Origin of the sequence: Nocardia cyriacigeorgica (assembly GCF_005863245.1) — a bacterium.
In the GTDB taxonomy this organism is placed as follows: Bacteria; Actinomycetota; Actinomycetes; order Mycobacteriales; family Mycobacteriaceae; genus Nocardia; species Nocardia cyriacigeorgica_C.
On sequence record NZ_VBUT01000007.1, the window covers coordinates 346030 to 403700 of the forward strand.

Below are 57671 nucleotides of genomic sequence, written 5' to 3' on the forward strand. Positions count from 1 at the left end.
ACGCATTGATCGTGACGATATCAGCCACACCACCGGCGACCCGGTACATGAGCATCCCGACCACCTCCCCGTCCCGCTCGGCGAGCAGCCCTGGCAGCGTGCCGGCGTCGACCAGCCCGCCCAGCGACAGCGACACCACGCGGGTATCACCCCACTCACGCCGCAGCAGTGTCGCTACGGCGTCGCGGTCGGCCGGCGCGATCTTGCGCAGCGATACCCGATCCGGGAGGGTCACCGCGTCAGACTACCGCCGCGGCCGCGACGACAGTGGTGAACTGTGGCCGCGGCCGCGGGTCGCGCACGATCAGTCCCGCACCGGTGGTGTCCATTGCTCGGCGGGCGGACGCCCGGGCAACGGCTTGACGATGACGGCCAGCGCGACGAAGAAATTCACCTGACCGGCGCTGGGCTAAACAACACCATGGACGGCAAGCCCTTCTCGATCATGAGCTTCACCGTCGTCGGGGACCGCATCACCGCGATCGACATCCTGTCCGACCGGGAGCGGCGCGAGGCCTTGGATTTGAGTGCGGTGCTGGGATGAATTCGCCATTGGGCGGCTGCCGAACCAAGCGCGGCGGTACTACCACCGGAGCTGGAGCGTCGGCCTGCCTTGTCGTGTCGTCGGCTGGGCAGATCGGCCGGCGGTGGGCAGGCCGCTTGGTCGGCGGCGGATCAGTCGAACGGCGACTTGTCGATCGAGCACTCGGTGTTCTTCGGCGGCAGCTGACCGGTGAACAGGTACTCGCGTTTGACGCGTTCGGCGCAGCTGCTCGGCACATACATGCTGCTGTGCCCGGCACCTTCGATCACCACCACTTGGGCGTCGGCGAGTTGGGCGGCGCCGGCGAAGGCACCGGCCAGGGGTGTCGCCGGGTCGAATCTGGTGTTGAGCACCAGGATCGGCGCGGCGGTGCGGCGGTTCCACGGGCCGGTGTATCGATCGTCGTCGTGGCCCTGCCAGAACGCGCAGGCGACGCTGCTGAAGACGGCGACCCGACCGAAGTGCGGGACGCGGTGATCTTCGGCGACGGCGGCGCGACTGTAGGCGGCGGGATCGGTCGGGACAGTGCTGTCGCTGCATTGGATCGCGTGAAAGGCCTCGGTCCGGTTGCCCGAGTATGAGGTGTCGCGCGCGACGGGCAGCAATCCCGGGACGGTGGTGCCCGCGTCGAACAGCCGCTGCAAGAGCACCGCGAGGTCCGGGTAATTCGACGACTGCGACAGACTCGCCGCCGCACCGATCACCGCCTGGTACGTCCAGGCCGCGCCATCGAGCCTGATCGGCGCGAGTCGCGCTCGTTCGGCCAGCGCGATCCATTTCAGTTTCGGATCACCTGCCGAGAACGCGCACCGCGGACCGGCTTCCGAACATTGCCGTAGGAACGCGTCGAAGGTGGCGGCGATGGCGGGAGCGACATTCTGCCGGGCATCCAAGGGCACCGTTTTCCCTTGCCCGCCATGCCCGTTGACGTTGCCCTCGAAATCCATCGACCCGTCGAACGCCATCGCCCGCACCCGGCCAGGGAACATGTTCGCGTACACCGCACCGACCTGCGTGCCATACGAAATCCCGTGGTAAGTGAGCTTTTCGTCGCCGACGGCACGGCGCAACAGCTCGAGATCGCGGGCGGTGTCGGCGGTGGAGACGTGATCGAGGATCGGACCGGCGTGTTGTCCGCAGCGATCGGCGAACTCCTTGGACCATGCGAAGAACGCGGCCTCTTCCGCCGCGTCAGTCGGCAGCTCGGGCATGGACCCGAGGAACGCCAGCTGCTCGTCCTCGTTCGCGAAGCAGTTCACCGGCGCGCTCTGCCCGACCCCGCGCGGATCCCAGGACACCAGATCGAAGCGCGCCCGCAGTTCCTCCGAGAACAACCAGGGCCACCGCGCCCGTTCCCGCAAGCGCTCCACACCGGACGGTCCCGGCCCGCCGAAGTTGACGAACAGCGTCCCGATCCGCCGTCCCGGATCCGACGCGGGCAGCTTGATCACCGCCAGGTCGATCTGCTCAGCCTGCGGCTTGTCGTAATCCAACGGCACACGCGCGGAGGCGCATTCGAACCCATCCGCACAGCCGGACCAGTGCAGCGCGGGCGTTTGCGCCGCTTCTGCCAGTTGATCGATGTAGGGGTCGTGCCCCTCCTCTGCCGACGCGTGCGCCGGATACCCGAGCACACCCACCCCGACGATCAGCGTGGACATCGCGACCCGGACCCAGCGAGAACTCCTGGTTCCCAACCGCAGAACCACCGACGAAGCCCTCCTGTGCACCGATCACCGAACGCAATGATCCTGTCACACTCGGACATCACCGACAGTGCGGTCTTTCTCACCATGGGCGGGCGAGCGACGCGACTCGAACGACACCTGTTGTCGCACTTCGCCCGTCGGTCACCGATACTTTCCGCCGATGCCGAGGTCGGCTTTGCCGCCGACGACCCTGCCAAGTCCGACGAGGAAAACGATCGCGGTCGTCACACCACCGGTCGTCCTCATCTCACACAGAACGAACCCGTGCACGGCGGCGGCTCCGCGCCGGGCATCGACTCCCAGCTCAGGTGGACCACCCCATTCGACTTTCCGGTGCCCGAAGTCCCCTGGTAATAGCGCACATCCGTCGCATCCGGGTGGGCATAGGAGCGCCCGCCGCCGCCTCCGCCTCCGCCGCCGGAGTCACTGGCGACGCTCGCTCCGTGCCCGCGGCCACCGCCGTTGTATCCGCCGCCACCGCCGCCGCCCGCACCGCCCTGGGAGCTGCCCGCGGGAGCGTCGGTGCCGTGTCCGCCGTGTTTGGAGTTGTTGCATCCACCGCCGGGCGGACGTCCACCGCAACCGCCGGAGCCGCCGTCGCCGATATCGCTGTTGCCGTCGCCGCTGTTGCCGTCGTGGGCCGGGTTCCCGCCCGCGCCGCCGTCGCCGCCCGCCCCTTCGCCCGCGCCGCTGTTGCCGCCCGCGCCGCCACCGCCACCCGCGACCACCAGGTAGCTCTTGCCGACCGGTGCGTGCACGCCGCAGGGGCTCAGGGTCGACTCGACAGCGGTCGATCCGCCGCCGCCTCCGCCGGAGGCACCGCCGGAACCCGGTGCGGTCCCATGCCTGCCGCCGTGTCCGTCACCGAATCCGCCGTTGTCGTGACCCCATTGGCCGACGGTCACGGCCAGCTCGGTGCCCGGCGTGACATCGACCGTCGCGGTCACGCCACCACCCGCGCCGCCGATGCCGGTGTCGCCGAAATGCCCGCCCCCGCCGCCGACGGCATCGACGGTCACCGAGGTGACTCCGGCCGGTACACAGAAGAATTCGGTGTGCCCGCGATATTCGAAGGTCTGGTACCCGATCTGGCCGGTGGTGAGGACCACCGATCCGTTGCCCGACGCCGTGCTGCTGCTGAAGACGTGGTCGCGCACGCGCGCGCTGTCGACGTAGGACAGCCCGCCCCCACCGCCGTCGCCGCCGCCGTTCAGGTTCCCTCCGCTGCCGAGCTTGCCGCCCTTGCCCGCGCGATAACCACCGCCACCGCCACCACCGGCGCCACCTGGTGCGTACGGCGGCGTGCTTCCGCCCGAAGCCCCCGCTTCACCGTGCGTGGTGTCCAGGCAGCCGCCGCAGTTTTCGGGCCCGGAACTGTTGCCGCCGACCGCACCGGGCTGGGCCGGGTTGCCGCCATTGCCGCCCTCGCCGCCGCGTCCACCGTTGCCCTCATGCGAGGAACCGCCGCCCCCGCCGCCTCCACCCGCGACGACGAGCGGAGTCTGCCCCGACATGACCGCGGTGGCACCACCGCCACCGCCGCCGTCACCTGCGTTCGGCGCGGGTTGTTCACCCCGCGCACCGCCGCGACCGTAACCGGAGCGACCGCCGTCGGCGCCACCCTCGCAGCCCACATAGATCGTGAGCACTTCGTGCGGCTCCACCGAGATCGTCCCGGTGGTCACGCCACCGAACCCGCCACGGGTGCCCTCACCGACGTTCTGCTGGCCCGAGCCGCCCTTCGCCAGCACCGATATCTGCCGCAACCCCTCGGGCACGTGATAGGTCTGCCCGGCGTCGCCTGCGCAGTCGAACCGCTGACTGATCGGCGCGGCGTGCGCCTGCGGCGGCGCGAGCGCGACGCTCCACGCCGCTGCGAGCACAGCACAGCCGACGACCGAGGAGATTCGCAAACCCGACAACAAGCTGGACATACTTCCACCTCATCGAGCGGCCTATGGTGTCCCGACCGTACGCTTGACCGGCGGTTTTCCACGCGAACCTCGCCGCACTATGGGCGTGTCGATGCCTGGGCCGCCATCCAGAGTGCGGTCTTGCGCCCGAAGCCCGGGGCCGCGTCTACACGGTCGGCGTGATGCCTGTCGAAGATGCCGGGCTCGAAGGTGACGCTGGACGCTTTGCCGGACATTGTCGGCGCAGTTCCTGCCGTACCCAGCAATGAGCTGCCGGCGACGGTCCACTGACACGCAAACAGCGTTGCCGAGCTCGGTCGACGTGACACCAGCCGTACCGGAGCAGCGCGCCGGCCACGAATAATGGATCCGAGGCGTCGCCGAACTCATGCGGCGACCAGGCGAACCCGAGATGAGCTGCCCCGACGATCCCGTGCGTTGCCGAGCTCGAGCTGCGCGACAACTGCCGCACCGGAAATGACCTGCCAGCAGCGATCCGATCAGGCCAGAGCGATCCGGCGACGCCAGAGCGCGCTGCCGAACTCATGCGGGGCAATTCCTGCTATAGATGTGGCCTGCTCCTCGACGATCGGCGCTCCGGGGAGTCTGCCTCGTTCTATCTCGCGGTGAGCGCGGGCTCGTCGGGTTCGAGCTGGGCAGTCCGCGCGAAAGCGTCGCCGGCGTTGTGCGTGGTCGGCTCGGGCGCGATCGGCGGTTCCTGGCTCGGACGAGCCGGCGGTTGCTTGTCGGCCTCGCTGCGTGCGCCGTCCGCACTCTGCGCGGCGACCGGACCCGACTGCTCGCGCGCCATGTCCGCGGGTTGCTCATCGGAGCCCCGTTCAACGGACTGTTCGGCGCCCGCGGAATCCTGGGGGCTCTGCCCATCCGGAACGGTCGGAGCCGGTCCCGCCACCGGCGCCGGGTCGCTTTGCTCGCTAGTCCGGAGCCGTTGCAGCGTCTTTCGCACCGCGTCCGCGAGGCGAGCATCCAGCTCGGCCTCACCCGGATTCGTAGCGTCGGCCGGCGCGTCGCCCGGGTTCGCGGTGGCGGGCTGCTCGGCGGGCAACGGTGTTGTCGCCAGCCACAGTTCGGTGCATGGTGCGGTGGGTACGGGCGGGGTGGGGTCGGCTGCCGGGGCCTCGGCTGAAGCGGTGGGCTGCTCGGCAGACGCGTCCGGTCCGGAGGCCGTGCCCGATTTTGCCTCGGGTGCCGGGCTTTCCTCCGATGCCGAAGTTGCGGCAGGCTGCTCGGTCCCATCGTTGACGGCCGGCTCCGGGTCGGCGGTCTGCTCCTGCCCGGCCGGACGCTCACCGCGGGTCGCGGGCGCCACCTCGAGAATGCTCGGCAGGATCTGGTTCCCGGCTCCACCGACCTTGGTGAGCGCGACCAGCCGCTCCTGGAGATCTTCCTTGTCGGGCACCGCGGCCGTCGCCTGCTCGATCGCGCGCCCGTATCTCTCGGCCACCAACCGGTGCGTCACGAGTGCGACACCGATCATGATCGGCGCGATCGCGTGGATGCCGATGCCCGTGAGGTCGCCGGCTTTGAAATAGGGGAAGGTGTTCAGCGCGATGCTCGCAGTCAGCAGTACACCCTCGACGGTGTAGACCTGCCACAACCGCTCGATCACACCCCACTCGGCGGTATCGGCGGTGGACAGCATCAACGCGACGAGGACCGCGCTGATCAGCGCTTCCAACCCGTAGGACAGCCAGAACATCGGATTCGTGACACCACCGGTGGGCGCGATGTTCTGCTGCACCGTGACTGCCGAGAACAGCATCGAGAACGCGACCACCCCGGCAAGCAGCCCGAGCACCCGCGGTTTGCGCTGATGCAGCCGCGCGACCTTCGCATGCGGGCTGCTGCTGTGCCGCTGCTCCCCGATCGCCTGCGCCGCCCGCAGCAGGTCAGCGGCCTCCCGCTCGGCCAGCTCGGCCGCCGTGCGCCGCACCCGCTCCGCCGCGTCGGCCGCCGCCTGGATCCGCGCCCGCTGCTCATGGCGTTCGTAGTCGCGCACGAGCTCGGCCAACTCACGCGCCGCCGCGAGCTCACGCTCCGACAGCGCTTCCAGTAGAGCCGGATCGTCCTGGTGCGCCAGCCGCTCATGCGCGATCTGCACACGGTCCGGCAAAGCACCGGCCATCAAGTCATCCACCGGCGGCGCCGCATCGGGCGCGTTGGTCGTGAAACGACGGAGCATCAGCATCGAACCTTTCCGGCCAACGAGTGTTCCAGACGCCGCCCGCCGCACACGACCCGGCCATCGCCATCCCGCCGTCACCCGCGACGGGCACCGCACCCGACTCGGAAAGATAGGCCGTTCGCCCGAAATGTGAGGGACTCCCCCCGGGTAATCGCCACGTCCTGGTCGGGAACCGGGCTCGATTCGCGTAATTGAGCATGAGCGTGTGGTCGACGGCCGTTCGAGCCCAGCCGGCCACCGGCGCTCAGATGGCCCACAGCCTGTGCATTCTGCGTGTCGGACCCCGACGAATGACCAGAGCGGCGATCGGCTGCCCGTGCCAAGCATCGCGCCGGCCGCACCTGGCATCGCGCCGGCAGCGGCGACCGAGGCACGCGGGAAGCAAACGGTTACGGGACGACGAGCTACTACCCGACGAGCGCGAGCTCAGCAGTCGCGAACCTGCGCGCGCCGCCCGCCCGCCTGATCAACCGGCCGACGGCTTCGGCGACCTCGCCCGGCTGTTCCAGGATCACCGAGTGCCCGGCGCCGTCGATCGTCACGAAATCCGCGTAATCGATCGCGGCAACCATGGCGACCGAATGCGACGGCGGGGTCATCAGGTCGGCGGAGCCGCACAGGATCATCGTGGGGATCTTGGACAGTGCAGGCAGCACGTCGGTGCGGTCGTAGCTCATGAAGGAGCTCAGGAAGCTCGCCATCGTGACGATCGGCGTCTCGTTGTGCATCGCGTAGGCCAGGGCCAGCACACGGGCGCTGACCTTGCGGTTGCCGAACTCGGCGATGCGGATCACGGGCGCGAAAACCTTGCAGGCCACCCGCTTGGCCCGCTGCATCAGGCGCGGTGCGCGGCGGACGGCGGCTTGGAAAGCGGCGATGATCGGGTGGCGGAGCAGCCGGCCGAAGCCCGCGTCGGCGAGCCCGCTGGCGGCGGTCGCGATGAGGCCGACGCCGACGATGCGGGTGCCGATCTCATGCGGGTTCTGGCCGACATAGGTCAGCACCGTCATGCCGCCCATCGAGTGGCCCACCAGCACGACCGGCCCGCTGGGCGCAACCGCGTCGAGCACCGAACGCAGGTCGTGGCCGAGCTGTTCGAGGTTGTAGGTGCGGCTCGAGGCGGCCGCCGAGTCGCCGTGCCCGCGATGGTCGTAGCAGACGACCCGAGCCTCGGGGTTGTCCCGCAGCAGAGCATCGCGAACATCGGTCCACGACTCGGTCCGCAGGCAATGCCCGTGCACGAGGACGACGGTCAGCTCCGCATCCCGGCGCCCGTACTCGCGCACAGCCAGCGCGACGCCATCATCGGTCGAAACAACGGCACGACGTTCTACCGAGCGGGCAAACATGCTGGTGATCGACATCGGAGCCTCCGGTTCACGTGCGGTGACGTGATCTACTCTGCGCCGATCCGGCCGCCGTTTTCAGAGCCCCGAGTGCTTGGTCCGCTCCCCCGAGGGTGCGCAGAACCCCACCAAGGTGGGTAACCCCCCGTACTCACCACAGATGCAGATGACTCCGCACGTCGTCGTACCCGTCGATTGCCCGAGCGTCGACGTCAGTCGGATCGGCCTCGGCACGAGCCGCCAGCGACTTCACCAGCGCGAAGGCATCATCGCCGAGACGCCCGCATCGCCGCGCGATATGCCCCAGGCACAGCCCCGCCAGTCCGAGCAGCGGACTACCAGACACCGCCCGCGTCCCGACCTGCACGCACCAATACTCGACGAACTCCCTGTCATCGTCGTTCAATGCGCTCCCGACCAGAACGTCCGCGGCCTCCCCCTCGCTCGTGCGGTCACGCAACGCACGCTCCAACGTCTCGACGACGACCTCATGGGGCAGTGCGGGCGGGTTCTCGAACGTCCGGTGGGTGTGCACTGTGGGAGATTACTGGCGCAGCGGGGCCACAACCAGGCCTTTTCGTCGGCCGGTCAGACGTTGAAGCGGAACTCGACCACGTCGCCGTCCGCCATGACGTAGTCCTTACCTTCCATCCGAACCTTGCCCGCCGCCTTGGCCGCCGCCATCGATCCGGCTTCGACCAGGTCGTCGTAGGCAACGACCTCGGCCTTGATGAACCCACGCTCGAAGTCGGTGTGGATCACACCGGCAGCCTTCGGTGCGGTGTCGCCCTGGTGGATGGTCCACGCGCGGGCTTCCTTCGGGCCGGCGGTCAGGTACGTCTGGAGGCCGAGGGTGTGGAAACCGGCGCGGGCGAGGGAATGCAGGCCGGGTTCGTGCTGGCCGATGGATTCCAGGAGTTCGGCGGCGGATTCGGCGTCGAGTTCGAGGAGTTCGGCTTCCACCTTGGCGTCGAGGAAGACGGCGTCGGCGGGGGCTACGGAGGCCTTCAGTTCGGCGATCTTGGCGTCGTCGGTGAGGACGGATTCGTCGGCGTTGAAGACGTAGAGGAACGGCTTGGTGGTCAGCAGGGAGAGCTCTTTGAGGAGCTCGGTGTCGACCTTGTCGGCGGCGGCGAAGAGGGTGGTGCCGCTGTTGAGGATTTCCTGGGCGGCCTTGGCGGCGTCGGCGACGGGCTTGCGGTCCTTCTTGACCTTGGCTTCCTTGTCCAGGCGGACGACGGCCTTCTCCAGCGTTTGCAGGTCGGCGAGGATGAGCTCGGTTTCGATGACCTCGATATCGGCCGACGGGTCGACGCGGCCGTCGACGTGCACCACATCGTCATCGGCGAACACGCGCACGACCTGGCAGATGGCGTCGGCCTCGCGGATATTGGCGAGGAACTTGTTGCCGAGGCCCGCACCCTCGGAGGCGCCCTTCACGATGCCTGCGATGTCGACGAAGGAGACGGTGGCGGGCACGATGCGCTCGGAACCGAAGATCTCGGCGAGCTTGTCCAGGCGCGGGTCGGGCAGTGGGACCACCCCGACGTTCGGCTCGATGGTCGCGAACGGGTAGTTCGCGGCCAGCACGTCGTTGCGGGTCAGCGCGTTGAACAGCGTCGACTTTCCGACGTTGGGCAGGCCGACGATTCCGAGGGTGAGACTCACGGATAGGAGAGTCTACGCGGGTCTCACCCTCCGACCGCTCAGGGGATCAGCACGACCTTGCCGAGGTTGGCGCGCTTCTCGATGACGGTGTGCGCGGCGGCCGCGTCTTCCAACGCGAACTCCGCGTGCACCGCCGGACGCAGCAGCCCGGACGCGAAGTACTGCCACAGCTCCTGCCGCCAGTGCTCGTAGACGTCGGGCTGCTCGCGCGCGATGCGGGCGATCTGGAAACCGGTCACCGATTTGGCGCCGGAAAGCAGGTCGAAGGCTTCCAGGGTGCCGCCGCCGGAGCTGTAGGCGACCAGGCGTCCACCGGTGCGCACCGCGGCGAGGGCGGGTGCGAGCAGCTCACCGCCGACGGCGTCGAGGGCGTAATCGACGGGCGCGCCCCATGAAGAGTCTTCGTAGGCGGCGACCTCGTCGGCACCGAGCTCGCGCACGAAATCGGCCTTGGCGGGATCGGAGACCGCGCCGACGACCCGCGCCGCACCCCGGATCCGGGCCAGCTGCACCGCCAGATGCCCGACACCGGACGCGGCGGCGGTGACCAGCGCCGATTCACCCTCGGCGGGGTTCGCCGCACCGAGCGCACCCAGCGCTACCAGGCCGCTGCGCACCAGCGCCACCGCGTCGACCGCCGACGCACCGTCCGGGATCGGCGAGGCCATCGCCACCGACAGCAGCGCGTAGTCGGCGTACCCGTGCCCGAAGACGAGGCCGGTCACCCGGTAGCCGGGCGCGTAATTGTCCACTCCTTCGCCGACGGCGACCACTTCACCGGCGATCTCGCCGCCCAGCGGAATCGGCTCACGCTGCTCGCGCACCTTCCGCACCACCGGCAACGTCACCCCGACGGCTTCGACGCGGACGAGCAGCTCGCCCGGACCGGGCGTCGGCACATCGACCGAGACGATCTCGAGCACCTCGGGACCCCCGCTGTGCTGGTATTGCACCCGCCGCATCACACCTCCAGGCTTGGTTCAGGAGCGGTAACGGTAACCACATTTCGGCGCTACCTCACAGGTCCAACTACCCCCGAGTGCGCCATCTCACGCCAGATGCGCGCTGGTAGAGAGGCACGTCACGCGCCCGTCGGCGTGTCCGGAAGCCTTGCGCGGCGTGTCGGGCGGCGTAGCGTCGATGCCATGGCTCCGATCTCGGAGGTGGTGATGGCGCGGCCGGCGCCGGGGCTGGCGGCGTTCATCGACCGCTATGTCGGCTACCGGATGACGGGGTATCCGCCCGGCCTGCATCGGGGACTGCCGTCGCGGCATATGACGTTCATCGTGGCGATCGGGCCGACCATCGACGTCGTCACGCAGACCGATGCGAAGCAGGCGCCCGCCGACTACCGCTGTGTGCTGAGCGGGTTGCAGCCGGGGCCGGCGGCGATCGCGCACAACGGGACTCAGGAAGGTGTGGCGATCGAGCTGACGCCGCTGGGCAGCCGGGTGCTGTTCGGTATGCCGGCGGGCGAACTGTGGAACATCTCGGTGGAGTTGTCGGATGTGACGGGACCGGTGGCTCAGCAGCTGGCCGAGGAACTGCATCTGCACGCGCAGTGGCCGCGCCGGTTCGAGGCCTGCGATCGGGTGCTCACGAAGCTCGCCCACCCGGATCGGGTGGTGGCGCCGGAGTTGAGCTGGGCGTGGCGGGCGGTGGTCGGCTCCGGCGGGACCGTGCCGGTGGGGCCGCTGGCCGAGCGGATCGGGTGGAGCAGACAGCATCTGACGCGACGGTTCGGGGCCGAGTTCGGACTGAGCCCGAAGCTGGCCGCGCGCATCGCCCGTTGCGATCGGGCCAAGGCGATGCTGGCGCGCACGCCGTCGTTCATCAGCATTGCTCAGATCGCGGCGACCTGCGGATATTACGATCAGGCGCATCTGAATCGGGATTTCGCGGAGCTGGCCGGATGCAGTCCGACGACCTGGCTGGCCGAGGAGATTCCATCTGTCCAAGACCCGGAGGAGCCCGGCGGACGAGGCTGAAAACATGACTACACCAACCTCGACCACCACCCATGTCTGGCCCTGCCTGGCCTTCCGCGACGCCCGCGCGATGGCGAAGTTCCTCACCGACGCCTTCGGTTTCGAACTGACGGCGCTGTATGCCCGCGAGGACGATCCCTCGGTCGTCGAGCACGCCGAAATGCGCTGGCCCGCCGGCGGCGGCATCATGTTCGGCTCCACCGGCCGCGACGACAGCGAGTTCGGGCAGCGGCCCGCGGGCGCGGCCTCGCTGTATCTGGTGTGCGACGACCCGGACGCGCTCTACGACCGCGCCCAGAAGGCGGGCGCGCGCGTTGTGCGTGAAATGCGCGACGAAGACTACGGTTCGCGCGGTTTCAGCGCCGCCGACCCGGAGGGCAACCTCTGGAGTTTCGGCACCTACGCAGGCGAATGATCCTGATGCGACCCGCCGCCGTGCGGGTCGCTTTCTATTCCCGGTGTGCGAGTTCCCACACCCGTCCGGATTAAGTGGACCACAGTCCGCTTGTTTGGTTAACCTCGGTCATCGAAGCGAGCGATCCTTTCCGCTTCCGCAAGGATCTTTTCGAACGCACAGGAGACTCGATGACCACCACCCAGCCGACCGACCTGCTCGAGCTCGACGCCGCCGCCCAGGACCTGCTGTTCCGCGAGGCGCGCACCGCCAACACCTTCACCGACGAGCCGGTCGCCGACGAACAGATCCAGGCCATCTACGACCTGATCAAGTGGGGTCCCACCTCGATGAACCAGCAGCCGCTGCGCGCGGTGGTGCTGCGCTCGCCCGAGGCGCGCGCACGGCTGGTCCAGCACATGGCCGACGGCAACAAGGACAAGACCACCAAGGCCCCGCTGACCGTGGTGCTGTTCGCCGACAACAACTTCCACGAACACCTGCCGACGCTGTTCCCGCACATGGAAGGCGCCAAGGACTACTACGCCGACGACGCCCACCGCGAGCACTCGGCCAAACTCAACGCCGCCTTGCAGATCGCCTACTTCATCGTCGGCGTCCGCGCCGCCGGTCTGGCCGCCGGCCCGATGAACGGCTTCGACCACGCCGCGGTGGAGAAGGAGTTCTTCCCCGAGGGCGGCCACCACGCCCTGGTAGCCATCAACATCGGCAAGCCCGGCCCCGACGCCTGGTTCCCCCGCAGCCCCCGCCTCGAAGCGAAAGACGTAATCACCACCCTCTGATCCGATGGGCGAGCTTCGCATAGGTTGTGGCGTTTTTCGGGGCTTGCAACCTATGCGAAGTGCTCGGAATCTGTGCGAAAGTCGAGGTCGATCAACGGCCGCCGAGACCGGAGAGGGCGATTCCTCGGATGAAGGCTCGCTGGGCTACGGCGTACAGGAGCAGCAAGGGCAGCAGGATCAGCATCGATGTGGCCATGAGGATGGGCCACTGGGTGTGGTACTGCCCTTGCAGACGCACCAGACCCAGTGTGGCGGTGGCGATCTCGTCGCGCTGAATCATCACCAGCGGCCAGAGGAAATCGTTCCAGACGGTGATCCAGGTCAGTACCGCGAGCACCATGAGCGCGGGCCTGACCTGGGGCAGCAGGACGCGCCAGTAGACCTGCCAGGTGGTGCAGCCGTCGAGGATGGCGGCTTCTTCGAGTTCGACGGGCAGCGTCAGGAAGAACTGCCGCATCAGATAGGTGCCGAAGGCGCTGCCGAAGACACCGGGCACGATCATCGCCCACGGGGTGTCCACCCAGCCGAAGGCGCGCATGAGCAGGAACTGCGGGATCAGCGTGACGGTGAGCGGCACCATCAAGGTCGCCAGGTAGGCGAGGAACAGGACCTCGCGGCCGCGAAAGGGCAAGCGCGCGAACGCATATCCGGCCAGTGAGCAGAAGAAGACCTGCCCGGCCGTCACGCAGGCGGCGTAGACGGTGGTGTTGAGCAGCATCCGGCCGAGTGGAAGCAGATCGAACACTTCGGTGTAGTTCGACCACTGCGGATGAGCCGGTATCGGCGCCGGATCGGTTACCGCGCCCTCGCTCTTCAGCGACCCCGACAACGCCCACAGGATCGGCGTCAGCGCAGCCCACGCGACGACCACGAGCGCCGCGTACACCCCGGCCCCCGACACCACCCTGCGCACAATGGCACGGTCGACCCGCACCCCACCGCGATCGCGCCGAGACCGCACACCGTCGACCTCGCCCTCGGAACCCACCGCAGCCTCAACCCGCACAGCCGTGCCTCCCGCGTTCCCGCGGCCCACGTCCTCACCTCTCACGCCGCGACCTGCCCGCATCTCTGCCTCCGATACCTCGCCCGCCTCCCCGCAGGCCACGCCCCGTCCGCCCGTGTCGCGCCCGCCCAGCTCCCGCCCCGTGCCGTCACCTCCCCGCCGCCCACGTCCGCGCCCTGTGAATTCGAGCGCGGCATAACCTCTCGTGGCGTCGCCGGCGATGACACTCGGACTCGCGGCGCCTGCCGCATCCGATCGCCCGGCCGTGAGTCCGCGCTCACCCCTGCGCCTCCCCGCGTCGCGAGTACCTGAGTTGCAGCACCGTCAGCACGAACAGCCCCGCGAACATCACCCACGCCAGCGCCGACGCGTATCCCACTTCGTAGAACGCGAAAGCGTGCTGGAACAGCATGATTCCGAGCAGGTAGGTGCCGGTCTCCGGGCCACCGTTACCGCCGGTCAGGGCGTAGGCCTGGTCGAAGGCCTGGACCGAGTTGATGATCGTGATGACGAAGACGAACGACAGCGGCCCGCGGATCAGCGGGATCGTGATCGACCAGAACCGACGTACCGCACCGGCCCCGTCGATGCGCGCGGCCTCGTACAGTTGTTCCGGCACTCCTTGCATCGCGGCCAGCAGGATGACGGTGGCGAACGGCACGCTCTTCCACACCGTGACGACGCTCAGCGACACCAGCGCCAGATCGGGGTCGATCAACCACGGCACCGGCTCGATACCGAACCAGCCGAGCAGCAGGTTGAGCAGGCCATCGTCGGTGGTGAAGATGAACCGCCACACCACGGCCATCGCCACCGTCGAGGCGACCAGCGGCAGGAACGCGGCGGTGCGGAAGAACCCGATGCCGGCCGTCGTGCGATTCAGCAGCGCGGCGACGACCAGCCCGATCGCGACCGTCGGCAGCAGAGTCAGCAGGGTAAGAACCACCGTATTGCGCACGGCGATCAGGAACAGTGGATCCGCCGTGAACAGCCTCCGGTAGTTCGAAACCCCGACGAACTTTGGCGCACTGAACAAATCCCACGAGAAGAAACTCACATAGAGCGACACGACGAGCGGCCCGACCAAGAACACACCGACGCCCGCCACATTCGCCGCGACGAACCACCGCCCCGCCCGAGCGCGCCGCCGCACCAGCTGCCCGGCGGCGCGATGCCCGTTCCGCTCGCCGCGACGACGGAACAGCCAAGGCCGCGCATCCTTCAGCCCGCCGAGGACACGCGGGCGCTGTCGCGGCCCGGAAGCCTCCGTGCCGCCCGGGTCACCCGCCCGCGCCCGCCGCCCCACCCGTCGACCGGCAGCGTGCTGTCCGTTCCGCCCGCCACGACGGAACAGCCAAGGCTGCGCATCCTTCGGCCCGCCGAGCACGCGTGGGCGCTGTCGCGGCCCGGAAACCTCCGTGCCGCTCGCCCGCGCTTCGGCGCGCCGAACCTGCGGTGATCGCGGCTGCCGCCGGCGACCACCCGCACCGCCGCTCCCCGTCACCGCGTGTCCTTCAGCAGCGCATCCACGGTCCGGGTGAGGTCCGGATGCAGCGAGGCCGCCGGTGCGGCACCACGCAGGACCCGGTTGGCTCCGCGTTCGAGCAGAGCCTGGACCTTGCCCCATGCGGGCGTCACCGGCAGCGCCCGGGAGTGCCGCGGGCCGCCGGTGAGCACATCCAGGTTGGTGACGTCGCGGTGGGCGGCGGCAAAGGCATCCGACCCGAGCACCGATTTCAATACCGGAACGAACAGCCCGGATTCGGCGATGATCGCCTGACCCACCGGACCCGTCGCGAATTTGACGAATTCCCAAGCTTGTTCGATGCGCGGGCTGTTGGCCGCGATCGCCAGCCCGGTGCAGCCCACATCCGTGATCGCGCCCGGTCCGCCATGCGGCCCCACCGGCAATACGGTCAGGTCGATATCGAGATCGTCGTGCCCGGCGAATTCCGAATACAGCCAATGCCCGCCGAGCACCATGCCCGCCCGCCCGCGCCGGAACAGATCGGGCGCCGAGACCGATTGCTGGTCGGCCACGCGTGGGGCCACCTTGTGCCGCACCGCGAGATCGGCATAGAACTGGAAGCCCTCGGCGAAGCGCGGATCACCGAGGTTGGTGCGCATCGGCGCGACCGACGGTGTGAACCAGTCGACGCCGTTGTTCATCCCGAAGCACGCCGCCGAGAAGTACGGCACCCACGCGTCGGCGAAACCCCAGCGCCCCTTGCCTTTCCGTGACGTCACAGCCGTGGCCGCGTCGAGGAACTCCTCGAAACTCCAGGCCTCGTCCCAGTTCCTCGGCGCTCGAACCCCGGCCTCGGCGAACAGTTCCCGGTTGTAATAGAGGAACACCCCCGACCACTGCTCGGGCAGCGCGTACTGGCCGCCGCCGTAGCGGAAGGTGTCGTACAGCGCGGGAAAACTGTCGCGCCGCAAGGCATCCGCGTACCCAGGGTCGCGGTCGAGCAGGGTGTTCAGGTCGAGCAGTACCCCGCGCTCGGCCAGCCCGGCATACAGCAACTCCCAGGCCATCATGATGTCGGGGCATTTGCCGCCCGCGCAGTAGGTGAGCATCTGCTGGAGCGCGTCGGGCCCGGAGACCACCGTGCGGATGCGGATCTCGGGGTGCCGCTTGCCGAACTCGTCGATGATCCGCCGCCGCACCCGCGCCTCCTCCGGGCGGGCGCCGAAGAAGAAGGTCAGCGCGTCGTCGTCGGCGCCGCATCCACCGGCCAGCAACGGGGCGGCCAGCGCGGAGCCGAGCAGCGTACGCCGCCGCACGGGGGTGCTCGACAGGGCGGATTCCAGCTCCGGCCTCCTCAGGGCGGATGTGGAGCAGATCGGGCCGCATGGCAGCATACTGGCGGCAACTGAAGAGGGTGACCGCCGACACACGACAACGATCCGATCGACCACGATCACGACGCGACCGAACCGCCGCGCCGGGCCATTCCGATCGGCTACCTTGACACGTGTTTCAGCATCATCCTGCGCGTTTCACAGGAGAGTAGGCAGATGGCGACCATCGAATATCTGCGGACCGACCCCGATCTGCCGCCCGTCGGCGTGATCGACCGGTCCCCGATGACTCCGGCCAAGAAGGCGATATTCGCCGGCATCGCGATACTCGGCGCCGCTGCCTGGACGATCCTGGCCATCGCCCGCGGCGAATCGGTGAACGCGGTGTGGATCGTGATCGCGGCGGTCAGCACCTACATCATCGCCTACCGCTTCTATGCGCGGCTGATCGAATACAAGGTCGTCAAACCGCGCGACGACGTCGCCACTCCCGCCGAGATCCTGGAAAACGGCAAGGACTACCTGCCGATGGACCGGCGGGTGCTGTTCGGCCATCACTTCGCCGCCATCGCCGGCGCCGGCCCGCTGGTCGGCCCGGTGCTCGCGGCGCAGATGGGCTATCTGCCGGGCACCATCTGGATCATCGTCGGCGTGGTGTTCGCCGGCGCGGTGCAGGACTACCTGGTGCTGTGGGTGTCGACCAAACGGCGCGGGCGCAGCCTGGGACAGATGGCCCGCGACGAGCTCGGCTGGTTCGGTGGCTGGGCGGCCATCATCGGAATTCTCGTCATCATGATGATCCTGCTGGCGGTGCTGGCGCTGGTCGTTGTCAACGCTCTCGCGCACAGCCCGTGGGGTGTGTTCTCCATCAGCATGACCATCCCGATCGCCCTGTTCATGGGCGTGTACCTGCGATTCCTGCGGCCGGGCGCGGTCGGTGAGGTGTCGCTGATCGGGTTCGCGCTGCTGATCCTGGCGATCATCGCCGGTGGCTGGGTCTCGGAGAACGACACCTGGGCCAGCTGGTTCACCTTCCATCCGGTGACCATCTCCTGGATGCTGATCGGCTACGGCTTCTTCGCCTCGGTGCTGCCGGTGTGGTTGTTGCTGGCGCCGCGCGACTACCTGTCGACGTTCATGAAGATCGGCACCATCGGCCTGCTCGCGCTCGGCATCCTGATCACCCTGCCGACCCTGAAGGCGCCCGCGGTCTCGGAGTTCGCGCACACCGGCGCCGGACCGGCCTTCGCGGGCAGCCTGTTCCCGTTCCTGTTCATCACCATCGCCTGCGGTGCGCTGTCCGGGTTCCACGCGCTGGTGTCCTCGGGCACCACACCGAAACTGCTGGAGAAGGAATCGCACAGCCGGATGATCGGCTACGGCGGCATGCTGATGGAGTCGTTCGTCGCGGTGATGGCGATCATCACCGCCTCGATCATCGACCAGCACATCTACTTCGGTATGAACGCCCCGCTCGGCGCGACCGGCGGCACCCCGGAATCGGCGGCGGCCTACACCAACTCGCTCGGCCTGTCCGGCCCGCCGGCCACACCCGAGACGTTCAGCAATGCCGCGAGCGAGGTGGGTGAGGATTCGATCATCTCCCGCACCGGTGGCGCGCCGACGCTGGCCGTCGGCATTTCCGAGGTGTTCCACCAGTTCCTCGGCGGGTCGAGCATGAAATCGTTCTGGTACCACTTCGCGATCATGTTCGAGGCGTTGTTCATCCTCACCACCATTGACGCCGGCACCCGCGTGGCGCGCTTCATGCTCTCCGACGCGCTCGGCAATTTCGCCGGTCCCGCACGCAAATTCAAGGATCCGTCCTGGCGGGTGGGTGCGTGGCTGTGCTCGGCGATCGTGGTCGCGGCCTGGGGTTCGATCCTGCTGATGGGCGTCACCGATCCGCTCGGCGGCATCAACGCGCTGTTCCCGCTGTTCGGTATCGCCAACCAGCTGCTGGCCGCGATCGCGCTGACGGTGGTGCTCACCATCCTGGTGAAGAAGGGCCTGACGAAATGGGCCTGGATTCCCGGCATTCCGCTGGTGTGGGACCTCATCGTCACCATGACCGCGTCCTGGCAGAAGATCTTCTCGGCGGACCCGAAGGTCGGCTACTGGAAGCAGCACGAGATCTGCCAGAACGCGCAGCAGGCGGGCAAGCTGTGCCTGACCGCGAAGACACCCGAGGACGTGGACGCGGTGGTGCGCAACACCTTCATCCAGGGCACGCTGTCCATCGTGTTCGCGGTGCTGGTGCTGATCGTCGCGGTGGTCGGCGCCATCGTCTGCTACCGCGCCTGGAAGGCCGGCTCGGCCGAGACCACCGAATCGCCGGAGGAGCCCTCGCGCATCTTCGCCCCGAGCGGATTCTTCCCGACCGCGGCCGAGAAGGAGGTGCAGCGCGAATGGGACGAACTGATCGAGAAGGGCGAGGTGAAGGAACCGGGCGCGGCACACGTGAAGGCGCACTGAGTACCGAGGCGGTGGCCGGGACGGCGGTAGTGCCGCCCGGCCGCACGGCAGCCCGTCCGGTCGACGCACCGGCCGGTGGCCCCGGGAGGGTTCCTGCCGAGACGGCGTCGGCGCTGCTCGGCGACATGGGCGACGATCGTGCGGACTCGCCCGCCGAGGGCACCGGACCAGCCGGCGCCGGGCAGCGCCGGATCGAGCCCATCGGCGGCCCGGGACGTGCCCTGCTGGGTGCCGCGCGCGGTGTGCTGTGGTGGTTCGACTCGGTGCTCGGCGGCAAGGACTACGAGCGCTATGTCGCCCACCTCCGGCGCAAGCATCCCGGCTGCCCGATTCCATCGGAACGCGAGTACTGGCGGGAGCGGCATGCCGAGGCCGATCGGAATCCGGCGAACCGCTGCTGCTGAGCTGGGACGACGGGCCGCTCGGCGCGTCGCGTGGCGTGTCGCGCGCAGTCTGCCCGGCCCACCGGGGTAATGTCCGATTTCCGCTAGCAGCGGTCGCCGGTAGCTGTCATTGTGGTTGACGTGACGATCACGGCTCTGGACTTCGAACGCTGTTACCGAGCGGTCTCCACCCGGGACTCCCGCTTCGACGGGCAGTTCTTCACCGCCGTGCGGACCACCGGAATCTATTGCCGCCCATCGTGTCCGGCGATCACTCCGAAACGCGCCAATGTCAGCTTCCTACCGACGGCCGCCGCCGCACAGCAGGCCGGGTACCGCGCGTGCCGGCGCTGCCTGCCCGACGCCGCACCCGGCTCACCGTTGTGGAACACCCGGGCGGATCTGGCGGCCAGGGCGATGCGGCTGATCGGCGACGGCGTCATCGAACGGGGCGGGGTGCCCGCGCTGGCGGCGACGCTCGGGTATTCGCAGCGTCAGCTCACCCGCGTGCTCACCACCGAACTGGGAGCCGGTCCGCTCGCGCTGGCCAGGGCGCATCGCGCGCACACCGCGCGACTGCTGATCCAGACCACGAACATGCCGATGTCGGATATCGCGTTCGCGGCCGGGTTCGCCAGCATCCGGCAGTTCAACGACACCGTGCGGGAAGTGTTCGCGGTCAGCCCGACCACCATGCGCACCGAAGCGCAGCGGGCCAACGGGCGGGCCGTGCCGAGCACCAACGGCACGCTCACCCTGCGGCTCCCCTACCGCGAACCGCTGGACCGCAGCTGGCTGGAATGGTTCCTGTCCGCGCACGCGGTGCCAGGGCTCGAACTCTGGGAGGACCGCAGCTACCTGCGCAATCTGCGCACCCCGCACGGACACGCCTCGATCCGGCTCGGGTTTCAGCGCGATCATGTGCGCGCCGAGCTGGCCCTGCACGACATGCGCGACCTCGCGCCGACCGTGGCGCGGCTGCGGCATCTGCTCGATCTGGACGCCGACCCGATCGGGATCGATGAGGCGCTCGGAGTGGCCGAGCACGCGGACCGTCCGGAAGGGCGACCACGGTTCGTCCCCGGCATCCGGGTTCCCGGCTGCCTGGACGGGCCGGAGTTGTTGCTGCGCACCATGATCGGTCAGCAGATCTCGGTGCCCGCGGCGGCCACCCACACCGCCCGGCTGGTCTCCGCGCTCGGCGATCCCATCGACGGGCCGACGCCGCGCTTGTTCCCCGATCCCGCGGTGATCGCCGAACGCGGTGCCGAGGTGCTGACCGGACCGGCCCGGCGGATCCGCTCGATCGTCGGCGCCGCGGCCGCGCTGGCCTCCGGCGACCTGGCCCTGCACCAGGGCCGCACCGCCGCCGACCTGCGGCGCGACCTGCTGGCCTTGGAAGGGGTCGGCCCCTGGACGGCCGACTACGTGACCATGCGCCTGCTCGCCGACCCCGACATCCTGCTCGACACCGACCTGGTGGTGCGCCAAGGCGCCGCCCTGCACGCCATCGACCTCACCGACACCGCGCGGTTCGCGCCGTGGCGCTCCTACCTGTCCATGCAGTTGTGGCACAGCGCCCTGGCCGCCCGCACTGTACCGGCGGCCCGCGCCGCCCGATCGAAAGCGAGTACCGACTCATGACCGCCGCCGTCCTGACCCCCTCGGCCATCGAAACCCCCGTCCGCACAGCTGATTTCGCGACCGTCACGACACCGATCGGCCCGTTCACCACACTGGTCGACGGCGACGGCGCGGTGCTCGCCGCCGGCTGGACCGCCGACGCGGAGAACCTGCGCGGGCTGATCCACGCCGGTTTGCGGCCCGCCGAACTCCGTGAGCGCGCGGAACTCGGCGCCGTCACCGACGCCGTCCTCGCCTACCACCGCGGCGATCTCACCGCCATCGACACCATCGAGGTCCGCCAGCGGTCCGGCGAATTCCTCATGCACGCCTGGCAAACCCTGCGCACCGTCCCCGCCGGAACCCCGCTCACCTACACCGCCTTCGCCGCCCGCTCCGGCCGCCCGGCCGCCACCCGCGCCGCCGCCAACGCCTGCGCCCGCAATGCCGCCGCGCTGTTCGTCCCCTGCCACCGCATCCTGCGCGCCGACGGAACGCTGGGCGGATTCCGCTGGGGTCTGCCGGCCAAGCGCTGGCTGTTGGACCACGAGGCGAGCGCCTGACGAATCACGCGCCCGGATCTAGACCACCAATTGCGGTGGCGGTGCGCCGCGGTGCACAGGCACCCGGTAATCACCCCACGCCAGCGCCAGTCGCTCGACAGCGGTGTCGAGCACGCTCTCGGGATGCCGGAAATGCAGGCGCACACAATCATTACTGCGCCCGGTGGGATCGAGCCCGCGGCCGCCGAGCACCGAGACCCCGTGCCGCAGCGCGGTCTGCGCCAGCGAATCCCCATCGCCGTACGGCAGCCGCGCCCACACGGTCTGCCCGCCCGCGACGGCCGGACACGACCAGTCCGGCAGGCGCTCTGCCAGCGCGGTGAGCAACCGGTCATGGCGTGCCGCGCGGTGCGCCGCCTGCTCACGGCACAGAGCGTCCAGGTCCGGAATCAGTCGCGCCGCGGCCATCTGGGTCGGCATGCTCCCACCCAGATCGTGGACCGCGCGTATCCGGGTCAGCCGCGCCACCAGAGCCGACGACGCGCGGATCCAGCCGATCCGCAGGCCACCCCAGAGGTTCTTGCTCAACGAGCCGATCGAGATCACGGCATCGGAGACCGCGCATAACGACGGCGGCGATTCGGCACCGGGAAACCCGAGGTCGGCCGGTACTTCATCGGCGAGAACCGGGACCTCGGCGCGGGCGGCCAGTTCCGTCACGCGCCGGCGGACCAGCGGCGGCAGGACCGAGCCCGTCGGATTCTGGAACGTCGGCGTCAGGTAGGCGAGCGCGGGCCGGCCGCCGCGCAGGACGGACTCGAATCCGTCGAGGCCGATCGGCAGCACGTGCACGACTGCCGAGGCCTCCCGAAAGGCTTCCAGCGCACCGGGATACGCCGGAGCCTCGACCACCACCTGGTCGCCCGGGTCGATCAAGGCCCGAGCCAGCAGCGACAACGCCTGCTGGCCGCCGTTGGTGATCAGGATCCGGTCAGCGCTCGTCGGCGCGCCGGCGGCGGTGTAGCGCCGGGCGATCGCGGCACGGAGTTCCAGCAACCCGGCCGGGTGGTAACCGATATCGGTGGAGATGGCGAGCCGGCTCCGGCATGATGCGGGCGAACGTCTGTCACCGTCGGCGGCGGAGCGGTGGGCGCGGCGCACGCCAGGTCGATCACGTGATGGCCGGGCTCGAGCAGCTGCAGGAACACCGGGCGGCGGGCGCATTCCGCTGGGGTTGCCGGCCCGACGGTGACCGTTCGATCACGAACCGGGACCTAGAGGCTTCCTCGCGGCACCACCCATCGATGGTTGAGGTCGATAACCGAGGCGACGGTCTCGAAATCGGCGTCATAATGAATGAGAACGAGCCGGTGCTCGGCTGTGAGGACCGCAGTGATCAGATCGGCGATCCCCACGGCACGATGTTTGCCCCGTCGTGCGAGTTCTCGCTGGATCGCAAAAGCCCGCTGCCAGTGCTCGTCATCGGTCGGCAGATACTCGTACGCGGCGCGCCGATCGGCTCGTAGCTGCTCGTACTGCGCAGGATTTCGCGCGCTGTACAGCGCCTCGGCGTCCAGCGTCGCGCAGGTGGCGACCAACCCGCCGGTAATGAGGGGTGTGAGCCTGTCTGCGACCTCCGCATTCGACATCCGTGCGGCGGCGCTGGTGTCGATGACGTAGCGAGCCGTCAGCGCCACACTTGATCCCGCTGGTCCGTGTCCGTCATGGATTCCATCCCCCCATTCGTCAGCCATTCCACTTGTCTGGCCCGTGCCGCCGCAACCGCAGCCGAACGCAGCGCAGCGCGGACCGTATCGGACACCCCGCTGGTCCCCAGCTCCTGCTGCGCAGCTTCGAGTAGGTCGTCGTCGATATCGATCAACCGCTTCGTCACGACGGCTCCTTCCATATATACCACGATTGCATTCAGCATATACCCGTCGGCTGGAATGTGCGGCTTTCATGTCGGTTGGGGAATCTGCCACGCCACTAGGTGGGTCACCAGCTCACGCCACCGTGGCTTGCAGACGCGAACCCGCGCGGCCGCGGATGACGTGCAGGCGGCTGGGGATGCGCTGGCGCATTTCGTCGACGTGGCTGACCAGGCCGACGACTCGGCCGCCTGCGCGCAGGTCGTCGAGGACGCCCATGACGGCGTCGAGGGTGTCGGCGTCAAGGCTGCCGAAACCTTCGTCGATGAACAGGGTGTCCAGGACGATGCCGCCGGTTTCGGCCGCGACGGTGTCGGCCAGGCCGAGCGCGAGAGCGAGGGAGGCCATGAAGGTTTCGCCGCCGGAGAGGGTTTTGGCGGGGCGGATGGCGCCGGTGTAGTCGTCGCGGATATCGAGGCCGAGGCCGCCGCGACGGCCGTGGGTGCCCGCGCGGTCGGTGTGCACGAATTCGTAGCGGCCGCCCGACATCCGGCGCAACCGGGCCGAACCCGCCACCGCCACCTCCTCCAGCCGGGCGGCGAGGACATAGGAGCGCAACGACATTCGCCGGTTGTTGGCGCCGCGCCCGGCGACCACGTCGGCCAGCGCGGCCAGTTCCTCATGCGCGCGCTGGGCCGGAGCGATGCGGTCGACCGCCGCCCAGAGCTGGCTGCTGAGTTCCTCGAGCTTGGCCACGCGCGTGGCGGCCGCGGAATGCGCGGCGACGGCGATATCGAGCGCCTGGCGCGCCTCACGCACTGCCGCGTCGAGGGCATCCAGATCGCCGAGTTCGGCATCCGCCGCAGCCCGCACCTCCGGCTCGGCCAGCACCGCCTCCGCCGCCGCCCGCGCCCGCTCGGCCGCTTCGAGCTGCTGCTCGATCGCCTGCTGCGCGCGCGCATCGCGGATCACGTCCTCGATGCGGCGGGCGTACGCGGTGAGCAGCGCGATGAGCTTCGCCGGGGTCATCGGGTCTGGCGCAGGTTTCGGTGGGGCGGCGTCTGCATCGCCATCCCCACGCAGCGCATCGTCGACGATCGGGCCGACACTGCCACTCGAATCGGCCGGGGCACCGGCCTCCAGAGCCACCGGAGGCAGATCGAACAACGCTGGTTCGGCATCCGCGGCCGCCGAATCGACCGCGCCATCAGAGGGGAGGTCGAACAAGGCGGGCTCGGGATCGTGCGCTGCGCCTGTCGCGGCGTTGCCGGTCGGCCGCGGGCCGCGCGCCAGCGGCGGCACCGGCTCGGCATCTACCTGGACTCCACCAGCAGAGTTGGAGCGCAGGGTCCGCAGCGGCACCTCGGGCACTGGGTTCGGCATCGGATCGCAGCTACCGGAATCACGCCCGGGGAAGGTAGACGCCGCGTCCCTCGAGCCGGCCGTCGCTCGAGCGGACCGTCGAGCCCGGTCTCGCACCGAGCCGTCGACGGTCCCCTGGGCATCGACACCCACCGAATCGACAACCTCGCCCGAGCCGTCGGCGTCGGCCGTCGCAGCGTCGTCCCTCGTCTGACCGGGTTCGAGCGCGAATCCTGCCGAACGCGCGAGGTTTTCCACCCGCTCCGCGATCGCACGGACCTGTGCCCACGCACCGGCGGCCGCGGTTTCGGCGGCCCGGTAGGCGGTGGCCGCGGCGATCAGTGCGTCGAGCCGGGCGCGGCGACGGTCGATGGTGGTATCGGCGCCCGCGGCCTCGCGTAGGCGCTCGTTCAGTTCGGCCAACCGGGTTTCGGCGGCGGCGATGGTGGAGGTGATGGTGCCGCGGCGGGTTTCGGCCGCGCGGAGCTGGTCGTGCAGGTCGGATTCCTCGGCGCGCAGCTTGTCGAGTTCCGCGGTGGCGGCGGCGGTCTGGTCGGCGAGGTCGCCTGCGTCTTCGTAGCGGAGGGTGGCGGTGCGCAGGGCGGCGGCGAGTTCGACCGGGTCGGCGTCGCCGCCGCGGGCGGTCAGGCCCTCGATCTCGCGTTCCAGCTCGGCGATGCGCGCCAGCACCTTGTCGCGGGCCGCTTCGGCCGCGCGTTCCTCCGCGCTCGCCGCGTCTTCGGCGTCCTTGGATACCGCGCTCTCGGTCGGCTTCGCGGGGTCCGGATGCTCGGGCGATCCGCAGACCGCACACGGGTTTCCGTCGGTGAGCTGGCCGGCAAGTTCCGCCGCCATCCCGGCGAGCCGCCGCTCCCGCAGATCCAGCACGCGTTCCCTGGCGTCGTAGTGCTTCGCGCGGGCGGTCTCGGCGTCGACGCGCGCGCGATCGAGGTCTCGTCGCCGTTCGGCCAGCGCCACCGCGGCCGTGGCCGCACCTTGCAACCGCTCGCAATCGGCGGCCAGGGCGGGCAGCATGGCGGCAGCGTCGGCGGATTCGCGCACCCGCGCCTCCGCCGCCACGATCGCCGGCGGAATCGCCTCCCGCCGCTCGGCGATCCGCGTCAGCCGACGGGCGAGCTCGGTCTCCTCGGTCCGCAGCCGGGCGATCTCATCGGTGAGCTCGTCGGCCGCCTCGGCATAGGAGGTGACCTCGTCCAGCACCCCGATGCGCGCACTCCACTGCCGGATCGCGCCGTCGACGTCGGCGTCGGGCCGCAGCAGCGGACGCTCGGTGGACGCCGACATTTCTGTCCGGCCGGGCACTGTGCCCGCCGAACCGTTCGAGGCCGCCACTCGGACGCGGCGATCGTCACTGTCGAGGACTCCGTCGCGCGCTTGCCGATCCCGATCACGGTCGGCGGCACCGCGGGCACGGCCGCGATCCGCGTCCGAACCACCGCCGCGATCCGCGTCCGAACCCCTCGCTTCGATGTCGCCCGCAGCCCGGCCCGGTGCGGCGGAGGGGTCGATGCCGTCCGCCCCGCGCCTCGCCCCGGCTCCGCTATCCGAAACGATGCCGTCGTCGCCGCGGGCAGCCATCGAGGTCCGCGTGAGCACTGACTCGGCGGTGTCCGGTATCCCCAGTGCGATGTCCGCACCGTCCTCAGGCGCCGCATCGCTGGTTCCGAGCAGCCCCCTGCCCGGCAAGTCCGCACTGCCTGGCTCACCGAGCAGCTGCGCCAATCGCTGTGCCGCCCGCTCGGTTTCCCTGTCATGCCGCTGGGCGCGGGTCACGGCGGCGCGGGCTTCATCCAACGCCGCGGCGACCGGTTCGGCGCGGCGAGCCGCCTCGAGTTCGGCGCGACGGGCGGCGCGGTCTTCGGCGGTGGCGGCGTAGTCATCGAGCTGGCGGCGGGCGGCCAGCAGACGCCGGCGGGTGTCGGCGAGCTTGCGTTGCTGTTCGGCGGCCGCGTCGGCCCGCGCGGAATCCGCGCGACGGCGTTCGAGTTCGGTGGTGGCGGTGGCCAATTCGGCGCGGGCGGTGTCGAGCAGGTCTTCGGCCCAGTCGACGGCCTCGAGCGGACCGACGGTTTCGGTGGCGCCGATCCCCGCGGTGACACCGACCTGCACGATCAGGTTGTCCACACCGCGGGCGCGGGCGGCGAGTTCGGCCTCGGAGGCGCGGCGGCGTTCGGCCAGCCACTGTTCGGCGGTACCGAATCGTTCGGTGTCGAACAACTTCTCGAGCAGCTTCTCCCGCTCCTCGTTCTCCGCCCGCAGAAACCGGGCGAAATCGCCCTGCGGTAGCAGCACCACCTGGAAGAACTGTTCGGCGCTCATCCCGAGCAGCCGTTTGACCTCCTCGCCGATATCGGGGATGCGGGACAGGTTGGCGCCGTGGCCGTCCAGCCATTCGAGGGTGGCCTTCGGCTTCTCGATCGACGTTCCGGTTCCGCGCCGTTTGGGCCGCTCGAATTCGGGGCTGCGGATCAGCCGCACCCGCCGCCCGCCCAGCGTGGCTTCCAGCAGCACCTTCGGCGGTGTCTGCGGTGAGGCGTGATCGGAATGCAGGCGTTTGCTGTCGTTGCGGGCGCCGGGCACCCGGCCGTAGAGCGCGAACGCGATGGCGTCCAGCACGGTGGTTTTGCCGGCACCGGTGTGTCCGTGCAGCAGGAACAGCCCGTCGGCACCAAGGGTGTCGAAGTCGACGACGGTGGTGTCGGCGAATGGGCCGAACGCGGTGATCTCGAGCCGGTGCAGCCTCATGCCGTGAGTTCCGTGGCGCCGACCCGCGCGGCCGTCTCCGCTTCCGGTTCCCTGGTGGCGGCCGCGATGGCCCGCTCGAGCCACACCATCTCCGAGTCGGTGGGCTCGCCACGCACATCGGTGAGGAAGCTGCGCGCCACCTCGGTGTCGCGGCGCCCGTGCACCCGTTCGCGGTAGCGCAGTTCCGGGTTGCCCTGCGGGCGCTCCCATTCCACGTGCACCGCGTACGGGAACCGTTCGCGCAGCTTGCGCATGGCGTCGATGGGGCGGGCGTGGTCGGTGAGGGTGGCCGAGACATAGTCCTCGCAGGCCCGGCCGTACTCCGCGCCGTTGAGCAGCTCGTCGAGCGTGCCGACCAGCCGGCTCAGCCCGCGCACCACCGGCATCTCCCGCCGGCGCACCCCGCTGAGCCCGTCGGCGTCCAGATCGACGATCCAGACCGCTTTACGGTGTGAGCTCTCCCCGAACGAGTACGGCAGCGGCGAACCGGAATAACGCACCGACTCCGACAGCGTCTGCGGCGAATGCAGGTGGCCGAGCGCGACGTAGTCGATGCCGTCGAACGCTCCCAGCGGCACCGTCTCCACCCCGCCCACCGAGATCGACCGCTCCGACCCTGTGGCCTCACCGCCGACGACGAACGCGTGCGCGAGCACAACCGTGCGCGCACCCGGCCTGGTCGCCATATCGTCGCGGATCCGTCCCATCGCGGCAGCCAGGATCTCCGCATGCGAACGCGCCTGCGGCACGCCGAGTTCGGCGCGGGTGATCTCCGGCTCCAGGTACGGGATGCCGTAGAAGGCGACCTCGCCGTGCTCATCGGACAGCAGCACCGGCCGGTGCGCGTCGGCGACGGTGGTGCGCAGATACAGCCCGCCCGCCGCCGCGAAACTGGCACCGGCACCGAGCCGGGCGGGGGAATCGTGATTGCCCGAGGTGGCGACGATGCGGGCGCCCGCCGCGCGGATGGCCTCGAATCCGCGATTGCACACCGCGATCGCGTCCGCGCTGGGAATGGAGCGGTCGTAGACGTCGCCGGGGACCACGACCACGTCGACCGATTCCTCCGCCACCAGCTCCGCGACGGCGCGCAGCGCGTACTCCTGATCGCCGAGCAGATCGACCCCATGAAAGGTGCGGCCGATATGCCAGTCCGACGTGTGCAGGATTCGCATGCCGCGAACCGTATGGCAACCCACCGACACACTTCAATCAGAGGGCGGCGAGTGTCGGATACCCGCCGGGCGCGCCGGTGCGAATGTGACAGCCGCCACGAAAGCGGCGGCCCGGGTGGGTGCCCGCGGGTGCAGCCGGCATCACCCGACCGGCCCTGCCATGACACCGACCGGCGCGTCGGCAGATAGTGTTCTCTACGTGGCTGCTTCCCAACGAGTGCGAAACCGGGTGCCCGCGCCGCAACGTTCGATCCTGCCGTCGGTGCCGGGCGTCCCGGCCGGCGCGGCGGTCCTGATCGCGGTTGCCTGCACGTTCCTGGGCTTCCTGATCGATGCCCTCGGTGACGGCACCGAGCTGACCGGCTCGTTCACCGCGTTCTATGTCATCGGCTGCGTCGCGGCCGTGCTCGCGGTGCGGTTCCGCGGCCTGTTCACCACGCTGGTGCTGCCACCGCTGCTGTTGTTCATCGCGGTGCCGCTGGCCTATCAGCAGCTGCTCGGCCGGGCCTCGACCTCGATCAAGGACATCCTGCTCAACCTGGCGATCCCGCTGGTGCACCGGTTCCCCACGATGGTGCTGACCACGGTGATCGTGCTGTGCATCGGTGGTGCGCGGATCGCGCTGGATCGGGCCGAACGCGCCGCCGAGGGCAAGTCGCAGGCCCGGCGCGGCACCAGCTGGGGACGCAGCGCGGTGCAGCAGCGGCCGAAGACGGCCAAGCAGGGCTCGCAGTCACTGTCCGGCGCCTCCCGGACCCGCGCCCGTCGCGCACCTGCCGACGATTACGACGACGTCGCCGAACCCGCCGCCCGCCCGCGACGCCAGGGCAAGCGCCGTCCGCCACCGGTGGCCGAGAACCCGCCCCGGCTGGCCGCGGCCGCGCGTTCGCGCGAGGGACGTCCGCGTGCGGCCCGCCCGACCGCGGCGCCCCGCCCGGAGGCCGAACCCGTGCGCGGCCCCGCGCGACGGCGCACCGAGCAGCCGCCGCTGCCGCAGCCGACCGTGCGCTACCGGGATCGGGATTCGGGCCGCATCGAGCGCCGCGGCCCCGAGGCGCGCTGAAACCGGCGCGAGCGTCCGGAGCGAACAACTGCACGCGCGCACTCGACACGTGCGGTCGAACCGCCGCCCGCGGCGGCAGACAACTCAGCGACGCGACTCGCGCAACTCCCGCGGCAAGGCGAACACCAGCGTTTCGTTGGCCGTGGTCACCGGCTGCACATCGGCGAAGCCGTGCTCTTCCAGCATGTCCAGCACCCCGCGCACCAGGATCTCGGGCACCGAGGCGCCGGAGGTGATGCCGATCGTGCGCACACCCTCCAGCCAGGCCGGATCCACCTCGCGGGCGTAATCCACCAGGTACGCGGCCTTGGCGCCGGCGCCGAGCGCGACCTCCACCAGCCGCACCGAGTTCGACGAATTGCGGGAACCGACCACGATCACCAGATCGCATTCCGGCGCCATCGCCTTCACCGCCACCTGACGGTTCTGGGTGGCGTAGCAGATGTCGTCGCTGGGTGGATCCTGCAAGCCGGGGAAACGCTCGCGCAGCCGCGACACCGTCTCCATGGTCTCGTCGACGCTGAGCGTGGTCTGCGACAGCCAGATCACCTTGGACTCGTCGCGCACGCTCACCTTGTCGACCGCGTCGGGCCCGTCGACCAGCTGCACGTGGTCGGGCGCCTCGCCGGCGGTGCCCTCGACCTCTTCGTGGCCTTCGTGGCCGATCAGCAGGATGTCGTAGTCGTCGCGGGCGAAGCGCTTGGCTTCCTGGTGCACCTTGGTGACCAGCGGGCAGGTGGCGTCGATGGTGCGCAGATTGCGGGCGGCGGCGGAGCTGTGCACGGCCGGGGAGACGCCGTGCGCGGAGAACACCAGCAGCGCGCCTTCGGGCACCTCGTCGGTCTCGTCGACGAAGATGACCCCGCGCTCACGCAGGGTCTCCACCACGTGCCGGTTGTGCACGATTTCCTTGCGGACGTAAATGGGGGCGCCGTGTTTGTCGAGCGCCTTTTCCACGGTTTCCACCGCGCGATCCACACCGGCGCAGTAGCCACGGGGTTCGGCCAGCAGCACGCGCTTGTCGCCGTCGGCACCTCCCGCGCCGTGGGAGCGGACAGAGCGGGCGATTCCGACATTCAACGGTATTGCCGAGGACATGCCCACAGGATACGTGCGCGCTATGGCGATCACCCGCTCGGATGCGAGCGAGATAACACGCGAACACCCGGCCCCCTTTTGCACATCCCGCCATTTCGGGCAGGCTAGGACCATGTTCCGACCACCGTTTCTGGCCCGCGTAGCCGCTGGTGCTGCCGTCTACGCCATCGAGGAGACTCGACGGCTACCCACCGCGGCGGTGAATTTCCCCATCACGGCGATCAGCCAGCTGCTCCAGACCACCATGCACGTCCAGCAGTTCGTCACCAGCCTCGCGCTCAAGGGCGATGCCGTCTTCGATCGCCTGGCCAACCGTCCCGTCGAGCAGCCCGCCTGGGCCACCTTCGACGAGGACGAGCCCGCCCAGCCTTCCGGGACCGCCTTCGGCCGGGCCAGGACCAGCAGTTTCGACAGCTTCGGCAGTGATGCCGAGCTGGCCGAGTTCCTCATCACCGAGACGCTGGCCGGCGCGAAGGCCGGGCGCAACGGACATGCGGCCACGGTCAGCCCGCTGCGCGAGTCCGCCACCGAAGGACAGCGCGAAGCCACCGAGCAGCGCGAGACCGAAGCGCCCGCCGGCGAGGCCGAGACCACCGGCGAGACCACGGCGGTCGCGGAGAGCACCGAGGTCGCCGAGCCCGAGGCCGAGCAGGCCGAGGTCGTCGCGCCCGAGGTCGCCGTTCGCTACGACTACGACAACATGACGCTGGCCCAGCTGCGGGCCCGGCTGCGCATGCTGACCATCGACGATCTGACCGCCCTGCTCGACTACGAGCAGCGCACCCGCGCCCGGGCGCCGTTCATCACCATGCTGACGAACCGGATCGCCACCGTGCGGGCCCAGTGACCGAACCCTCCTCGCCGACGACGGCCGGCCGGGACACCACCGGCCGGCCCGAACGCGCCGCGCCCGCCAATTCCGCCGACAATCCGTGGCCGGTGCGCTCGGTCTCGATCAAGGTCGCGCAGTGGATCGACCGGCTCGGCAGTGTCTGGGTGGAGGGCCAGATCACCCAGATCTCGTTGCGGCCGGGTACCCGGACCGCCTTCCTGGTGCTGCGTGATCCGTCGGCCGACATGTCGTTGTCGGTGACCTGCGATCCGGCGCTGATCCGTAATTCCCCGCTTCCGCTGCACGAAGGCAGCCGGGTGGTGGTGTACGGCAAGCTGTCCTTCTTCACCGGCCGCGGCACGCTGTCGTTGCGTGTCACCGAGATCCGCGCCGTCGGTGTGGGCGAGCTGCTGGCCAGGATCGAACGGTTGAAGGCGCTGTTGGCCGCCGAGGGCCTGTTCGATCCGCGGCTCAAACGCCCGATTCCGTTCCTGCCCAGCACCATCGGGCTTATCACCGGCCGGGCCAGCGCCGCCGAACACGATGTGCTGACCGTCGCGCGCACCCGCTGGCCTGCCGTGCGGTTCGAGATCCGCAATACCGCCGTGCAGGGGCCGAGCGCGGTGCCGCAGATCATGGCCGCGCTCAGCGAACTGGACCGGGATCCCGCGGTCGACGTGATCGTGCTCGCCCGCGGCGGCGGCAGCGTGGAGGATCTGCTGCCGTTCTCCGATGAGGCGCTGTGCCGGGCCATCGTCGCCGCGACCACGCCGATCGTCAGCGCGATCGGCCACGAACCGGACAACCCGCTCAGCGACCTGGTCGCCGACGTACGCGCCGCGACCCCCACCGACGCCGCCAAACGGATCGTGCCCGACGCCGCCGCCGAGCTGGCCGGTGTGCGTGAGTTGCGCGCCCGCTCGGCCGCCGCCCTGCGCGGGTGGGTCGACCGCGAGACGCGCGCCCTCGACCAGCTGCGTTCCCGGCCGGTGCTGGCCGATCCGCTGCGCGAGCTGCGCCATCGGGTCGAGGAGGTGGAGCGGCTGCGCGGCTCCGCCCGCCGTTGCGCCGAACACCTCATCAACGCCGAATCCACCGCCACCAGGCATCTGCGCGAGAAGCTGACCGCGGTCGGCCCGGCCGCGACCATGGCCCGCGGCTACGCCGTCGTCCAGCGCGTCACCGGCCGTGAACGGCAGGTGGTGCACAGCATCGATGACGCGCCGGCAGGCACCCAGCTGCGCATCCGCGTCGCCGACGGCGCCATCTCCGCGGCCGCCCTCGGTACGACGCCGCTCGGCACCCGGGTCATTTCGCCCGACCCCGACCGAACCACCGAGCCCGAGCCCGGCCGCTGACCGAATCGCCCGACCCCGTCCGCCCATCCCCGACTCCACCGAGAGGACCGACCTTGCCCGACTCCGCCGACGATCAGCCGACCGACGATCTGGCCGAGATCGCCACCTTCGGCTACGAACGCGCCCGCGACGAGCTGGTCAACGTCGTCAAGATGCTCGAGCAGGGCGGCCTGGACCTCGACGAGTCGCTGGCTCTGTGGGAGCGCGGCGAGGCGCTGGCCAACCGCTGCGAAGAGCACCTGGCCGGTGCGCGCAAACGCGTGGAGGACGCCCTGTCGCGGGCCGAAGTGGACGGCGAACAGCAGTGACCATCCGCCGCGCCACTCCCGATATCCGCACCGCGGATATGGCGGCGAGCCGGGCGTTCTACCGGGGGCTCGGCTTCACCGAGGCGATGGATCTGGGCTGGGCGGTGATCATGGCCTCGCCGTCGACGCCGACCACACAGGTCGTGCTCGTCGGCCCGGAAGCCGAAGGCCCGCAACCGGATATGAGCGTCGAGGTCGACGATGTCGACGCCGTGCACGCCCGGCTGCTCGCCTCGGGTGCGGACATCGTCTACGCCTTGCGCGACGAGCCGTGGGGTGTGCGCCGGTTCTTCGTGCGCGATCCCAGCGGAACCGTCGTCAACGTCGTCACTCACCGCGACGAGTCCTCATAGCCGCGTGCCGCGACTCGATCCGGCGGATTACCTCTTCTTCGGCAGCGGCTGCGCCGTGGTGACCGCCTCGGCCAGCGTGGTGAACGCGGCGTCGTCGCCCGCGCCGCGGATCAGCACTCTGGTCTGGCCGAAGTCGGCGATCCAGGCCGGTTCCTCGCCGGGCTCGTCGTAGACGACCCACTTCTGGGCGCCGATATCGCGGGTGCCGCTGGCATAGCGGGAGCCGAGGGTGTGCCGGGCGAGCGCTACCTCGGTGGCGTTGCTCTGGTTCAGCTCCATGTAGGTGCCCTCGGGCGTGATGTAGCCGATGGTGCTGACGGTGCCGCCGCCCTCCTCGGTGATGGTGTCGCGGCTGCCGGAGTTCGGCGTCCAGCCCTGCGGCAGGGCCGGTTCGCGGATCGGGAAGGTCAGGTTGTCGGCGTCGGACTGCAAGGCGGCCTTGGCGTCGAAGCTGGGGATCGTGCCCTGGGTCGGGCCGTCACCGGCGAAGCTGCACTGACTGGTCAGTCCGGCGAAAACCACGGCGATCAGCGCCAACGGGATCAGCGACCAGACCAGATCCCGGTAGTCGTTCATGATGCGTGGCTTTTGGTTCGGCACGCTCCCAGTATCCACTCGCGACGCCGATCACACCGGTACGGCCCCGCCCCTGCCCAGGTGTGCACGGACCCCTGCCTGCCGAATGAGACAATTGCCCGCGTAAGTACGAGCCAAGGAGGCACACCGCTATGACGGCATCTTCGCCCGCCCCGAGCCGCCGCGAGGCGCCCGACCGCAACCTCGCACTGGAACTGGTCCGGGTCACCGAGGCAGGTGCCATGGCCGCGGGCCGCTGGGTCGGCCGCGGTGACAAGGAAGGCGGCGACGGCGCGGCCGTCGATGCCATGCGCCAGCTGGTCAGCTCGGTATCGATGCGCGGCATCGTGGTCATCGGCGAGGGCGAGAAGGACGAAGCGCCCATGCTCTACAACGGTGAGCTGGTGGGCAACGGCGACGGCCCCGAGGTCGACTTCGCGGTCGACCCCATCGACGGCACCACGCTGATGTCGAAGGGTTCCCCCGGCGCCATCTCGGTGCTCGCGGTGGCCGAGCGCGGCGCGATGTTCGACCCGTCGGCGGTGTTCTACATGCACAAGATCGCCGTCGGCCCCGACGCGGCCGGTGTGATCGATATCGCGGCCCCGATCGCCGACAACATCCGCAAGGTCGCCAAGGCCAAGAACTCCTCGGTCTCCGACCTCACGGTCTGTATCCTGGATCGCCCGCGCCACGCCGAGCTCATCCAGCAGGTCCGCGACGCGGGCGCCCGCATCCGCCTCATCTCCGACGGTGACGTCGCCGGCGCCATCTCCGCCGCCCGCCCCGATTCCGGCACCGACATCCTGGTCGGCATCGGCGGCACCCCCGAAGGCATCATCGCCGCCGCCGCGATGCGCTGTATGGGCGGCGAACTCCAGGGCATGCTCGCCCCCAAGGACGACGACGAACGCCAGAAGGCCATCGACGCCGGCCACGACCTGGACCGCGTGCTCAGCACCGAAGACCTGGTCTCCGGCGACAACGTCTTCTTCTGCGCCACCGGCGTCACCGACGGCGACCTGCTGCGCGGCGTGCGCTACTACGGCGGCGGCGCCTCCACCCAGTCGATCGTCATGCGCTCCAAGTCCGGCACGGTCCGCATGATCGACGCCTACCATCGCCTGACGAAACTGCGCGAGTACTCCTCGGTCGACTTCCACGGCGACGACGACGCGAACCCCCCGTTGCCGTAATTTTGCGCGCTGGCGCGCGGGGGTTCGCGGCCCCTGATGTCTCGTGTTTCCGCGCCACCGCTTGCCTTCGGCTTGCGCGGCGGCAGCGGAAACACGAGACGGGCCGCGAACTTTGGGGCTCGGTCTCGCTTCGCTCGAAAATTCAGGTGAACCCACCGTTGCCTCGGGCCGGTTCTGCATGCACGTCATCTGACCGGTTAACTCCCAGCATGTGTTTCGTTCCACACTCTCCCGGGTAGTATCCGCGTGGATACCAGCTCAGTAATGGTCAAGCGATCAGTTCACCTGTTCGCCAAGGCATTGCCGAGCGTCGGCTCCGGTTCGCGTGTGGCTTCTCCGCAGCGTTGCGGAAGCCCGCGTGACCACTCTCGAGAGGATGGACATGCACCACTTCGCTCGACGTACCGCCGGATTCACCATGGCGATCGCCGCATCGGGCCTGCTGGTCGCGGGCTGCGGCGACGACTCCGATACCAGCGACCAGATCGGCAGCAAGATCGGCAGCGTCACCGCCCAGATGGGTGAGGGCACCGCCACCGCCACCCACGCACCGGGCGAGCACGACGCCACCACCACCCCCGGCGGCACCGCGGGCGAAACCCCGGGCGGCACCGCCACCGCCACCGGCGCCGAGACCCCGGGCGCGGCGGGCGAGACGAAGTTCAGCACCCCGGACGGCGAGATCACCGTCTCCGGCGTCATCTACTCCAAGTACGTCGAGAGCGGCGGCCAGAACAGCCCGCTCGGCATGCCGGAAGACCCCGAGGAGACCGGCCCGAACGGCGGCCGCTACCAGGACTTCGAGGGCGGCACCATCTACTGGAGCCAGGACTCCGGCGCCCACATCGTGTGGGGCGACATCCGCGAGACCTGGGAGGAGAACGGCGGCGCCAACGGCAAGCTCGGCTACCCCGTCACCGACGAGGAAACCCTGCCCGACGGCAGCCGCAAGAGCGAGTTCACCGGCGGCACCATCACCTGGATGAACGGCGAGACCACCGTCACCGAGAAGTAGACCCCGGCACCGGCCGGGCGCACCTGCTCACCAGGGCGCGCCCGGCCGGGTCGTCTGCCCCGCGGATGCGCGGACGACCATCACATTCGATACCCCCACAGTCCCCCACGTGATCCACACAACGGCTAGGTTGGTGCGGTGCAAACTCTCTTGACCGATCGCGAACTGCTCGAGTCGCTCGCGGTGGAGGTGGAACTGAACCTTCGCCGCCACATCGAAGTGGCCGACGGCTGGCAGCCGCACGATTACGTCCCGTGGGACGACGGGCGTAACTTCGGCTTCCTCGGCGGCACCGACTGGGAGCCGGACCAGTCCGAGCTCGGCGAGGTGGCCAAGCTGGCGCTCACCGTCAGCGTGCTCATCGCCGACAACCTGCCCTCCTACCACCGGGAGATCGGCAAGTACCTGCGCACGGGTATGTGGTGGCGGTGGGTCGGCCGCTGGACCGCCGAGGAGAACCGGCACGAGATCATGATCCGCAACTACCTCATGGTCACCCGCGCCGTGGATCCGGTGGAGCTGGAACGGCTGCGCATGGATCACATGACCAAGGGCTTCCGCCGTGAACCGCTGCATCTGCTGGATGTGCTGGCCAACGGCGCGTTCGAGGAGGCAGCGTCGGCGGTGCGGCACCGCAATACCGCCGCGTTGAACGAGAACCCGATCGTCACCGCCATCAGCGAGCGCATCGCCGTCGACGACGAATTGCAGTCGGTGTTCTTCGCCAACCTGATCGACGCCGCCTTCAACCAGGTGCCCGATCAGACCATGCGCGCCGTCGCCGACCGCATCGCCGCCTTCCACGTGCCGACCGTCACCCTGCCCGACGGCCGCAGCAGCGACGAGGTGCTGGCCGAGGCGGGCATCTACGATCCGGCGAAGGAGGGCGAACTGGTCTTCGCTCCCCTGCTGAAGCGCTGGAACGTCTTCACCCGCACCGATCTGGGTGAGGCGGGCGAGGCGGCCCGCGCCGAGCTCGACCATCTGCGCGGCTGACTGCGTTTCATCCCCTGATCAGCGGTAATTGCCGATATCGTTGACCGGTTCGATGCACATTCGCACAACTGGAAGAAGGTGAGAGTCATGATCCTCGATCTGGTAGCAGCACTCCTCAGCTTCGTCAGCGACATCATCACGATCTCGGCCGAATGACGGCAACGGCCCGTTCGGTGGTCACCCACCACCGAACGGGCCGTTCTCGGTTGTGCGTCCCCGCTACTTCTTCTCGTCGACCTTCGCCATCGCCAGCACATCGAGGCGGCGATCCAGTTCCTCCACGGTGAGCTTGTCACCGATGAGCCCGCGGTCGATCACGGTCTGCCGGATCGTCTTCTTCTCCTTCAGCGCTTCCTTCGCCACCGCGGCGGCCTCCTCGTAGCCGATCGCCGAATTCAACGGCGTGACGATCGACGGCGAGGACTCGGCCAGCGTGCGCAGATGCTCCTCGTTGGCGACCAGCCCACTCACGCAGCGGTCGGCGAACAGCCGGGACACGTTGGCCAGCAGGCGAATCGACTCGAGCAGATTGCGCGCCATCACCGGGATGTAGACGTTCAACTCGAAATGCCCGTTCGCCCCGCCGAACGCGACGGCGGCATCATTGCCGATGACCTGCGCCGCCACTTGCGTGACCGCCTCGGGCAGCACCGGATTCACCTTGCCGGGCATGATCGAACTGCCCGGTTGCAGGTCGGGCAGCTGGAGCTCGGCCAGGCCGGTGAGCGGGCCCGATCCCATCCAGCGGATATCGTTGGCGATCTTGGTCAGGCTGACGGCGATGGTGCGCAGCGCACCCGAGGCCTCCACCAGTCCGTCGCGCGCGGCCTGGGCCTCGAAATGGTCCTCGGCTTCGCGTAGCGCGTCGATGCCGGTGCTGCGGACCAGTTCCGCGACGACCAGCCCGCCGAATCCGTCCGGCGCGTTGAGCCCGGTGCCGACGGCGGTGCCGCCGATGGGCAGCTCACCCAGGCGCGGCAGCGTCGCCATGATCCGGTCGATGCCTGCCGCGACCTGGCGGGTGTAGCCGCCGAACTCCTGGCCCAGGGTTACCGGAACGGCATCCATCAGGTGGGTGCGACCGGATTTGACCACTGTCTTCCACGCGGTGGCCTTGTCGAGCAGCGCCAGCCGCAGGTGATCGAGCGCGGGCACCAGATCGGCGATGACGGCCTCGGTCGCGGCCAGATGGGTGGCGGTCGGGAAGGTGTCGTTGGACGACTGCGACATGTTCACGTCGTCGTTGGGGTGCACCTCGACCCCGCGCGCCTTGGCGATGGAGGCGATCACCTCGTTGGCGTTCATATTGGAGCTGGTGCCCGAACCGGTCTGGAACACGTCGATCGGGAACTGATCGTCGTGGCGGCCCTCGGCGATCTCGGTGGCGGCGGCGATGATGGCGTCGGCCTTGGTGGCCTCCAGTAGGCCGAGGTCCCGGTTCACCTTCGCGCAGGCGGCCTTGAGCAGACCGAGCGCACGGATCTGGGCGCGTTCGAGGCCGCGGCCGCTGATCGGGAAGTTCTGCACGGCCCGCTGGGTCTGCGCGCGCCACAGGGCGTCCACCGGAACGCGGACCTCACCCATGGTGTCGTGTTCGATGCGGTACTCGGTCTGGTCGCTTCGCTCACTCATAGTCCGACCATATGCCGCACCCGCCGCACGTGGGGAAGCCACGCCTGACGCTTATCTCACAGGGCTCGGCCTGTTCTCGGCGGAATAGTGACGACCGGAAATGACAGACCCCCGGCCCGCGCGGGGCCGGGGGTCTGCGCTATCTACTTCAGGCGTTGGGTCCGTATTCCTCCAGCATCTCCGTCACCAGCGCCGCGATCGGCGAACGCTCACTGCGGGTGAGCGTGACATGCGCGAACAGCGGATGTCCCTTCAACTTCTCGATCACCGCGGCGACGCCGTCGTGGCGGCCGACGCGCAGATTGTCGCGCTGGGCGACGTCATGGGTGAGCACCACCCGCGACCCGGTGCCGAGCCGGCTCAGCACCGTCAACAGGACATTGCGTTCCAGCGACTGCGCCTCGTCGACGATCACGAACGAATCGTGCAGCGAGCGGCCGCGAATGTGGGTCAGCGGCAACACTTCCAGCATGTCGCGGCTGAGCACCTCCTCCATCACCTCGCGGCTGGCCAGCCCGTCGAGAGTGTCGAAGACCGCCTGGGCCCACGGCCCCATCTTCTCGCTCTCGGTGCCGGGCAGATAGCCCAGTTCCTGGCCGCCGACCGCGTACAGCGGACGGAACACCACCACCTTGCGCTGGGTGCGCCGCTCCAGCACCGCCTCCAGTCCGGCCGTCAACGCCAGCGCCGATTTGCCGGTGCCCGCCCGCCCACCGAGGGAGACGATGCCGACGCTCTCGTCCAGCAGCAGGTCGAGGGCGATGCGCTGTTCGGCCGAGCGCCCGTGCAGCCCGAACGCCTCGCGTTCGCGCACCAGTTGCACCCGTTTTTCCGGGGTGACCCGGCCGAGTGCGCTGGAGCTGGTGCCGAGCAACCGGATTCCGGTGTGGCAGGGCAGTTCCCGCGCTTCGTCGAGGTCGATGGAGCCTTCGCTGTAGAGCTCGTCCACCCGGTCGGTGGTGACATCGAGTTCCACCATGCCCGTCCAGCCCGAGGTGACCACGTCCTGCGCGTGATACTCATCGGCTCGCAACCCCACCGAACTCGCCTTGACCCGCAACGGAATGTCCTTCGACACCAGCACCACGGTGTGGCCGTCGGCGGCGAGATTGAGCGCGCACGCCAGGATGCGGGAATCGTTGGTGTCGGTGCGGAATCCGACCGGCAACACCGTCGGGTCGGTGTGGTTCAGCTCCACCTGCAGCGTTCCGCCCTCGGTACCGATCGGCAGCGGCTCGTCGAGTCGACCGTGCTGCACGCGCAGGTCGTCGAGCATGCGCAGCGCCTCACGGGCGAACCAGCCGAGCTCGTGGTGATGCCGTTTGCCTTCGAGTTCGCTGATCACCACCAGCGGCAGCACCACGTGGTGCTCGCCGAAGCGGGTGACCGACCAGGGATCCGATAGCAGAACCGAGGTGTCGACGACAAAGGTTTTGGTGCCTTTCTTCACGGTGCGAGAGTTCGCCGATGGGGCGGAAACGGAGCGTGTTGTAGTCACGGTGGGCTCCTTTGTGTCTGCGCGGCACCCGCATCAGACAATCTCGCTGGACCGGTCCGTCCTGAGGGATCCGACGCTGGCGTCAGATGCCACGAGGGCCGGGTGCCGGCCCCCTCGTACTGAATGGCTCAGTCACGGTCAGGACCTCCCGCGCGAGCCACAACGACGCGACCCGCATCCACGACGCTACCGGCTGTCGGTGGTTGCGCGCTCGGGGAACGGCAGGCGTGTCGGTGAATTCGTCGTTAACGCGCCGCCGACACGGGCTATCAGTGCTGGTCAGACAATATTTCCGGGCACAGGATCCGGTGCGGCCCGAGATCGTCGGATGGCTGCGGACCGGTTGCTCGGCCGCCGGATTCGACACGCGGGTCCCCACCGCGGCCGCGGCGGATTAGAGTCGCGTTATGGCCGGTACCGACGATCTCCAGCAGCTGTCGTCCAAGGAACTGCACGACCGCGCGGTCAAGCTGGCCGTGCGCCGCGGCGACATCAAATTCTTGTGGAACCTGCTCACCCGCATCCCCGCCGCCGAGGCCACCGCGGGCAAAGCCGGCGAGAGCGAAGCCGATATCAAGTGGGTATTGCCGCTGATCGACGACTACGTGCACGCCGGTGACGGCGATCTGGCCGAGGCGCTGCGCCCGTTCTATCTCGACTACCTCGCCAAGCATTCCTGAGCTGCGCGAAGTTCGCATACCACTCACCGGGACGCACCCAACCTGTTGCCAACCATCCCGGTCGATACTCGATGTCGACGTCCACACGATGGGCCATCGATAACTGAACCCGACCCGCCCGTGTGGAAGACCACCGAACTTTCCCGCCCCGCCAACGACGCCGGGGACCGGCCGCCAACGAAGTCGGCACGGAAAGGGTCGAGAAGACATACCCGGGCTGCGGTCCGGGCCTTCACGAACGCAGCGACTGCCGCACCCGCGCTGCCTCGCGGGTGAGATGGTCGCGCTCCGGTGCGCTGGTGGCCGCACGGGAGGCCTGCGCGTACAGCTCGGCGGCCTGCTCGAGGTCACCGGCCCGCTCGAGCAGGTAGGCGTGAACCGCGCTGTAGCGGGGCAGGTCCGGATCCAGCTGCTTCAGTTCCGCCAGCCCGGCCTGCGGTCCGTCGGCCTCGCCGACCGCGACCGCGCGGTTGAGCCGCACCACCGGGCTGCCGGTGAGCTTCAACAACTCGTCATACCACTCCACGATCTGCACCCAGTCGGTGTCGGCCGCGCTCGGGGCATCCGCGTGCAGGGCGGCGATCGCGGCTTGCGCCTGGTATTCGCCGAGCCGGTCGCGGGCCAGTGCCGCTTGCAGGATCGCCACCCCTTCGGCGATAAGTCCGGTGTCCCAACGGGTTCGGTCCTGCTCGGCCAGCGGGATCAGGCGCCCGCCCGGCCCGGTGCGCGAGGCCCGGCGGGCGTGGTGCAGCAGCATGAGCGCGAGCAGGCCCGCGACCTCCGGGTCGTCGGTCGAGGCCGCCAGCTGACGGGTGAGGCGGATCGCTTCGGCCGCCAGGTCCACCTCGCCGCTGTAGCCCTCGTTGAACACCAGATACAGCACCCGCAGCACCGTCGCCGGATCGCCGGGCCGGTCCAACGGCAGCTGCGCGATGCGCCGTTTGGCGCGGCTGATGCGTTGCGCCATGGTCGCTTCGGGGACCAGATAGGCGTTCGCGATCTGCCGGGTGGTCAGGCCACCGACCGCGCGCAACGTCAACGCGACGGCCGAGCTGGGCGACAGCGACGGATGCGCGCACAGGAAATACAGCCACAGCGAGTCGTCGACATCGGGCACCGGACCGCGCGACGGCTCGATCTCCACCGCGAGTTCCCTGCCCCGCCGGGAGGTTTCGGCGCGGGCGGCGTCGAGGAACTTGCGCCAGGCCGCCGCGACCAGCCAGCCCTTCGGATCACGCGGCGGGTCCTGCGGCCAGCTCTCCAACGCCCGGATCAGCGCCTCCTGTACGGCGTCCTCGGCCGAAGCGAAATCCGCTCCGCGCCGGACGAGGACGCCGATCACCGCGGGCACCAGCTCCCGCAGCAGCGACTCGTTCACTCGGTGACGGTGGGCGCCGCGGTGAACAACGGCCGCAGTTCGAGCCATTCCTGGATCGGCTTGCCACCGGCGCCGGGCGCCGCCGACAGCTCGGCCGCCAGCTCGAGGGCTCGGTCGTAGGTGTCGACGTCGATCATCATCCAGCCGGCGATCAGGTCCTTGGTCTCGGCGAACGGACCGTCGGTGACCGGCGGGCGGCCCGCACCGTCGGAGCGGACGAAGGTGCCCTGGGGTGCGAGCGCCTGAGAGTCGACGTACTCGCCGGTGGTCTGGAGGCGGGCGGCGAAATCTTCCATGTATTGCACGTGGGCGGTGACTTCGTCAGGGGTCCACTGGTCCATCGGCACGTCGTTGGTGGGTGCCGGGGCGCCGCGGTAGTGCTTGAGCAGCAGATACTTGGCCATTGTCTTCTCCTCGCGTGGTGGCCGGTGGGGTCAGGCGTGCTGGCGTTCGGCGCGCTGCCGGATCAGTTCCTCGACCGGCGACGGCAGCGTGGTCTCGAAGTCGATGAGCTTCACCCAGGTCGGGGTGATGACGATGCGGACCATGCCGTCGTAGAGCGAGCGCACCTCCGCCTCCCACTCCACCCGCTGTTCGGCAGTCATCTGATAGCTGCCGTTCATCTGCAAATACTCCTCCGGGATGCCTTCGACCTCGTCCAGCTCGGCCCGACCCCGGATCAGCAGGAGCTTGGGCGGATGCACTTCGGTGTCGATGGTCAGCGCCACCTGCGGGTTGCGCCGCAGGGCGGGCAGTTTCGGGGCGTTGGTGCTGGTGCACAGCACGATCTGCGAGCCGTTCCAGGTGAACCCGATGGGGATGTTTCGCGGAGTGCCGTCGAGGGCCACGTAGGCCAATCTGGTCAGATCGCGCGCGAGCAGCTCCTGGCTGAGCGGGCGTTCGAGAATCTCGGTGATCCGGTGCTGTTCCATGCTGCGCTCCTGTGTCGGTGCCGTCGAGCAGGCCGTTGTCGGCTGCTCGTACCCCTGGGACGGAGCCCGCTCTTCATTCTCGACATCCCCTGCGCGAAATTTCGGAGATTTTTTCGACCGGACCGAAAACCGCACCTGACCGGCCGCTACTCGTGATCTCCGACCAGGTGGTCGCGGGCGGCGTCGAGGATCCGGCGGGAGAGCTCGTCGTCGCCGGTGGCGCGCGCGAGCATCAGCGCTCCGGCCATGGTCGACAGCTCGACCAGCACCTGCGGATCGGTGCTGGCACGGTCGTCGAACTCGGCGAGTTTGCCGATCATGTTGTGGATGCCGTCGAGGTAGGCCTGGCGCAGCGGGCTGTCGGCGGGCGCTCTGGCGACGTCGGCCGCGGTCGCCGCGATGCCGCATCCGTTGGCCGGGGTGTCGCGGTGGGTGGTCGACAGATAGCGCTGAATGAAGGTGCGCCGGGCCTGCGCGCCGTCCGCACTCGCCGCGCGGATGCTGTCCATTTCGTCGATCTTCTCCGCGTACGCCGCCGTGCAGGCCTGCGTGACCAGGTCTTCTTTGGACCGGAAGTGGCGGTAGAAACCGCCGTGGGTCAGTCCGGCGGCGGCCATCAGCTCGGGGACGGTCATCGCGCCGGTCCCGCGTTCACGAACCTGCGCGGCAGCCGCGTCGAGTACCTGCCTGCGGTGCGATTGCGCCTGTTCGCGGGATGCTCGCGGCACATCGGCTCCTTCCATCGGTCGTCGCGCGCCGGAGGGCGCGGTCGGTCAGGACAGTCTTGCGCATCCGTATAGATGATGATCATAATCTAAATCGGTCGAGCGGCGACGCTCCCTCCCCGAGCCGACCAGGGCACGTCCGGATCGGCGGGGATGACTCGAAAGAGGCGGATATGACCAGAATCGAAGGCACGGTCGCACTGGTGACCGGCGGGCAGCGTGGACTCGGGCGCGCATTCGTGGATGAGCTGCTGCGGCGCGGTGCGGCGAAGGTCTACGCGACGGCCCGGCAGCCGATACCGCAGGACGATCCGCGGGTGGTATCGCTCGCCTTGGACGTGACCGATCCCGACTCCGTGACCGCCGCCGCGCGCGCCGCCGGGGATGTCGGCCTCGTCGTCAACAATGCGGGGGCGCTCATCCCCGCACCGCTGCTGACGGCCGAAATGCCGGATGTGATAGCCACATTCGACACCAATGTGTTCGGCCCGCTGCGGGTCGCGCAGGCGTTCGCGCCGATTCTTGCGGCCAATGGCGGCGGCGCGCTGGTCGATATCCATTCGGTGCTGTCATGGGGTGCCGGGGCCGCCGCCTACGGGGCGTCGAAGGCCGCGTTCTGGTCGCTCACCAACTCGCTACGGCTGGAACTGGCCGCACAGCGCACCCAGGTCGTCGGCGTGCATCTCGGGTTCGCCGACACCGAGATGGTCCGTCACCTCCCGGTCGACAAGGTCGATCCGGCCCAGGTCGCGACCGCGGTATTCGACGGGGTCGAGAAGGGCGAGACCGAAGTCCTCGTCGACGAGGTCACCCGCCGGATGAAAGCCGCCTTGTCCGGCCCCGTCGAAGGTCTCGCGGTGGCCATCGGCCGCTGACACCACACTCCCCGAAAGGACTCACCATGCCGCTGTGGCATATCTACCACCCCGCCGACACCTACTCCGACCAGGACAAACAAGACTTCGCCAACGACATCACCGAGCTGTACACCAGCTTCGGCCTGCCGGCGTTCTACGTCGTCGTCCTGTTCAAGGAAATCGCGGCGCTCGACTTCTACGTGGGTGGCAAACCGGCAACCGATACCGTCCGCATCGTGGTAGAGCACCTTGCCCGTCATCTCGATGATCCCGAGATGCGCAAACGCTCCACCGACAAACTCGACTCGATCATGGTCCCCTACACCCGAGACCGCGGGCTGCACTGGGAGTTTCACACCTACGAGTCGCCGCGCGATCTGTGGAAGATCGCCGGGCAGTTCCCGCCACCGGCGGGCAGCGATGCCGAAAAGGATTGGGCACGACAGAATATGCCACTCCCGTACTGACCAGGAGCCGCAGCGGTCCGCAGTCGGACCCGCGCCGTCGCCGGCAGCGCGGCCAGCCCTTCCGGCTCGCGGCCGGTGTGCCGCACCAGCGTGGTGACACCACAGCATTCGAAATGTGACACATTTCACGCCCGATTTGTCCGATTACCGGTGTCCGCGGGACCGGCATGATGCCTGTGCATTTTCGGTTCGGGACAAGGAGGGCAATAGATGAATCAGGCGCGTGAGCTGGGAACATGGCGGGATCTGTGGCGATATTGGCGTACGGCGATCGTGCTGGCCGGCGGGGTGCTCGTCGGCGCGGTGAACATCTATCTCGCGGCGAGCCTGTTGCCTACGGCCGTGGCGGAGATCGGTGGCGAGCGGGTGTACGCATGGGCGACGACGGTATTTCTGGTCGCCCAGGTGATTGCGACATTGTCGGTAGCCAGGACGCTGTCGGCCTGCGGCGGCGTGGGGGCGTATGTGATCGGGTTCGGCGTTTTCGCGACGGGATCGCTGGTGTGTGCGGTTAGTCCGGCGATGCCGATTCTGCTGGTGGGGCGTGGCATTCAGGGACTCGGCGCAGGCCTGTTGACGGGTTTGGGTTTCGCGTTGATCTATTCGGCCCTGCCGCAGCAGCTGTGGGTGCGCGGGAGCGCGTTGATCTCGGCGATGTTCGGGCTCGGAAATTTCGTCGGCCCGGCATTGGGTGGATTGTTTGCCCAGTACGGCTCCTGGCGTGCGGCTTTCGCGGTGCTGGCCATCGCGGCGGTGTTGTTGTGCGGGCTCGTACCGAAGGCGCTGACCGAGGGTGAGCGCCCGCCCGCGACTGCGCTCCCGGTGGCCTCGCTGGGTTTGGTGGTGGTCGCCGCCGCAGCCGTGAGTGTGGCGGGCATCCTGGAGGAGCCGGCCTGGATGGTGGTGAGCCTGCTCGCCGGAGCAGTAGCCGTCGCAGCTTTCATCACGGTCGAACGCCGTGCATCACAGCCGATTCTGCCCCCTTCCACCTATCGGAGCGGCTCCCCGCTACGCTGGATCTACCTCTCCATCATGCTGCTGGCTTGCGGTGTCGCGGTGGAGATCTTCGTGCCGCTGTTCGGACAGCGCATGGGTAATCTGACGCCGCTGGTGGCCGGATTCTTGGGTGCCGCATTGTCGTTCGGCTGGTCGGCCGCACAGATTCTGGTGGCGTCGGTGGGGTCCGAGGCGGTTATCCGCAGGCTGCGGATAACCGGTCCGGTGGTGTTGGCCGCAGGGTTCGCCGTACTCGGCCTCCTGCAATCAGCGCAGGCGTCCACACCGGTGGTGATCGCATGGGTACCGGTCCTGATCATCGCCGGCGCCGGCATCGGGATCGCCATGCCGCATCTGTCGGTCGCGGCGATGACCAGCGTCGATGATCCCGTCGAAGGCCAGCAAGCGGCCGCGTCGGTGGCGACCGTGTTGACGATGGCGACAGCATTCGGCGCCGCCATCGCCGGATTGCTGGTCAACATCGGCAGCCCGGTCATGGTGACGTCGGCGCGCTACCTGCTGTTCGGGTTCGCCGGCATCGTCGTGCTCGGCCTGTTCACCGCGATCCGCGTCGGTAACAGCACGCAGCGCGCCGATATCCCGGTACCCACCCGCTAGAAACGCGGATCTGCCCACCGGCGCGGCACCGGTGGGCAGATCTCTCGGGTGCGTGGGGCGGGGCGGGCGAACCCCGCGGCCGCGCACGGCTATTCGATGTCCGCGCCCGTTCTGGGCGGGGGCGCGGACTCGAGTTCGGTGAACTCCTCGTCGGTGAGCAGACGGGAGCGGATGAGGAAACGGACACCCTCGGGCGCTTCCAGGGAGAACCCGCTGCCCCGCCCCGGAACCACATCCACGGTGAGATGGGTGTGCTTCCAGTACTCGTATTGATCGGCGCTCATCCAGAACGGCGTATCCGCCGCGACCGTCCCGAGCAGAACATCCGAGGCGCCGACACGGAATTCACCGCGCGGATAACACATCGGGGAACTGCCGTCGCAGCAGCCGCCGGACTGGTGGAACATGACCGCGCCGTGCCGCCGGATCAGGCTGTCGAGCATCTGCTGCGCCTGCTCGGTGATCGCGACGCGGTGCACGTCCGCGGGCATCAGAAGAATCCGAGCTTATTCGGCGCGTAGCTCACCAGCAGGTTCTTCGTCTGCTGGTAGTGGTCCAGCATCATGGAGTGGTTCTCGCGACCGATACCGGACTTCTTGTAGCCGCCGAAGGCCGCGTGCGCCGGATAGGCGTGGTAGCAGTTGGTCCACACCCGGCCCGCCTTGATACCGCGACCCAGCCGGTAGGCGGTGTTCATATCGCGGGTCCAGACACCGGCGCCGAGACCGTAGAGGGTGTCGTTGGCGAGCTTCAACGCCTCGTCGGTGGAGTCGAAGGTCGTGACCGAGACGACCGGGCCGAAGATCTCCTCCTGGAAGATCCGCATATCGTTGCTGCCCTTGAACACCGTGGGCTCGATGTAGTACCCGTCCGGGAATTCGTCGACCTTGCGCGGCCCGCCGCCGGTGAGCACCTCGGCGCCCTCCTGACGGCCGATGTCGATGTAGGACAGGATCTTCTCGTACTGATCGTTGCTGGCCTGGGCGCCGATCATGGTGGCGTCGTCGAGCGGGTTACCGCTGACGATGGCCTTGGTGCGTTCGATACACCGCGCCATGAACTCGTCGTAGATCGAGGAGTGGATCAGCGCACGCGAGGGACAGGTGCACACCTCGCCCTGGTTCAGCGCGAACATCACGAAACCCTCGACGGCCTTGTCCAGGAATTCGTCGTCGGCGGCCATGATGTCGGGCAGGAAGATATTGGGGCTCTTGCCGCCCAGCTCCAGCGTCACCGGGATGATGTTCTCGCTGGCGTACTGCATGATCAGCCGCCCGGTGGTGGTCTCACCGGTGAACGCCACCTTGGCCACCCGCGGGCTGGACGCCAGCGGCTTACCGGCTTCCACGCCGAAACCGTTGACCACGTTGAGAACTCCCGGCGGCAGCAGATCCGCGATCAGCTCGACCACCTTCAGGATCGAGGCCGGGGTCTGCTCGGCGGGCTTGAGCACCACCGCGTTACCCGCCGCCAGCGCGGGCGCCAGCTTCCAGGTGGCCATCAGGATCGGGAAGTTCCACGGGATGATCTGGCCGACCACGCCGAGCGGCTCGTGGAAGTGGTAGGCGATGGTATCGCCGTCGATTTCGCTGATCCCGCCCTCCTGGGCGCGGATGGCGCCGGCGAAGTAGCGGAAGTGGTCGATGGCCAGCGGCAGGTCGGCGGCCTTGGTTTCGCGGACCGGTTTGCCGTTCTCCCAGGTCTCGGCGACGGCGAGGGCTTCGAGATTGTCCTCGATGCGGTCGGCGATCTTGTTGAGGATATTGGCGCGTTCGGCGACGGAGGTGGCGCCCCAGCCGTCGGCGGCGGTGTGCGCGGCATCGAGGGCCAGTTCGACGTCGGCCGCGGTCGAGCGGGCTACCTCGGTGAAGGTCTGCCCGTCCACCGGTGACGGATTCTCGAAGTACTGCCCCTCGACCGGTGCCGTCCAGTCGCCGCCGATGAAATTGTCGTAGCGGGCGGCGTAGCTGACGATGCTGCCCTCGGCACCTGGTTTCGCGTAGGTCATGTCGCATGCTCCTCATCGAGTCGGCGGATAGCACGAGCAACCGTTCGTGACGCAGACCACTATCGCGATCTTGGGTTGGCAGAAGGTTGACTACCGAGGTGACACGCCGGAACCGCAGGTCAGAGCGGGCGGATCAGGCCCGGAGGGCGGTGTGCAGCCTGGCCGCGGCGACGGCGCGGCGTCCGTCGTTGGGCGGCAGCAATCGCAGTGCGTGCTCGTGGATCTCGATGTCGTCGGGCGCCCGCTCGCCGTAGCGCAGCGCGTTGTCGGGGTCGTCGTCGGACAGCACCGCCGTGCGCACCGCGACCTCGAGGTGATCGCGCCATTCCACGATCCCCGGCGTCTGTGAACCGGGCAGCAGCGGCCCGCGATACATCCGCACCGCCGTACCGGTGTCGCCGGCTTCGAGTGCGCCGAGGAGGTCGACGGCATCGCAGGACAGCGGGGTGGTGAGTTGGTAGACCCGGTTGGCGATCTCGCCCCCGGTGGCCCGGCGCAGATGCGAGACATCGGCTTTGAGCGTGCTCGAGGTGGCGGGCCGGTCGCCGTAGATGGCGTAGTGCAGCCGTTCCGGGGTGAAGCCGTCGGGTTCGAGCGCGAGCAGCGTGAGGATTTCCAGTTGGCGTGGCCGCAACCGCACCGGGTGCCCGTCGCGCACCAGACGCGAGCCGCCGAGGCAGGTCAGCCGGACCCCCGGACGGGTGACGGCCGCCGCGTGCAGCCGCGCTTCCACCGCCGTGACCAGCGACTGCACCGTCGACATGGCCAGCGGATGGGAGCGGTCCCACGTCGAGGACAGGTCGAGCACGCCGAGCCTGCGGCCGTCGGGGGCGTGGATCGGCGCGCAGTAACACACCCAGCCGTGCAGGGCCGCGACCAGATGTTCGGCGGAGAACACGGTGCTGGGTTTGCCGGTCTGCATGGCCAGCGACAGTGCGTTGGTGCCCATATGTTCTTCGTCCCAGCGGCCGCCGGGCGCGAAATTGACCTGTTCGGCGCGGCGGCGCATGACCGGCCCGCCGAAGGACCACAAGATGGTGCCGCTCTCGTCGGTGACCGCGGCGACATAGCCGGCGTCGTGGGCGACATTGTGCAACTGGTCGGCGAGTTGGGTGACCGGTTCGCGCAGCGGGGACTCGGCCCAGCGGGCACCGATGTCGGCGGAATCGATCGCAGGCGCGCTGGCGGTGGCCGGGTCGACGGTGCGCACCGAGCGCATCCAGGATTGGGCGACCTCACTGCGCAACCCGGAAGCGGCGACGCGGGGCAGCACGGGATGCGACCCGTCGGGAACCCAGCGGGACCATTCCTTTTCCAGCGCGGCTCGCTGCTCGGCGAGCGTGCTGTGTGCCGCCATCTATGTCTTCCTGGTCACATCTTCGACTACTTCCATCATGCCGCACCGACCAGGCGATCGGTGCGGCAGTCGACGGAAAAGTCAGCTCAGATGGTGCACCGGTCCCATCCCGTAGACCGGCGTGGGAATGCCCTCGTAGCGCGCCTCGAGTTGCAGCGCGAGATACAGCGAGTAGTGCCGGGATTGGTGCAGGTTGCCGCCGTGGAACCACAGGCCCTCCTGCCTGGTCGGCTTCCACATATTGCGCAGCTCGCCCTCCCACGGGCCGGGATCCTTGGTGGTGCCGGAGCCGTAGCCCCAGCATTTGCCTACTTTGTCGGCGACGTCCTGGCCGATCAGGTCGGCGGCCCAGCCGTTCATCGAGCCGTAGCCGGTGGCGTAGACGACCAGGTCGGCGGGCAGTTCGGTGCCGTCGTCGAGGACGACGGCGTCCTCGGTGAGTTCGCGGACCTCGCCGTGCGCCAGCGCGATCTTGCCGTCGGCGATCAGCTCCGAGGCACCCACGTCGATGTAGTAGCCGGAGCCGCGGCGCAGGTACTTCATGAACAGGCCCGAACCGTCGTCACCCCAGTCGAGTTGGAAGCCGGCGCGTTCGAGCCGGTCGTAGAACTCGGCGTCGCGGGCGCGGATGGCCTCGTACACCGGGATCTGGAACTGCGGCATGATCCGGTACGGCAGCGAGGCGAAGGTCAAGTCGGCCTTGTCGGTGGTCATGCCCGCCGCGAGGGCGCGTTCGGAGTACAGATCGCCGAGGCCGAGCTCCATCAGCGAATCCGACCGCACGATGTGGGTGGAGCTGCGCTGCACCATCGTCACCTGGGCGCCCACTTCCCACAGCGCCGCGCAGATGTCGTGGGCGGAGTTGTTGGAGCCGATGACCACCGCGCGCTTACCCGCGTAGGCGTCCGGGCCGGGATGCTTGCTCGAATGATGCTGTTCGCCCCGGAAACGTTCCATCCCAGGGAAATTCGGGATATTCGGCTTGCCGGACATGCCGGTGGCGAGCACCAACTGGGTGGGCCGCAGCTCGATGGCCTCGCCGTCGCGCAGGACGTCGACCTCCCATTCGCCGGCGATCTCGTCGTAGGTGGCGGAGGTGCAGGTGGTCTTCGACCAGTACGGCACCTCCATGACCCGGGTGTACATCTCGAGCCAGTCGCCGATCTTGTCCTTGGGGGTGAACACCGGCCAGTTGTCCGGGAACGGCAGATACGGCAGGTGGTCGTACCAGACCGGATCGTGCAGGCACAGCGACTTGTACCGTTTGCGCCACTGATCGCCGGGCCGGTCGTGCTTGTCGACCACCAGCGCGGGCACCCCGAGCTGACGTAACCGCGCGCCGAGCGCGATCCCGCCCTGACCACCGCCGACCACCAGCACATAGGGCTGGCGGGTGCGGCCGAGTTCGCGCTCCTCCTCGGCACGACGCTCGGACCAGGTCACCCGGTCCGGGTCGGCGCCGTGCACCACACCACGCGGCCGCCGCGGACCTTTGCTCTCCTCATGCCCTTTCAGCTCGCGCAGGCTGGTGAGCAGCGTCCACGCGCCCTCGTCTTTGAGCCGCAGATGCCCGACCGCGCGGCCGGCGGCGGTCTCGAATCCGATCCATGCCGTGACAACGCCCCCGTCCTCGGTGGGCTCTTCGGTGGTGTGGAAGTTGCCCGGATCGGTGCCGTCCAGCCGCGCGCGCAGCATGTCGGCGATGTCCTCGCGGCCCTCGAGGGTCTTGATGTTCCAGGTGAAGGCGACCAGGTCGCGCCAGAAGCCGTCGAGGGCGAACATCGCGGCCGCGGCCTCCACATCACGGTCCGCCAGTGCCCTCTCGAAATCCCGCAGCCAGGCGTCCACGCGCTGCTGCGGTGTCTGCGTATCGGGCGTCGGCTCCAGTGTCGGGGTCATCGGATTCTCCTTCTCCAGCGGATCTGTGAGCTACAGCACACGTCACCGGAACCGGTGTCACAATCGTTGCAAGGCGTTGCAACATCGGTGTGCGCACGCGGCGAGGCGCGCGAGCCTCGCCCGGCCGCGCGTACCGAGCGGATCAGGATGGATGTCGTGGGCGAATTCGGCGCGATCGAACCGGGGACGGACCTGCCCCGGTACGCCCGCGACCTGGTCCGCATGCACGACGCGGTGATCGGCGGCGGACGCTCACCGTTGCGGCCGCGCACGCTGGTGGCGCGTTCCTGGTCGCGAGTGCTGGCGGCGGGGCTGGTACCCGACCAGGCCAATACCCGCACCGTGCTCGGGCTGGAGGAGGTCGAGCGACGCCGCCGGATGTCGCCGCTGGCCGGCGTGATCAGCGAGTTGACGCAGGTGATCGCCGGGGTCGCCGACGCATCGCAGTTGATCATGGTGGTCACCGATGCCGACGGCGTGGTGCTGTGGCGCGCCGGTTCGCCGCGGGTCCGCAACCGCGCCGACTCGCTCGGCTTCCAGGAGGGCGCCACCTGGACCGAATCGGTGGTCGGCACCAATGCCATCGGCACCGCGCTCGCCGAAGCCAGTCCGGTGCAACTGTTCTCGGGTGAACATTTCGAGCAGTCACAGCATCCGTGGTACTGCACGGCGGCGCCGATCCACGATCCGCGCACCGGCGAACTCCTCGGCGTGGTCGACGTCAGCGGGCCGGCGCTCACCCTGCATCCGGCGCTCACCGCCCTGGTCGGCGCGGGTGCCCGGCTGGCCGAGGGCCAGATCGCGCGGCTGCAACAGGACCGGCTGGAACGGTTGCGCAGCACCGCCATGCCCACCCTGTCCACCCTGACCGGTCCCGCCCTGCTGGTGGACGAGCACGGCTGGGTCGCCCACGCCACCGGCATCGCCACGCCCCAGCGCATCGCCATCCCGAATGCCGAACGCGCGGTGCACGTCCCCGGACTCGGCGTCTGCTCGGCGGAGCCGCTGCGCGGTGGTTGGCTGGTGCGGCCGCTCGGCGCCGGCGCGCACACCGGTATCCGGATGAACCTCGACCTGTCCGGCACGCCGGTCGTCAGCGCGGTCGGCGGCGAATCCGATTGGCGCAGTTCACTATCGGTGCGGCACGCGGAGATCCTGCTCCTGCTACATCTGCGTGGGCGGCGCGGGATGTCGGTCGCCGATCTGAGTCACGCGCTCTACGGCGATCCCGACCACGCGGTCGCCGTCCGGGCCGAACTGTCGCGGCTGCGGCGGGTGCTCGGCTCGATCATCGAGAGCAGGCCCTATCGACTGGAGGCGTCGGTGAGTCTCACGCTGGCCCTCGGTGACGTCGACCGGTTGGCCGACTGCGCATTCGTCCGCCGCTCCACCAGCCCCGGGGTTCGTGCGCTCGCCGGGGCCGGAACCGCGCTCGGCTGACCCGACCTCGCAATCCTCGTGCGGTGTTCGTCCCGCGGTTGCGGCTGCGCCAGCTGGCCCACCCCGCCCACGCTGCGGGCGAGCCGACGGTCCGGGTGCTCGGCTCCGCGCATCGACGCCGGCCCAGATTTCGGGAGCACCGGCGCTGATCGGGTTCGAGGTGCGCACAGGCGTCTGCCGCGGCGCGTGTTCAATCGCGCGCGAACACGGCCTTCCATGCTCCGACGACCAGCCCGCGCAGGAAGTTCTCCCAGCTGAAATGGTCGTGCCACAGGATGATTCGCCCGTCGCGCAGTTCGAAAGTGCCCGCGACCCAGAAGGAGATCTTCAGCGGCCCGAAGCGCAGGATGTCGGTGCGGTCGGTGAGCACGATGGGTCCGTCGGCGGCGATGTGGTGCATGATCGCGGCGAAACCGAACTGATCCCGGCTCAGCCCGCGCAGCACCTGCGCCACTCGTTCGCCACGCACATCCGGTAGCGAGGTGTTCTTCCAGACGATGTCGGGATGCAGCAGTTCCAGCGCCTCACCGACCGCGCCGATCTCCAGCGCGGCGAAGAATTCGCGCACCGTGGTGATCGAGTCCTGCTCCAGCTCGATTTCGCTCATGGATCGAGGGTAGGTGGTAGACGCGCCGGATGCGGCCCGTTCCGCCGCCGGACACCACCTCCCGGCGATACGTTGGTGCTATGACCACCCGGGATGAGATCGAGTCGTTTCTGGATGAGTACCAGGCCGCGCTGTCGGCCTACGACGCCGAACGTTCGGCCTCGTTGTGGGGCATGCCCGGCACCATCGTCAGCGACGGCTTCGTCGGCGCGCTGCATTCGCGCGCGGAGCTGGCGCAGGGCCTATCCCAGGCCTATCCCTTCTATCAGCAGCTCGGCCTGGCGCGGGTCGACCACACGCTGCTCGAACACGTCGACCTGACCGCGAGCATCGCTCGCGTGCACGTGCGCTGGCATTTCTACGACGACGCCGACGACCTGCTCACCGACGGCGACTACGAATACCTGCTACGCCGCGACGACGACGGCCTGCACGCCTACGTCGCGGTGGCGATCGACGAGATGGAGAAGCTGACCAGACTCGCGGCGGAGAAGGGCATTCAGCTGCCCGGGACGTGAGGGGCCGAGCGCGCGTCGGAAGTGCCCGGTTCATTCTATGGAGCACTCATCTCCACGGGTATACTGACAGGTATGACTTCAACGACGATCAAGGTGCCGAAGCCAACCAGAGATCGGCTACATCGACTGGCGGCCGCAGAGGGCCTCACATTGTCACAGGCGATCGAAAAGCTACTGGACGAACACGCTCCGCGCCCGAAGCCGAAGTTCGGCGGATTTCGTAGCGACCGGCCGCTGACCACAGAGGAGATCGATCGCGAGCTCGCCGGCGGCTTCGGTGAATGGTGAGAACATCGTCGTCGACACGAGCGGGATCCTCGCGATGTACGACGAGTCATACCCTGAGCACGTCCAGCTGACCGAGATCGCGAATGCTGCGGCAGGGTTGCTGGTCGTCTCCCCACTTATCGTCGCGGAGTCCGACTACATGCTGGCCACGCGGCTTGGCGCCGCTGCGGCACGGCAGTTCGCCGAAGACATTTCAGCAGGCGCCTACGAGCTGGCCGAGTGGACTCAGGACTATCACGCCGCAGCCCTTGCGATCGTGTCCAGCTTCGGCGATGACGACTACATCGGCATGGCCGACGCGTCCATTGTGGTGATCGCCGACCGTTATCGGACCACCAATGTGATGACGCTCGATCAGCGCCACTTCCGCAAGCTGAAGCCGCTCTGGGGCGTCAGCCATTTCACCTTACTTCCGTTCGACGCCTGAGGGCCATCGAGAGTTCGCGCGGCGATCCACGAGCGCTTGCAATCCGTCGAGGATGCGGTCGATGCCGAAGTTCAAGGCGTCGTCGCGGGCCGAGGATCCTCCCGCTTGCTCGCTCATGGCGGCGGTGACCTCGGGATATCGGTCGCCCGCCGCCTGCATCACCTCCGCCATCTGCCGCATCAACTGCTCCTCCATGCCGTCGGCCGGGGCGCCGGCGTTCTGGAGTGCGAGGCTGCGCACGTGGCCGTTGAGCACGACGACGGTGTCCAGCCGCTCCGGACCGGTCAGGCCGATCCCCGCCATCGCCGACAAGGCCGCCTCGAGCCAGCCCAGTTCGTTCGGCCCCATCGGCCGGATTCCGGTGGACAACTCCAGCGCCCACGGATGCGCCCGGTAGCGGCGGAAGATCTCCTCGGTCCAGCGGCGTAGACCGGCCCGCCACGGCGGCTCGCCGGAAACCGACTGCGCCGCAACGCTATCCAGCGACGCCGCAGCGCTATGCGGCGGCGCACCGGCGATATCCGGCGACGCGGCGGGGCCATCCAGCGACGCAGCAGCACTACCCGACGACCCTGCAGCACTACCCGACGACCCTGCAGCACCACCCGGCGACCCTGCAGCACCACCCGGCGACCCTGCAGCACCACCCGGCGACACGGCCGCACTACCCGGCAGAACAGTGGCGATGTCCGGCGGGGCGGCGGCACCTTCGAGCGATGCGGCGCCACTACCCGGGGGCGCGACGGCGCTATCCGGCGACGCGACAGCGATGTCCGGCGGGGCGCCGATGGCTTGCTCGAGCATCAACGCGGCGAGCTCTGCCTTGCCCGGTACGTACCGGTACAGAGACATTTTCGTGTACCCGAGCCGTTCGGCGACCCGCTGCATGGAGACCCCGGCCAGCCCTTCGGCGTCGGCGAGTTCGATGGCCGCGCCGACGATGGCCTCCAGCGACAGCGACGGCTTCGGGCCGCGTTTGGCCTGCCGCCCGGTACCCCAGAGCAGTTCGACCACGGTCGGAGCCGGCATCGCGATGTCCTTTCCGAAAAGGAGTTGACCAGAAACTGTGTCTACCATACGCTGCTCCGTGTCCGACGGAAACAGTTTCCTGTGGACGCCATTCCGCTGAAGGAGCGCTCATGCGTAACAAGACCGTCCTCATCTCCGGCGCGAGCATCGCCGGGCCCGCCCTCGCCTACTGGCTGAATCGCTACGGCTTCGAGGTCACCGTCGTCGAACGCGCTCCCGAGCTGCGCCCCGGCGGCCAGGCCGTCGACTTCAAGGGCGAAACGCATCTGAAAGTCCTCGAGCGCATGGGCATCCTCGACGCCGTCCGCGAACGACAGACCGGCGGCGCCGACATGGTGCTGGTGGACGCCGCGGGCAAGCGCCGCGCGCTCATCTCCGGCGATTTCACCGGCGGCGACCTGGAGATCCTGCGCGGCGACCTGGCCCAGCTCATGTACGAGCGCACCGCTGAGCACTGCACCTACCTCTTCGGCGATTCGATCAGCGCGCTCACCGAGACCGCCGAGGGCGTGCGAGTCGAGTTCGAACACGCCCCGCCCCGCACCTTCGACCTGGTTTTCGGCGCCGACGGCGTGCACTCACGGGTGCGCGCGCTGGCGTTCGGCCCCGAACGCGACTACGTCCACCACCGCGGCTACTACTACTGCCTGGTGAATTCCGGTACCGAGCCCCGACGCACCGACGGACCGCGACGCGAGGTGGCCTACGCCCACAACGCGCCGGGCAAACTCGCCGTCGACGGTGGACCGAAGGCCGAGCAGATGTACATGTTCGCCGCCCCCGAGCTGGACTACGCACGCGATGACGAGCAGGCCCAGCGCCGCATCGTCAAGGACACCTTCGCCGACGTCGGCTGGGAAGTGCCACGCATGATGGCGGATCTGGAGCAGGCCGCGACCTTCTATATGGACTCGCTCAGCGTGGTCGAGATGACCTCATGCGTCCGCGGACGGGTCGCCCTCGTCGGTGACGCCGGCTACGGC

At 68.9% G+C, this 57671-nt stretch carries 55 protein-coding genes and 1 pseudogene (2 of these 56 only partly in view); 25 read left to right on the forward strand and 31 right to left on the reverse strand.

The genetic code is table 11. The annotated features are described in order from the left end of the window. Window positions 1-235: the 5' end (the start) of a GNAT family N-acetyltransferase gene (locus tag FEK34_RS19935; protein ID WP_138449721.1), read on the reverse strand. 278 nt of this gene lie to the left of the window's left edge; 235 of the gene's 513 nt are visible here — the first part of the coding sequence; the start codon lies at window positions 233-235; its stop codon lies off the left edge, out of view. A gap of 93 nt (window positions 236-328) precedes the next feature. Here FEK34_RS19935 and FEK34_RS19940 point away from each other — a divergent pair, with 93 nt between their 5' ends. Beyond that, window positions 329-544, forward strand: a complete 216-nt coding sequence (locus tag FEK34_RS19940) for a hypothetical protein (protein ID WP_212748786.1) — start codon at window positions 329-331, stop codon at window positions 542-544. Between the two features lie 131 nt (window positions 545-675). On the opposite strand, the gene FEK34_RS19945 is transcribed toward FEK34_RS19940, so the two are convergent. From FEK34_RS19945 to FEK34_RS19975, 7 genes are all read right to left on the reverse strand, one after another. Continuing rightward, window positions 676-2253: an alpha/beta hydrolase gene (locus FEK34_RS19945; RefSeq protein ID WP_212748787.1), complete on the reverse strand. Its 1578-nt coding sequence runs from the start codon at window positions 2251-2253 to the stop codon at window positions 676-678. A gap of 242 nt (window positions 2254-2495) precedes the next feature. Further along, window positions 2496-4187 carry a glycine-rich protein gene (locus FEK34_RS31190; RefSeq protein ID WP_171048293.1) on the reverse strand — a complete coding sequence of 564 codons (1692 nt, stop codon included), beginning with the start codon at window positions 4185-4187 and terminating at the stop codon, window positions 2496-2498. 595 nt (window positions 4188-4782) lie between these two features. Continuing rightward, the gene (locus tag FEK34_RS30445; RefSeq protein ID WP_212748788.1) at window positions 4783-6369 is read right to left on the reverse strand and encodes a hypothetical protein; all 1587 of its coding nucleotides are present in this window, start codon (window positions 6367-6369) and stop codon (window positions 4783-4785) included. A 410-nt stretch (window positions 6370-6779) separates the two neighbouring features. Next, window positions 6780-7736: an alpha/beta fold hydrolase gene (locus tag FEK34_RS19960; protein WP_171048294.1), complete on the reverse strand. Its 957-nt coding sequence runs from the start codon at window positions 7734-7736 to the stop codon at window positions 6780-6782. A gap of 133 nt (window positions 7737-7869) precedes the next feature. Beyond that, window positions 7870-8253 (reverse strand): hypothetical protein, encoded by a 384-nt coding sequence (locus FEK34_RS19965; RefSeq protein ID WP_138449723.1) that lies wholly within the window; start codon window positions 8251-8253, stop codon window positions 7870-7872. 53 nt (window positions 8254-8306) lie between these two features. Beyond that, window positions 8307-9386: a redox-regulated ATPase YchF gene (ychF, locus tag FEK34_RS19970; protein ID WP_104360488.1), complete on the reverse strand. Its 1080-nt coding sequence runs from the start codon at window positions 9384-9386 to the stop codon at window positions 8307-8309. Window positions 9387-9424: 38 nt separating this feature from the next. Then, window positions 9425-10348, reverse strand: coding sequence for a quinone oxidoreductase family protein (locus tag FEK34_RS19975; RefSeq protein ID WP_138449725.1), 924 nt, complete (start codon window positions 10346-10348; stop codon window positions 9425-9427). Between the two features lie 183 nt (window positions 10349-10531). Between FEK34_RS19975 and FEK34_RS19980 the strand changes: the two genes are divergently transcribed. From FEK34_RS19980 to FEK34_RS19990, 3 genes are all read left to right on the forward strand, one after another. Continuing rightward, complete coding sequence (locus FEK34_RS19980) at window positions 10532-11374, forward strand: AraC family transcriptional regulator (protein WP_138449727.1); 843 nt, start codon at window positions 10532-10534, stop codon at window positions 11372-11374. 4 nt (window positions 11375-11378) lie between these two features. Further along, window positions 11379-11789 (forward strand): VOC family protein, encoded by a 411-nt coding sequence (locus FEK34_RS19985; protein WP_138449729.1) that lies wholly within the window; start codon window positions 11379-11381, stop codon window positions 11787-11789. A gap of 170 nt (window positions 11790-11959) precedes the next feature. Further along, the gene (locus tag FEK34_RS19990) at window positions 11960-12571 is read left to right on the forward strand and encodes a malonic semialdehyde reductase (RefSeq protein WP_138449731.1); all 612 of its coding nucleotides are present in this window, start codon (window positions 11960-11962) and stop codon (window positions 12569-12571) included. A 91-nt stretch (window positions 12572-12662) separates the two neighbouring features. On the opposite strand, the gene FEK34_RS19995 is transcribed toward FEK34_RS19990, so the two are convergent. The 3 genes from FEK34_RS19995 to FEK34_RS20005 all read right to left on the reverse strand — a co-directional run bounded on the left by FEK34_RS19995 (window position 12663) and on the right by FEK34_RS20005 (window position 16376). After that, window positions 12663-13505 carry a carbohydrate ABC transporter permease gene (locus FEK34_RS19995; protein ID WP_138449932.1) on the reverse strand — a complete coding sequence of 281 codons (843 nt, stop codon included), beginning with the start codon at window positions 13503-13505 and terminating at the stop codon, window positions 12663-12665. A 349-nt stretch (window positions 13506-13854) separates the two neighbouring features. Then, window positions 13855-14733, reverse strand: a complete 879-nt coding sequence (locus tag FEK34_RS20000) for a carbohydrate ABC transporter permease (RefSeq protein ID WP_138449934.1) — start codon at window positions 14731-14733, stop codon at window positions 13855-13857. Between the two features lie 344 nt (window positions 14734-15077). Next, window positions 15078-16376, reverse strand: coding sequence for an ABC transporter substrate-binding protein (locus FEK34_RS20005; RefSeq protein WP_138449936.1), 1299 nt, complete (start codon window positions 16374-16376; stop codon window positions 15078-15080). A 219-nt stretch (window positions 16377-16595) separates the two neighbouring features. Here FEK34_RS20005 and FEK34_RS20010 point away from each other — a divergent pair, with 219 nt between their 5' ends. The 4 genes from FEK34_RS20010 to FEK34_RS20025 all read left to right on the forward strand — a co-directional run bounded on the left by FEK34_RS20010 (window position 16596) and on the right by FEK34_RS20025 (window position 21423). Then, entirely contained in the window at window positions 16596-18854 is a 2259-nt protein-coding gene (locus tag FEK34_RS20010) for a carbon starvation CstA family protein (RefSeq protein WP_138449733.1), read from the forward strand. Between the two features lie 224 nt (window positions 18855-19078). Next, window positions 19079-19258 carry a YbdD/YjiX family protein gene (locus FEK34_RS20015; RefSeq protein WP_138449938.1) on the forward strand — a complete coding sequence of 60 codons (180 nt, stop codon included), beginning with the start codon at window positions 19079-19081 and terminating at the stop codon, window positions 19256-19258. A gap of 120 nt (window positions 19259-19378) precedes the next feature. Then, complete coding sequence (locus FEK34_RS20020) at window positions 19379-20881, forward strand: Ada metal-binding domain-containing protein (RefSeq protein WP_138449736.1); 1503 nt, start codon at window positions 19379-19381, stop codon at window positions 20879-20881. Beyond that, the gene (locus FEK34_RS20025) at window positions 20878-21423 is read left to right on the forward strand and encodes a methylated-DNA--[protein]-cysteine S-methyltransferase (protein ID WP_138449738.1); all 546 of its coding nucleotides are present in this window, start codon (window positions 20878-20880) and stop codon (window positions 21421-21423) included. The genes FEK34_RS20020 and FEK34_RS20025 overlap by 4 nt, the downstream gene beginning before the upstream one ends. An 18-nt stretch (window positions 21424-21441) precedes the next feature. Here the strand turns inward: FEK34_RS20025 and FEK34_RS20030 are convergent, their stop codons facing one another. The 5 genes from FEK34_RS20030 to FEK34_RS20050 all read right to left on the reverse strand — a co-directional run bounded on the left by FEK34_RS20030 (window position 21442) and on the right by FEK34_RS20050 (window position 28537). Then, window positions 21442-22419 carry a PLP-dependent aminotransferase family protein gene (locus FEK34_RS20030; protein WP_171048295.1) on the reverse strand — a complete coding sequence of 326 codons (978 nt, stop codon included), beginning with the start codon at window positions 22417-22419 and terminating at the stop codon, window positions 21442-21444. Window positions 22420-22637: 218 nt separating this feature from the next. Then, on the reverse strand, window positions 22638-23060 hold the full coding sequence (locus FEK34_RS20035) for a PIN domain-containing protein (protein ID WP_138449743.1): 423 nt from the start codon (window positions 23058-23060) through the stop codon (window positions 22638-22640). Continuing rightward, complete coding sequence (locus FEK34_RS20040; protein ID WP_138449745.1) at window positions 23051-23257, reverse strand: DUF2191 domain-containing protein; 207 nt, start codon at window positions 23255-23257, stop codon at window positions 23051-23053. Before FEK34_RS20040 ends, FEK34_RS20035 begins: the two co-directional genes overlap by 10 nt. Window positions 23258-23369: 112 nt before the next feature. Continuing rightward, entirely contained in the window at window positions 23370-27362 is a 3993-nt protein-coding gene (locus FEK34_RS20045; protein ID WP_138449748.1) for an AAA family ATPase, read from the reverse strand. Continuing rightward, window positions 27359-28537: an exonuclease SbcCD subunit D gene (locus tag FEK34_RS20050; protein WP_138449751.1), complete on the reverse strand. Its 1179-nt coding sequence runs from the start codon at window positions 28535-28537 to the stop codon at window positions 27359-27361. The genes FEK34_RS20045 and FEK34_RS20050 overlap by 4 nt, the downstream gene beginning before the upstream one ends. Before the next feature lie 199 nt (window positions 28538-28736). Here FEK34_RS20050 and FEK34_RS20055 point away from each other — a divergent pair, with 199 nt between their 5' ends. Beyond that, window positions 28737-29600, forward strand: coding sequence for a DUF6542 domain-containing protein (locus FEK34_RS20055; protein WP_212748789.1), 864 nt, complete (start codon window positions 28737-28739; stop codon window positions 29598-29600). A gap of 84 nt (window positions 29601-29684) precedes the next feature. Here FEK34_RS20055 and FEK34_RS20060 read toward each other — a convergent pair whose 3' ends face one another. Beyond that, window positions 29685-30698, reverse strand: coding sequence for a 4-hydroxy-3-methylbut-2-enyl diphosphate reductase (locus FEK34_RS20060; RefSeq protein WP_138449753.1), 1014 nt, complete (start codon window positions 30696-30698; stop codon window positions 29685-29687). 112 nt (window positions 30699-30810) lie between these two features. Here FEK34_RS20060 and FEK34_RS20065 point away from each other — a divergent pair, with 112 nt between their 5' ends. Genes FEK34_RS20065 through FEK34_RS20080 form a run of 4 tightly spaced genes read left to right on the forward strand, consistent with a single transcriptional unit; the run spans window position 30811 to window position 33549 of the window. After that, window positions 30811-31545 (forward strand): lipid droplet-associated protein, encoded by a 735-nt coding sequence (locus FEK34_RS20065; protein ID WP_138449755.1) that lies wholly within the window; start codon window positions 30811-30813, stop codon window positions 31543-31545. Further along, window positions 31542-32888 (forward strand): exodeoxyribonuclease VII large subunit, encoded by a 1347-nt coding sequence (xseA, locus tag FEK34_RS20070; protein ID WP_138449757.1) that lies wholly within the window; start codon window positions 31542-31544, stop codon window positions 32886-32888. Before FEK34_RS20065 ends, xseA begins: the two co-directional genes overlap by 4 nt. A 53-nt stretch (window positions 32889-32941) precedes the next feature. After that, complete coding sequence (locus tag FEK34_RS20075; RefSeq protein ID WP_138449760.1) at window positions 32942-33196, forward strand: exodeoxyribonuclease VII small subunit; 255 nt, start codon at window positions 32942-32944, stop codon at window positions 33194-33196. Next, the gene (locus FEK34_RS20080; RefSeq protein ID WP_138449762.1) at window positions 33193-33549 is read left to right on the forward strand and encodes a VOC family protein; all 357 of its coding nucleotides are present in this window, start codon (window positions 33193-33195) and stop codon (window positions 33547-33549) included. The genes FEK34_RS20075 and FEK34_RS20080 overlap by 4 nt, the downstream gene beginning before the upstream one ends. Window positions 33550-33576: 27 nt before the next feature. On the opposite strand, the gene FEK34_RS20085 is transcribed toward FEK34_RS20080, so the two are convergent. Further along, a complete protein-coding gene (locus tag FEK34_RS20085) occupies window positions 33577-34149 on the reverse strand; it encodes a DUF4245 domain-containing protein (protein WP_138449765.1) in 573 nt (190 codons plus the stop codon). Between the two features lie 128 nt (window positions 34150-34277). Between FEK34_RS20085 and glpX the strand changes: the two genes are divergently transcribed. The 3 genes from glpX (at window position 34278) to FEK34_RS20100 (ending at window position 37332) form a co-directional block, all read left to right on the forward strand. Then, complete coding sequence (gene glpX / locus FEK34_RS20090) at window positions 34278-35321, forward strand: class II fructose-bisphosphatase (RefSeq protein ID WP_138449768.1); 1044 nt, start codon at window positions 34278-34280, stop codon at window positions 35319-35321. 358 nt (window positions 35322-35679) lie between these two features. Then, entirely contained in the window at window positions 35680-36336 is a 657-nt protein-coding gene (locus FEK34_RS20095) for an LGFP repeat-containing protein (RefSeq protein WP_249359413.1), read from the forward strand. Window positions 36337-36474: 138 nt separating this feature from the next. After that, the gene (locus tag FEK34_RS20100; protein ID WP_138449770.1) at window positions 36475-37332 is read left to right on the forward strand and encodes an acyl-ACP desaturase; all 858 of its coding nucleotides are present in this window, start codon (window positions 36475-36477) and stop codon (window positions 37330-37332) included. A gap of 219 nt (window positions 37333-37551) precedes the next feature. Here the strand turns inward: FEK34_RS20100 and FEK34_RS20105 are convergent, their stop codons facing one another. Both FEK34_RS20105 and FEK34_RS20110 read right to left on the reverse strand, forming a co-directional pair. After that, window positions 37552-38964, reverse strand: a complete 1413-nt coding sequence (locus tag FEK34_RS20105) for a class II fumarate hydratase (protein ID WP_138449772.1) — start codon at window positions 38962-38964, stop codon at window positions 37552-37554. A gap of 148 nt (window positions 38965-39112) precedes the next feature. After that, window positions 39113-40462, reverse strand: coding sequence for a PhoH family protein (locus tag FEK34_RS20110; protein ID WP_138449774.1), 1350 nt, complete (start codon window positions 40460-40462; stop codon window positions 39113-39115). A 407-nt stretch (window positions 40463-40869) separates the two neighbouring features. Between FEK34_RS20110 and FEK34_RS20115 the strand changes: the two genes are divergently transcribed. Continuing rightward, window positions 40870-41142: a hypothetical protein gene (locus tag FEK34_RS20115; protein WP_036539620.1), complete on the forward strand. Its 273-nt coding sequence runs from the start codon at window positions 40870-40872 to the stop codon at window positions 41140-41142. A 232-nt stretch (window positions 41143-41374) separates the two neighbouring features. On the opposite strand, the gene FEK34_RS20120 is transcribed toward FEK34_RS20115, so the two are convergent. The 4 genes from FEK34_RS20120 to FEK34_RS20135 form a co-directional block, all read right to left on the reverse strand. Further along, a complete protein-coding gene (locus FEK34_RS20120) occupies window positions 41375-42520 on the reverse strand; it encodes an RNA polymerase sigma factor (protein WP_138449776.1) in 1146 nt (381 codons plus the stop codon). Continuing rightward, entirely contained in the window at window positions 42517-42924 is a 408-nt protein-coding gene (locus tag FEK34_RS20125; RefSeq protein ID WP_138449778.1) for a YciI family protein, read from the reverse strand. Before FEK34_RS20125 ends, FEK34_RS20120 begins: the two co-directional genes overlap by 4 nt. Window positions 42925-42954: 30 nt before the next feature. Further along, entirely contained in the window at window positions 42955-43452 is a 498-nt protein-coding gene (locus FEK34_RS20130) for a pyridoxamine 5'-phosphate oxidase family protein (protein ID WP_138449779.1), read from the reverse strand. A gap of 146 nt (window positions 43453-43598) precedes the next feature. Further along, window positions 43599-44180, reverse strand: a complete 582-nt coding sequence (locus tag FEK34_RS20135; RefSeq protein ID WP_138449782.1) for a TetR/AcrR family transcriptional regulator — start codon at window positions 44178-44180, stop codon at window positions 43599-43601. Window positions 44181-44350: 170 nt separating this feature from the next. Between FEK34_RS20135 and FEK34_RS20140 the strand changes: the two genes are divergently transcribed. The 3 genes from FEK34_RS20140 (at window position 44351) to FEK34_RS20150 (ending at window position 47115) form a co-directional block, all read left to right on the forward strand. Next, window positions 44351-45052, forward strand: a complete 702-nt coding sequence (locus tag FEK34_RS20140) for an SDR family oxidoreductase (protein ID WP_138449784.1) — start codon at window positions 44351-44353, stop codon at window positions 45050-45052. Between the two features lie 26 nt (window positions 45053-45078). After that, window positions 45079-45501 carry a tautomerase family protein gene (locus tag FEK34_RS20145; RefSeq protein WP_138449787.1) on the forward strand — a complete coding sequence of 141 codons (423 nt, stop codon included), beginning with the start codon at window positions 45079-45081 and terminating at the stop codon, window positions 45499-45501. A 210-nt stretch (window positions 45502-45711) separates the two neighbouring features. Continuing rightward, window positions 45712-47115 (forward strand): MFS transporter, encoded by a 1404-nt coding sequence (locus FEK34_RS20150; RefSeq protein ID WP_138449789.1) that lies wholly within the window; start codon window positions 45712-45714, stop codon window positions 47113-47115. Between the two features lie 89 nt (window positions 47116-47204). Here the strand turns inward: FEK34_RS20150 and FEK34_RS20155 are convergent, their stop codons facing one another. The 4 genes from FEK34_RS20155 to FEK34_RS20170 form a co-directional block, all read right to left on the reverse strand. Further along, window positions 47205-47606 carry a DUF779 domain-containing protein gene (locus FEK34_RS20155; RefSeq protein WP_138449791.1) on the reverse strand — a complete coding sequence of 134 codons (402 nt, stop codon included), beginning with the start codon at window positions 47604-47606 and terminating at the stop codon, window positions 47205-47207. Continuing rightward, window positions 47606-49123, reverse strand: coding sequence for an aldehyde dehydrogenase (gene adh, locus FEK34_RS20160; RefSeq protein ID WP_138449793.1), 1518 nt, complete (start codon window positions 49121-49123; stop codon window positions 47606-47608). Before adh ends, FEK34_RS20155 begins: the two co-directional genes overlap by 1 nt. 133 nt (window positions 49124-49256) lie before the next feature. Continuing rightward, the gene (locus tag FEK34_RS20165; RefSeq protein WP_138449795.1) at window positions 49257-50480 is read right to left on the reverse strand and encodes a helix-turn-helix domain-containing protein; all 1224 of its coding nucleotides are present in this window, start codon (window positions 50478-50480) and stop codon (window positions 49257-49259) included. An 81-nt stretch (window positions 50481-50561) separates the two neighbouring features. Then, window positions 50562-52379: an NAD(P)/FAD-dependent oxidoreductase gene (locus tag FEK34_RS20170; RefSeq protein ID WP_138449797.1), complete on the reverse strand. Its 1818-nt coding sequence runs from the start codon at window positions 52377-52379 to the stop codon at window positions 50562-50564. 156 nt (window positions 52380-52535) lie between these two features. Here FEK34_RS20170 and FEK34_RS20175 point away from each other — a divergent pair, with 156 nt between their 5' ends. Then, a complete protein-coding gene (locus FEK34_RS20175) occupies window positions 52536-53819 on the forward strand; it encodes a GAF domain-containing protein (RefSeq protein WP_138449944.1) in 1284 nt (427 codons plus the stop codon). A 190-nt stretch (window positions 53820-54009) separates the two neighbouring features. Here the strand turns inward: FEK34_RS20175 and FEK34_RS20180 are convergent, their stop codons facing one another. Next, window positions 54010-54426 carry a limonene-1,2-epoxide hydrolase family protein gene (locus FEK34_RS20180; protein WP_138449800.1) on the reverse strand — a complete coding sequence of 139 codons (417 nt, stop codon included), beginning with the start codon at window positions 54424-54426 and terminating at the stop codon, window positions 54010-54012. An 80-nt stretch (window positions 54427-54506) separates the two neighbouring features. On the opposite strand from FEK34_RS20180, the gene FEK34_RS20185 reads away from it, so the two are divergent. The 3 genes from FEK34_RS20185 to FEK34_RS20195 all read left to right on the forward strand — a co-directional run bounded on the left by FEK34_RS20185 (window position 54507) and on the right by FEK34_RS20195 (window position 55659). After that, entirely contained in the window at window positions 54507-54944 is a 438-nt protein-coding gene (locus FEK34_RS20185) for a hypothetical protein (RefSeq protein ID WP_138449802.1), read from the forward strand. 72 nt (window positions 54945-55016) lie between these two features. Then, the gene (locus FEK34_RS20190) at window positions 55017-55232 is read left to right on the forward strand and encodes a toxin-antitoxin system protein (protein WP_138449804.1); all 216 of its coding nucleotides are present in this window, start codon (window positions 55017-55019) and stop codon (window positions 55230-55232) included. Beyond that, entirely contained in the window at window positions 55222-55659 is a 438-nt protein-coding gene (locus FEK34_RS20195; protein WP_138449807.1) for a PIN domain-containing protein, read from the forward strand. Before FEK34_RS20190 ends, FEK34_RS20195 begins: the two co-directional genes overlap by 11 nt. Here FEK34_RS20195 and FEK34_RS30895 read toward each other — a convergent pair. Next, window positions 55639-56316 carry a TetR/AcrR family transcriptional regulator C-terminal domain-containing protein gene (locus tag FEK34_RS30895; RefSeq protein ID WP_249359432.1) on the reverse strand — a complete coding sequence of 226 codons (678 nt, stop codon included), beginning with the start codon at window positions 56314-56316 and terminating at the stop codon, window positions 55639-55641. The two genes, FEK34_RS20195 and FEK34_RS30895, sit on opposite strands and share 21 nt — an antisense overlap. Window positions 56317-56424: 108 nt before the next feature. Beyond that, window positions 56425-56688, reverse strand: a pseudogene (locus tag FEK34_RS30900) (TetR/AcrR family transcriptional regulator); the annotation flags it as partial. A 110-nt stretch (window positions 56689-56798) separates the two neighbouring features. Between FEK34_RS30900 and FEK34_RS20205 the strand changes: the two are divergent. Further along, window positions 56799-57671, forward strand: partial view of an FAD-dependent monooxygenase gene (locus FEK34_RS20205; RefSeq protein WP_138449812.1) — the 5' portion only. Its footprint extends 321 nt past the window's final position; 873 of the gene's 1194 nt are visible here — the first part of the coding sequence; the start codon lies at window positions 56799-56801; its stop codon lies beyond the right edge, outside the window.

Coding starts and splice junctions, on each gene's coding strand:
- FEK34_RS31190 (WP_171048293.1), bottom strand. CDS start 4,187: ATGTCCAGCTTGTTGTCGGGTTTGCGAATCTCCTCGGTCGTCGGCTGT.
- FEK34_RS30445 (WP_212748788.1), bottom strand. CDS start 6,369: ATGCTCCGTCGTTTCACGACCAACGCGCCCGATGCGGCGCCGCCGGTG.
- FEK34_RS19960 (WP_171048294.1), bottom strand. CDS start 7,736: ATGTCGATCACCAGCATGTTTGCCCGCTCGGTAGAACGTCGTGCCGTT.
- FEK34_RS19975 (WP_138449725.1), bottom strand. CDS start 10,348: ATGCGGCGGGTGCAATACCAGCACAGCGGGGGTCCCGAGGTGCTCGAG.
- FEK34_RS19980 (WP_138449727.1), top strand. CDS start 10,532: ATGGCTCCGATCTCGGAGGTGGTGATGGCGCGGCCGGCGCCGGGGCTG.
- FEK34_RS19985 (WP_138449729.1), top strand. CDS start 11,379: ATGACTACACCAACCTCGACCACCACCCATGTCTGGCCCTGCCTGGCC.
- FEK34_RS19990 (WP_138449731.1), top strand. CDS start 11,960: ATGACCACCACCCAGCCGACCGACCTGCTCGAGCTCGACGCCGCCGCC.
- FEK34_RS20010 (WP_138449733.1), top strand. CDS start 16,596: ATGGCGACCATCGAATATCTGCGGACCGACCCCGATCTGCCGCCCGTC.
- FEK34_RS20025 (WP_138449738.1), top strand. CDS start 20,878: ATGACCGCCGCCGTCCTGACCCCCTCGGCCATCGAAACCCCCGTCCGC.
- FEK34_RS20045 (WP_138449748.1), bottom strand. CDS start 27,362: ATGAGGCTGCACCGGCTCGAGATCACCGCGTTCGGCCCATTCGCCGAC.
- FEK34_RS20050 (WP_138449751.1), bottom strand. CDS start 28,537: ATGCGAATCCTGCACACGTCGGACTGGCATATCGGCCGCACCTTTCAT.
- FEK34_RS20060 (WP_138449753.1), bottom strand. CDS start 30,698: ATGTCCTCGGCAATACCGTTGAATGTCGGAATCGCCCGCTCTGTCCGC.
- FEK34_RS20065 (WP_138449755.1), top strand. CDS start 30,811: ATGTTCCGACCACCGTTTCTGGCCCGCGTAGCCGCTGGTGCTGCCGTC.
- glpX (WP_138449768.1), top strand. CDS start 34,278: ATGACGGCATCTTCGCCCGCCCCGAGCCGCCGCGAGGCGCCCGACCGC.
- FEK34_RS20105 (WP_138449772.1), bottom strand. CDS start 38,964: ATGAGTGAGCGAAGCGACCAGACCGAGTACCGCATCGAACACGACACC.
- FEK34_RS20115 (WP_036539620.1), top strand. CDS start 40,870: ATGGCCGGTACCGACGATCTCCAGCAGCTGTCGTCCAAGGAACTGCAC.
- FEK34_RS20125 (WP_138449778.1), bottom strand. CDS start 42,924: ATGGCCAAGTATCTGCTGCTCAAGCACTACCGCGGCGCCCCGGCACCC.
- FEK34_RS20130 (WP_138449779.1), bottom strand. CDS start 43,452: ATGGAACAGCACCGGATCACCGAGATTCTCGAACGCCCGCTCAGCCAG.
- FEK34_RS20140 (WP_138449784.1), top strand. CDS start 44,351: ATGACCAGAATCGAAGGCACGGTCGCACTGGTGACCGGCGGGCAGCGT.
- FEK34_RS20145 (WP_138449787.1), top strand. CDS start 45,079: ATGCCGCTGTGGCATATCTACCACCCCGCCGACACCTACTCCGACCAG.
- FEK34_RS20150 (WP_138449789.1), top strand. CDS start 45,712: ATGAATCAGGCGCGTGAGCTGGGAACATGGCGGGATCTGTGGCGATAT.
- FEK34_RS20155 (WP_138449791.1), bottom strand. CDS start 47,606: ATGCCCGCGGACGTGCACCGCGTCGCGATCACCGAGCAGGCGCAGCAG.
- adh (WP_138449793.1), bottom strand. CDS start 49,123: ATGACCTACGCGAAACCAGGTGCCGAGGGCAGCATCGTCAGCTACGCC.
- FEK34_RS20165 (WP_138449795.1), bottom strand. CDS start 50,480: ATGGCGGCACACAGCACGCTCGCCGAGCAGCGAGCCGCGCTGGAAAAG.
- FEK34_RS20170 (WP_138449797.1), bottom strand. CDS start 52,379: ATGACCCCGACACTGGAGCCGACGCCCGATACGCAGACACCGCAGCAG.
- FEK34_RS20180 (WP_138449800.1), bottom strand. CDS start 54,426: ATGAGCGAAATCGAGCTGGAGCAGGACTCGATCACCACGGTGCGCGAA.
- FEK34_RS20185 (WP_138449802.1), top strand. CDS start 54,507: ATGACCACCCGGGATGAGATCGAGTCGTTTCTGGATGAGTACCAGGCC.
- FEK34_RS20190 (WP_138449804.1), top strand. CDS start 55,017: ATGACTTCAACGACGATCAAGGTGCCGAAGCCAACCAGAGATCGGCTA.